Raw genomic sequence first — 57,671 nt, 5'->3', positions numbered from 1 at the left:
GAATTAAATAAAATTAGATTGCGGTTTTAGCAAATTCTCGTCGCTTACGCGATTCTGCTAATACAGCAGCATTCGATTCTATAAATTCTAAATCACTAGTAGACGGATCTGTTCTTAAATGGACGGAAGACTTACCAATTCGTAAGATACATTCACCCTTTTCGGGATTTTCAAAGATTAATTTACGTTCTCCTCGTGTTAAGTTAAAGTTTTTTTCAATTGCTGAAAGGTCAACAGAGTTTTGTTCAAAGAACATGAATGTATACGTATTTTGTAAGACCCCACGTGCCTTTTTAGACTCTAAAATTCTGATAAAGTCCTGTGATGCTATACGGAAACCTGCATTACGTTTACGTGCACGTCTAGCCATTTTCTCAGCAAATGATACAGTTTGTTCATTATCAACCATTGTCCAAAACTCATCTGCGTAAACGACTTTTTTCTTAAGTTCATTGTCAACATTCTTGACAAAGTATTCCCATACATAATTGAGAATAACGTGGTAAGCAATTGGTCTGAGGTATCCCTCTTCCATATTTTTAAGATTAAAGTTAACCAGTTTTGTTGTATGGATATTGACACCCTCATTATCTTTTCCGAAATAAGTTTGTCCATCAAAAATTGGTTTTGAACCAGTGGATAAAAACGGTCGAATAGTAGCCAATAAGCGCTCAGCTTTGGGCTCATTTTCGTATCTGTCAAACAAGTAATTAAAGACATCAGTTAAAATTGGCTCTGGTTTTTTTACTTTTGTTTGAATAATTTTTCCGTTCTCTTCTCTAGCTCCTTCTATAAATAGTGAAGATGGATGTGTTCTGTATTTAAATCTTTCATCTATTGTGTAAAGATAAGTAAGTGCCTCCTCTGTATAGTTCCTTTCAAATATATTTAAACCTGAATCTTCTTGATTTTTCCCCCTGCATAAAATATCAAAGAACTCTGTAGCTTCGTTGATTTTTTCACGAATAGGAACAAATTGTATGAACTTTTGACCATCTTCACGCTCAATAACAATACGCTCGTCACCATCTTCCAGCTCTTCTAACTCTTCATCATCTTCGTCATAAGGAATCGTTGATACATGAATAGCTAATGGGTTGATACGGATTTTACTGTCTTCTGAAAGAGTAATATTAATACCCTTTAAGCGTTTTACAATTCGAACATATTCTCCTTCTACATCAATCAAACGAGAATATACGTTCATACCTGTTGTTTCCCTTGATAAGAGGAGTTTCATGGCAATTGATTTACCTGAACCTGCAATACCTAGTATTGCCATGTTATAGTTAGGTGGTCTAAATTCGCTTGTGCCAAATGCATTGTAAAATTCTTTCTGGCCAGTTCTTATATTGTTTCCAATGGGTATTCCACCATTAAACTTACCACTACCACTAATAAATGGTGCGAAGGTTGATAGCGCTCGACGATCAATATTTCTCAAAGAGTCTGGAATTTCATTTTTCCCAAGAGGTGTATTTGAACGAAATCCCTTTTTAACCCTTCCCCAAGTCGAAACAATTTTTATAAAGCTCCCTGCTAATAAATCCTCTAAATATTCGCGGTACTTACCTAATGAACGTTTGGAATCACCATAGAGAATTCCTGAAACACCAACGTGGTATAGGTCATTCTCATCAAATTGAGTTTCTTCAGCCAAAATTTCATTATCTGCAATTTTAGTTTGTATATCTAAAATTTGGTCTTGATTTCCCCTTTTAGATTGGAAGTATAAATTTGATTTTAAAATAGTATTCTGCTTTTGTAGCATTTTCACTGCAGTCGACTTTGGTATCTTTTGAATATCTATCATAACGTCGCATTCGCCACTGGAAACTATATCATTAATCCAATTAGTCTGTAGCTTTCGAGGATAACCATCTCTTGAAATGTAAAAAGGATAGAAATGTGTTTCTGAACCAAAGGATTGTTTGATAGTTCCTGAATCATCACTTAATTCGGTAATCCCGATTCCATCAGGAGCTATTACATCCCAAACAGTAGGTTTCATATTAAGAATTAATTCTTCCTCTGACATTTCTTTTTCAACTGGAGTTTCCTCAGACTTTACTTCGTTATTACGTAGTTTGAAGAAGCTTTTCTTTGTTTTCATTTCCGGTGATGTTTCCTCCCGCATCTTTTTCATTTTGAACATACTTTTCTAATCCTCCTTTCACTAATGCAATTCTTTTTGGAGTTTGATCCGCAGTTACATATAATGAAAGTTGTTCATGATTTTCAACGTCTTTATATCGATTTTTCAAAGCCCTTTTACGATTAAAGCTGTAATAGCACAATTCAACGATTCCATCGGTAGATAGCATCTTTACTTCCATTTCACCGCTTCTTAAATGCTGTCTCGCAGCTTGAATTCGACGATGTAATTCATTAAAGGCCTTATCAATAATTCTTTCCTCTAATTCTTCTTCATCCTCTACTTTAATTTCCTTAACATCTACACGATAATCGAAGATAACGAACCGCCTTGCTTCAAAACGCGGTTCTGCATTTTGCCAATACAGCAATTCTCTAACCATGTTTTCACCGAACTCTCTCGCTTCTTGATTAAGATCCTCCTGTGAACGCAATGTTCTTTGGATTTCTTCCACAGCTTCAGACAAATCAACAAAACGATTTTGCATATAGATACGTACGTCATATTTATTTGCTGCTACCCAAGTTTCGAAGGCACTATCAATTATCTCCTGCTCTTCATGATCTCTCAGGTAGTAATTTACAGGCTCAACTTCAGCTAGCATGCTAAATTCATTATTTACTCTACGTATCATGTGTCCATCGAATCCAATTATGTCTGGAAAAAGCAATCGAAATGGTGCAGCTTCTTCTTCATCTAATGGAGATTTTACAGTGTCCTTTTTGTTATTCTTTTTTTTATTCTTCTGATTAAATTTCTTATTTAAGGAAATGTCGTTTGCAATAACCTTATTTTCTTTCCAAGGGAAGATTGGTTCTTTTAACATCACTCTAGAAAGAATATACAAAGCTAACCCAATAGCTCCGAACACCAGTACATCAATCAAATATAGCTCTCCTTTCTTTAAACCCCTTTTCTCCACTTTCCATATTGAGTATGTTTTTGCAGTTTAATTAGCATAAAGTAATCCCTGTTCATGTTGTATTTTGAAACTTTAGTAAACCCAAAAAATCCAACTACAAATGCAACAGGAAGGACTGTAATAACACAAATTATTAAAGCTGTAATCCATCCAGCTACATTATTAACAATAGAAAATAAAGGCTGTATGTACGAATAGGTTAATGCTACTCCTACACCAAGATAGATTAGTTGTCTTGAAGACATGACCCCCATGAGATTCTTTTGCTCACTCGACATATCAACTGGTACTTTCTCTCTTCGCAATGCATATCACCTCTTTGCCACATTGATAAAACAACACCTTCTTTTAATAGAAGGTGCTGATAATAGATGTTATAAATTACTGACCTTTACCTAAACTAATGGCCCAACCTCCGATATCCCAAGCTTTGTAAATAATGAACAAACCAATAGCCGCTGTAAACAGAGAACCAATACCAATTGCGCGCTTCTGTGGATTCCCATTACTCCCTGATAATGTCATAGCACCAATAACAATAAACAATATTGACCATAAGCCACCAATGCCCATTACAATAAAGATTAAATTTGTGACACTACCAAAAAATGAATCTTTTCCACTTCCATCAATGCTTTTGGACTCTATACCTGCTGCTTTAAGTGCATCATCTGCTTTATCAGCGAAAGCGTGAGTTTGGATTAGAAACATTGTTGTTCCCATTACTACAGCTGATGTTAATGCTTTTACTTTTGTAGACTTCATTACGTTTGAAATTAGATTCAACATTCTCACCTCCGTTTTAATTAGGGACAAAAAAACACCCCGCTTTAAACACGACTTGTCTCACCTATAGCTAATGCTATAAGTAAAGTCATGTAAAAAGCGGGGTGTTCCCGACCTAAATTATTTATTTCTATATATTGATATTAACCAATATGGAAGAAGTATGCAATGAAAATTTGTTATAATAATTCTATAAATAGTGAATAGGTGATGAAAAATATGAATATTGGCAGAAACGACCCTTGTCCATGTAAATCAGGTATAAAGTACAAAAAATGTCATGGTAATTTAAAAGAAAAGTTAACGTTATTAAACCCTAATATCCCTATTGAATCCGCTATAAATCAGCGGATGCGTGATGCAAAATTTAAACAATGTATTCATCCAGAGAAGGAGAAGTGTTCCAATTCAATTATTAAAGCACATTCTATTCAAAATAACCGAATCTTAACTACATTAGCACGTAATGGCATGTTGTACATGATAAAAGGAGCACCTACCGCTGCAAGATATAAGTTGAAATTCAAAGAAATTGGTAGAAAAGAAGCAACCACTTTTACTGGGTTTTGCGGTTATCACGATAACATGCTTTTCGAACCTATTGAAGATAAAGAATATATTGGTGATGAACAACAACATTTTCTATTTGCTTACAGAGCATTTTCATTTGAATACCATAAAAAATTAGAAGCACAAAATGCTCATAAAAAAATTGCATTCGACAAACCCAGTGTCTTAAAAGATAGAGATTACCTCAATAAGTCCGAAAACTATGAACTGGGAGTCAAAGACCTTTTACGACATAAAGATACCTTTGATAGTGCTTTACTAAAAAATGATTTTGATGTTGTAGAAACTATCTCATTTGTATTGGATGGTCCAGCTGGACTTGCTGTAAGTTCTGGCTTTTTTTTAGAATACGACATTAGTGGGCACATACTTAATAATTTATCTCTAAAAAATGAAATTATGAGACTTTTGATGTTTAATATATTCCCATCAGAGGGAAATACCATCATCCTATTCAGTTGGTTAAAAAAAGATGCTGAATTTTATAAGAGATTTAGGAACCAATTACTTTCTTTAGATAACGTAAAAATAATTAAATTATTAAATAATTTGATTCCCGCTTATTGCGAAAATGTAGTTTATAATCCTGACTATATTGATAATTGGGATAAAATCCAAAAAGACGAGTATCTATCTATATTCCAAGCATCCTTTATTTCTGTCATGGGTCCTATTAAGAGATCACTCTTGCAGAACACAAATTATAATTTATTTGATAATATCACTGTTTAATCAATGCAATAAAACGAGTGTCTATGTACAAATATATAAAATTACCATTGAGGTAACCCCTTTCTTAACGGTACTAATACGACTTTATTGTATATAAAAACATCGTATTTAAGGTGATATCCTTAAATACGATGTTTTTCAGTAAAGAACATTATTGTTCAGTAAACAACTTTATTATCTAATAACAAAGCCTATTGTTACAACTTTCTTAATTGAGGCAGATAGTTATTTAATAAGCAATCATCAATTCCCTTACCGTTCTTCAATGACCATGCTGCAACATATACCTCATACCCTTGCATCTTAAATTCCTTCACCATGTCATGAAAATATTGATTAACAGACTCATTCTCTATTGCATCCATATCGTATGCTAGATTTACACGTTTTACGCCCATATTTTTCAACATTGGTAAAAGACTTCTCCACGAATTAATACCAGGTGTAGCCAGCATAGTATCACCGACTTCTTCTATAACATTTGAAAATGCCTCTACAATTCGATCAATAGCTATATCTGCCTTTAAAGCGCCTTCTGTAAGCCAAACAGAATCAGCTTTTCTTAACGTAGAGTAGCTATCAATGTTTGGATTTTTCAAATCTTCTTCAATGGCCATATTCCATTTTTTAAGTTGATTACTCGGAATAGCAACATGAATTGGAACTGGATCACCAGCTGCGGTACCATATTTTTTATTCGGTGAGCTTAACCAGTAATAACGTTGACCTTTTGCTAATTTAACAGTCCCTAATATTTCACCATTCTCATCAACAATTGTTTCTTTTTTTCCTTGAGCTAATTCGCCTTCCCAATAATTTTGCCCATTAATTTGTATTTGAACAAAATTAGGTTGTTTTTTTACATAAGCTTTTAGATTTGGATAATTAATTTGGTCAGTTTCAACAAAATTTTTTAGCTCATCCACTCTAATTTGAAAACCAGTAATGAAATTATATTCATTACGATATGGGATTAATATGCCTGATTGTCCATTGATTGTCCAACCTTCATTATTCATATAGAAACCAGGTATCCCCATTGTCAGATTATGATCAGTAAGTCTCTCTTCAAATTGACCTAATACATTTTTTGCAGTTACCCGCGGTTGTTGTGGAAAACTACGATATTGCCGGTTAGTAATCGTATTGTCTGATATTTGTCTCTCACCATTTAGATGCAGTTTATGTTTTGGTGAAATTGTTGTTGTAGTGTCGCTCACTAATTTAGAGAAGAAACCATGCAATATATGAACGGGAAACTTTTTTCTAGACTTAGTTTGAGCAACATTCTCACTCACATTCACTTTTGCTCCGTTTTTTAGTTGATGTAGCCAAGATTGACAGCTATTTTTTCCGAATTGAATTTCACTTCTTTCACGGATACAAGCAACTTTATTTCCATCTTTATGAATCATGCAGCCACCTGATTTACCGCAAATCGGGCATATTGTACGTTGTAATTCAAACCAACCATCTATTTTTGTTTTTCTGTATACCATTTTAATTCCTCCCTTTCTCCTTTATATGACTCTTTTATAATCCTCTGATATTGGTGGAAACAGATTAAATATTTTCAACTGTTTCGAATCCTTTTCATTCATACCGATAATACAAACAACCGCGTTATCATGGGCATCTAAGCCTTCCAATACAACTCTTAGCTTACCTGCACATACTTGATTGTTAGTTATTTCACCGGTCCAAATACATTTTATTAAATCTCTTTTTGAATACCCTCTCTTATCAATCTTTCCTTGTACGTATTTGCTTATTACAATTTGGTTGTTTATCAAAGCTTTTCTAACAGTATTAGCATTTAACTTCATTCCTTCACCCCATTTTTAATAAATAAAAAAAGCCTTTGGAATGAGAAAATGGACACATTGGTAGTGTATTTTCATCAAGTCCCAAAGACTTTATCGTGGTAAAATCGCGCAAGAGCATCAATTGTTGCCTGCAAAAAAGAATTAAATAATATATAAATGTATCATATCATTATATATAACAAATCTTCAATAAGAATCCATAAAGTATTTTTTCAACTTATTTTTTACCTTACTTAAAAAATTTGGAACTTGTACGTTAGGTACTTTAGAGTATAATACTTCATTTCCAAATAGATATTCTTTTAGTTGGTTGAATCCTGGATGTAGTTCTTCGTAAACAGAATCAATATAAACCAAAGGCTTTGTTTGATAGTAATTTCTTTTTACTTCTTCATGTAAGGCCGGAATGGAAGTAATTAGAGGGTAATCTAATTCTTTTTCTAAACGTTTGACTTGAGAAAACTCGTATTTTTTATTGAAAATCAGCCGAATTGGTATGTTTGTAATTTCATTTAATTGCTGAATATACTCTTTCCAAGCAATAATTTCATGAAAAGAATCATCCACTAAAATCCATAATTCACTTAAATACATAAGCGAATCTACAGTATGGTTGTTCATCTCACCTGTTGGTAAATCGACTAATATGATATCTAATAAGCTCGGCATCTTTATATAGGACTCTAGGGTGTCGCTTGTCCATTCTTGATCAATGTCACCGTCATTTAATGGCAAAAACAACACATTACCATACGTCCAATTGGCAAGATTTGGCTCAATCTCTTCATGAATGACCTTAGCATAACTAACCCACCCATCAGGAATCTTTGTGTATCGATTTAACCAATATTTTATAATGTGGTTGCTTGTTAATCCTTCAAGCACTCCAGTGTATATTCTATGTTTCGCTAAATATAACGCAAAATTAATAACAAAAGTAGTTACACCAGTTTGATGTATCGGTGACCAAATACCAATTGTTTTATGTGACTGCCATTCCTGCCTTGAAAACAACTGTTTTTGGATGGTTCTTGTTCTCTTATAATTCACATCATCTTTAGGTTTTTCGTTAATTTCTTCATTGGACAATTTAGAGGTCTGCAAATCTTCTTTGAAATGATTAGTATCATTTGTATCACTCTGTAAATCTTCTTTTAATGCCTGGTTAAATTCGTTATCTTTAATATCTTCCTGCATTTGTTCTTTTTCAGGAATAGGATCATTTAAGATATGGGAATTTATATTCTTAGAAGGAATCGTTTCTAAGCTGCTGTCTAAATTGAGGTTATCTGCAATTGGTAAAGGAAGATCACCATCTACCTTTTCGCTATGTCTCAAAAAATCTAGTCTTGGTAGACCACTATGTTCACTGTTATTAATAACCTCACCTTCATCAATTTCAAAAACCTCATGATTCCATTGATTCGTTCCTTCATAATACAGACTATATATTGCATCTAAGTTGGGACAACTGAATAATGCTGTTTGAATTTGCTGTTCAGCAGCATTTAATAAAAATACGTAACCAATATACTCTGGATTAATTTTTTTCGTCCATTCCATTGCCATTGTTACATATGATAAACCGAAATCAGTTCCTATTATACTATCATTAAGATACGTTCTTAATTCCTGCATTGAGGTAGAATCTATTGATATACCATTCTCATCTGTAAACAGTAATATTTTATTATTCATCAATTTGTTCTCCTTTAAAAGTATTACATAAAAAAACTCACATGAATAAGACCATTTCAGTAGTCATTCATGTGAGCAGTGTTTGCTTCAAATATATTCTTTTAATATTGTAATGTTTTGCTGTTATGTTTATCTTATCATATTTACTTTATTTTGTATTTTATTTATTAAAGAATTAGGTTATAATGTTAACATAACTATTTGTTTACTTTTTTTGCACACTCTTCTTCGTGCGGTAACTACTACTATTAACAGCCTTTGTGGTTGAATTGAACAACAGGTGTATTCTGCCTGTTTGACAACAATTCTTCCTCAAAGGCTTTTTTATTTGCAAACAAATAGTTAAATCTTTGAGGAACAGGTGATCAAGTATGACAGAAACGGAGATTTTAGAAAAGCTAGCAGAGCCAATGCAAGACAACGAAATTGAATGGAAGGTGCAAACAGTTACTAGAGACAATAGTGGTCGTCTAAGTGCTTTAATAGTACCTTATGTACAAGCTAGGGCTATTCAATCCAGATTGGATAAAGTTTGTGGTCTAAATTGGGAGACTAAATATCGAGAGCTTTCTATATTTAATAAACCTGCTATCGAATGTACTATCTCCATTTATCACAATAACATGTGGATTTCACGTTGTGATGCAGCTGAAGCAACGCAGTTTGAATCAGTTAAAGGTGGATATTCAGATGCTTTAAAGAGAGCAGCTGTACAATTTGGTATCGGAAGATTTCTTTATTCATTACCTCAGTATTGGGTTCCAATTAATAATGAGAGACTAAAAGGTGACTGTGAACGCATTGGTGGAAAATATAAGGTCAATGGAAAAGAAGAATATATTAAAGGCTTTTATTATCGACCTTTATTAAATCAGCAACAAAACAATTCTTCACAACCTATGAATCAAACTCCTACTAACAATCCTCAGATTACGAATTCCACTAAACAAAGAGATAGAAAGACACCCGTGGAGTTATCACTTCAGCAAATGCAACAGGAGATTCTTGAATGCATGAAAGTACTTAACATAAATCCAGAACGCTCAGCGAATATATTCAGATATATTAACTGTCCCCCTATGGCATTAAATAGTGCTAATAAAGAACAGTTACAGAGATTATATGAAATACTTCATCCTGTAAAAATGTATGTTATGGTCTGTACGGAGCAATTTAGACTCCCTATCGAGCACCAACTGGGATATGCTAGCCATTATCTAAAAGATCACATTGCAAACTATAATCAGTTAATTGGTCGATTAGATGATAGTGGTATCAGATATATCTTTGACAGTATTCGCAACGGGTTACAAGAACAACAAATGGCATAAGAGGTTAATGACAAAAAGGACTATTTTAGTCCTTTTTCTTTTATCAAAAAACTTAACAATCGGAGGAAATAATTATGAAATTCCAAGTAACTAAGAGCGTTTTAGATTCTGTCTGTACAAAATTCGGTAGATTACTATCAAGTACAGTAACAATCCCTATTCTTGAAGGAGTACTTGTTGAAGTAAAGGAAAGTCATATTGATTTTATTGTTTCAAATGGCGATGAATCTATGTTAGAACGTGTTAATTTATCTGAGGATGTATGTGTTGAGGTTATTGGCCGAGCAGTATTTCCACGTACATTGTTTTCAATGACAAGAAAACTAAAGACTGGTGTTATTGATTTCTCACTATCTATTAGTAGTAGTCAAATAACTGTGAAGCAGAAAAAAACTCAATTAGATTTTCAAGCAATGAGTGCCGAAGATTTCCCTAATATAATGACTAACCAGAAGCCCATTAATACTTTTCAACTTCCTTATTCTGTTTTTAAATCATTCATTGAAGATACGGTATATGCAGTGGCAACAAGTGATACTCGCCCAATACTACAAGGAGTAAAACTAGAGTTTACACCTTCTTCAAACGGTGACTGTATTTTTAGTTCGGTAGCGACGGATTCACATCGGTTAGCTCAATGTAAGACTAAAAATTACGAGACGAATGAAAATACGGTTGTAATGGTTCCTGCAGGTGCAAGCTTGGTTCAAGCAGTAAAAAGCTTTAATGGGAATACAGAAATTGGAGTATTTTGTTATAAAAATCAAATAGCTTTTGTCAGTGGAAATAAAAAAACGATTATGTACTGTCGTCTGTTGGAAGGTACTTATCCAGCAACATCAAAATTAATTCCACAAACAACTAGTTTTTTCACACTACAAACAACTGAATTAGTAGGGGTAGTAGAGCTCATAAAAACTATAAAAAAAGATACAGTATGTAAGCTTGAATATAAATCCGGCAGTATAACAATTAGCTCTAATGTTCCAGGAGGTATCAGTAAGGTTCAACAAGAGTTAACAGTATTTGATTGTCAAACAGAGGATAAATTCACTTTTAGTTGTAGTGCAGAGTATCTATTAGAATCCTTAAAAACTATTAGTACTGAAAAAGTAATGCTTAAAGTTGTAGAACCTCTACGCCCTTTTTTAGTATCTAACGTTTATGAAGATGTAAATAACTACGATGAACAAATACAGTTAATATTACCTATTCGTTCTTATTAATTTTATTTAACTACTAATGTAGGAGGATTATAAGAGTGTTAGATTTCAATCTCTTCAACAAAAATATAGAGAAATGCAGTAAAAAAAATGATGTTTTAAGATGCGGCGAAAACTATATTTACCATATTTTATATCACCAGATAACTGTTAGCGATATTGATTTTAGCTTGTTCAGTTATAAGGATATTAATAGAGTAATAGAAAATTTTGGTGACGATTTTGACTATATAGAAGATAGTGATGAATTTAACATTTTACCGAGTTCACCACTATACGCTATGTCTACTACGTGTAACGTTATTAAATTATTAAACGCTTCAGAAGTAATGAAAATAAAACGAAAACGCCAGTTTTTGTAGGAGGAATAAAATGATAATTCATACAGAAGAGTACTACACATTCGAGAAGACACTAAATATATTACAAATAATGAAAATGTATTTTGACCACAAAGGAGATGTTTCTATTTTCAAAAATTCAGATATTCATACTAGCGATTATAATGGAGCTTTTGGAACTATTTATCCACTTGATATCTGTATCGATATAATTAACGAATTATTCGAAGATGTGAAAGTATTCCATCCTTACTCTAATAAAGATGATGATGATTATTCTGCTTTTTTAAATGATTGCCTTTCATATACTAACAGAGTTGATTTACAACACTTGCACGACCACCCTATTAATACAAGAAATAAAGAAACTGCTTATATTAAATTCATTGAAGAACTTATTTATTCATCATATATGATTTTTATTGAAGGCTCGACTAAACATAATCCATATTTTATAAATCTTAAAAAACCGAACAACAGATTTATGGAAGAGTTTATTCTTGCTGAAGGAGTTAATAAAGATTGTTTTTGCATCATTATCGATGAAGATTTTCACTACAGTAACAACATGGAGAATCTAGTAGAGTTTTTACTGAAGAGTAAGAGAATTATTGAAGTTGAAGGTAAAAACCGATGAAATGGCTATTAGAAATATCTGATAATCCAGTTAACACTGACTATCCAATAATTGGTCAAAAAATATATGATAATGGGACTAAAAATCAAACAGTAATGCTAACAATTGAATCAGTTGTTAATGCTTTAACATCTGGTCCTGTTGAATCAGCATCTACAGACAATCCCAACTATTCAAACGAGAGAAGAACTCCACTACTACCCCGTAACACACTTTCTTTCAGTTACTCAGAAAAAGGTACTTATGAACGGTTAACAATGGTGATTGATAAATCTACCTGGTTTATTTGTTATCGTACAGAAGAAGAACTATATGAAATTCCTTTCCCAAAAATGATTTTACAATTAGCACTCCGTCCTGTTCAAAACTCAATGAAACGTCGGATTATAGAGACTAATATATTTGCTATCATGGACTCCCATTCAGTTATTGATGAAAACACGGAGCTTTATTACTTTCCATATCCTAATGTGTCAAAAGAGAGCGGAAAAGTCTGTTGGGGAGCAAATACCTTTACCGTTGATTCAGTGGCAGCATCCGAACGTTTTTTTACTCAATTTACTGTTGCACCATTCAATGAAGACTACGGTATGATGATAGACCACCAATTTGAGGATAAAACAACTTTAGGTAAAAGAAATGGATTATTTAAAGAGTTTATTCAGCATATTGCTGACAATAAAATAAACCATTTTGATGATAATTGGTTATTACCAACAAATAAAAAGCTGTCAGATATTTTAGGAGAGCAACTATTTTACTGAGAAAGATACAAAACACAATAATTAATATTTTGGAGGAAAAATATATATGACTACTCAATTTGATGATTTATTTTCGATGTTTAACGAAAAGGAAGATGACTCTTCAATTATACCAAACCAAGAAACTGAAAATACAATAGATATCACAGATGTTAATAGCTCCACTACTTCTAAAATTGTAGTTGAAGATGAAATAAATAAAGAAAAGACTGGTGAATCTGTTCAAGATTTAAAATATGAAGTAATGATAATTTCAGATAATAGTGTTTCTAACAACTGTAGTTCATCTTCTACAGCTAAGGAGCCACCTACAACATTTGAAGAGTTATCAGCTCAATTAGATGCACAAGTTGAAAAAGCAGAAGCCAATGAAAAATTAAAAAAGGAAAACTCAAATAGCAACCCACTAAAGACTAAAGCAGATGACTTTGATATCAACCAAGACACAATTATTCGCTACTTCAGAGAATTGATACCCATTACAAATTATTTCACATTAGATGAAATAACTAACGGTATCAAGAAAAAGAAGAAAGATTATACTTTCGAATTTAAAAAGATCGATGGAGAAATGGTTCGTCAACGTATGGAAAAAGAGTTTCCAGAGCTAGTTAAAGATTACACTGAAATGAAATACATTGGGAAGGATAAGAATTTTATAATTCCAGTTACAATCGCTAAGAAAAAGGGTTGTTCTAGTGAAGTTAAAATTAAAGTGGAATCGTCTTTCGACGACTCCACTTCTTTTATTTTTCCATCCAAAATACCATTCAAATTGTTACTAGAATTTATCAATCTTGCTAGAGTCTATGCTGAACATAAATTAGAGGTTCGAGGTGAATTTTATTACAACTTTGACACCGACTCATTTCTACTCCATATACCCAAACAAACAGTCTCTTATCATTTGGTTATATCAAATGAGGAAACAGGATATTTTGAAATACAGCAATTAGAAAAGAATGGTCATTTTGTACAATTAGCATGTGAAATTCACTCGCACCACGTATTAAGACCACTTCCTTCTAATATTGATAATCAGAGCGAAAGAAAGCCTGGAATGTTTTATATCATCGTTGGTACCTTTCATAAAAGCTATTTGCCTGAAATTTATATTAGGACTTTTCAGACCATTGGCGATATAGAGCAACATGTGCAATGTGAATTATCAGATGTATTTGTTGATGACAAGACCACTGTTACTTTTAAGGGGTTACCTTCGGATTATAAGATGAAGAATTTAATTATTAATAATATTTAGGAGGATAAGATGTATAATTTATTAGATAAAACAGAAAATCAATATAGAAATTGGGAAAATATTTATCCTTATATTGTTCAAATAGGAACTGGAGGTACTGGTGGATATATTGTTCAACATCTTGCACAAATGCTAGGGACTTTAAATTGTCCTCATAGTTATGTTCTTGTTGACCCAGATGTCATAGAAAATAAGAATCTAAAAAACCAACTTTTTTTAGAAGAAGAAATTGGTGAAAAAAAAGCTGAAGTTTTAGCAGAACGATATGCAACAGCTTATAATTTAAATATTGCAACCTATACAGACAAATATGTTGAGACTGTAAGCGAAATTACTAATTTGTTTTCGACTGAATACTTATATACTGGTAATGGTGCATTACATTATGATGTTCGCCTTGTCCCGATTCTTATTGGAAGTGTGGACAACGTATACACTAGGCAGCAGCTTCATAAAGCCTTTTTAGAGCTTCCTAGCTGTATTTATATTGATAGTGGTAATGAAAGTGTTAGCGTGCCTCAAGATTGGCAGAATAGGCCTTTAAATGAATGGTCTGATGAGGAATTATCGCTATATCGTGAGAGCGGCTGGACTGGACAAATTGTTTGTGGTATAAAAATGGGCAAAAAGATTATACAACCACCTTTGTGTGAAGTATATCCTGATGTCTTGGCTACCACTGACACTATAAAGCCTAGTGAAGTTAGCTGTAGTGATTTAACAGCTAGTGACCCTCAAAGATTAATAGTCAATAAAATGGCTGCGCATGCCGTAATGATGTATATGAGTGAAATACTCGAAGATAGATGTATAGAAAATCATAAGACAGTCTTTCATGCTAAAAAAGGTTACATGCGGACTGCAGCATTTGAATAATAAAAACCCACAAGATATTTATTTTTTATCTTGTGGGTTTCATTTTTTATTGACTTACTTTTGGAATAGTTACTATATCAACATCATTCACCGTATATACTCGGACCTCAGCATCTTTTGTTATAGTATCTGGCAATGAGTGATACAAATTATATATAATTAAATTTCTTTCATCCAGTCGTATGTCTACAGATAAACTAAAGTTTAATACGACATGTACTTCCCCTTCCTCTCCTATAGGTATTGCTGAAATATGGATAGTACCTACCCACTTCTCTTCAGTTCGACCCTCTCCCATTTTAAATACATCCCAAATCTCATGTTCCTCAGAGTAAAATGAGGGTTTTATATATACTTGTGGATTTACGAACTTGATATCATAGGGATACCCTAAAAGGAAAATATCAACATCCTTATCTTCCTCAGGAGGAGAATAGATTTCTTGATCAGTCATAAATATAAATGCACCATAGCATGCTATTTCTTTCAATATAGTCTGATACACCTCATATATGTCTGGGAGCTCTTTTAATAAATAGGTATTATATTTTCTAATTGGTTCGTTCATAAACCATCTTTCATCCTGTTTAGAAAAGGCATTATTCATAACGCTACCTATCTCACGTTGGAGCATACCCATTGGAAGCTTGTAATATTGTAGATAATCTTCTAGACTTTCAGGATTATTCTGTAAATCTCTATCCAATAACGACATTAAATAATAACCATGAAAGAACTGCTGTGTAACGGTATTTTCCATTATTTCAATGAATGTTTCACGTTGCTCCGTAGTCTTTGCTTGCTGAATAATTTTCTTGCTGTAAAAAAGATTTAAGTCCTTGTATAATTTCTGGAAATTTTTATCTGTCTTTAACTTCTTTTCAAGTATCTTAGTTACTTCTTCTTCCTGTCTTTTCGCTAAAATTAGATTCTCATCTACTAGTGATTCATCTTTAATACTCATTTTATTCTCTCCCCTTTGTTTCAATAAATGCTGGTTCAAATTCCGCTTGTCCTGTATGATAACCAGCTGTTGGTTCATCATTAGTTAGTTGCCAGGCTTCATTTCTTATTCTCTTTATTGTGGTCTTATAAAAGACTTCCTCTCGATTTGTAAGGATATACTTCCTAAAGAAAACTTTTTCATCTTCTGAATCCCCATCATATAGTTTTGTCATTTCATATTCTTCTATCTTACTATCTAGTTGTTCAGTAAATATTCTTTGTAATGATTCGTACATTCTCACTCTATCTTCATCTTTAGAAGGCAGCATATCTATAAAGTCATTATGAAGATATTGCTTTATAGTATTGTAAAAAGTAGTACCATCCCAATTTAATGAATAATACATGAATAGAGCATAGCTATAAAATTGGCTAGCCTCCTCAGCATCTGTAAAGACATCTTTTACTATAGGAACATTTTTTTTAACTACAACACGTTCATTTAAATTATTGTGCTTTGCAGCTTCAAATGAATCTTTGCTCTCGCTTTTCTTCAATGCCTCTTTTTGATCATCAGTCATGCTGTAATCATTCGCAGCATTTTCAAAATCTGTACCTGACTCTGATTCTTTAATAGTTTTTTCGTCTGTCGCTTCATCCTTTGATTTTTCCTCTTCATGATTCTCTTCTTGCTCTTTGGTCCCTTTTTCAATAAATTTAGTTGGACTACAACCTGACAAAAGAAGAACGCTTGATAAGAGTGCTATAGAAGATATGAATAACCATCTAGGTTTTAAAAACAAGCATATTCCCTCATTTCTTCTTTCATTTTTTCTTGCTTTTGTAGAAAAGATTTCTTCGAATGATCCGTTAGTAATTCATGGAGCGCTAAAGACTCATAGCTTGGTCGATTATCGATTATAGAAGCTAATAACAACTCATCTATAGCCTGCACTTTTAAATGCCCCTCTGCATTTAGTCTCAAGAATGAGGTCCTCATGGTTTTTTCGAAAAAGTAAATTAAAGTATGTTTGGTATCTAAGGTTAAAGTATTCTGTTTAATTATTACCTGGTTATTTACCTTTCTACCAAATAAGCATAGCCATAACATATATGTGCTGTTTTTTAGTAGTCTAGGATCAAGGAAAATAACGCTTGTCCCATCAGACCACTCACGTATGATTCTTTCTAAAACTAAAGAGTTACTGACAATAAAGAAATCAGTTTCTACATTTACCCCCTCTATGCATATAAGTGACTGTAGTTTGTACTTTTCAATATACATTTTAAGAATCTTTTGCTTGTTTGGTGGTAAGTAGAATTTTAATTCATGTTTTGCTGATTTCTTTTGTATTGTGCTGTCACCAAGTAAAATCGCAACAAGTAAATCTTCAGTCATTCTCAATGTTGGAATAGACATGTTCAAATTTATCACTTTCCCTTTTCAATTTATTTTATAAAAAAAAGACACCCCAAATGATGCGACTACATTAAATGTTTTCGCAATTCATCTGGGGTGTTCCCAAAATATAATGTAAATAAGTGTATTCTTACTAATCATAACTGCTATAGCTAGATATTTTCAAGTAAATTTGTGTTATTTCCCTTTAAACTGCTTATTCTTTCTTTAGCAGATTGTAATAAATGTATAACGCTACTTTCAGTACGTCCTATTAATTCACTAATATCACTCACTGATTTCCCTTGTTCTGATAAATACTGTACATAAGTAACTCTAATTTCATCTGAACGAAAAGGAATACCTATAAAATCGTTAATATAATTTATATAAGTTCTTGATGAAATAGGCTTTGTCTGAACATATTCTCCAGCTACTTGTTTGGAACGTACGCTAATTAAATAATCGGTTCCCCTAAATATAGCTACTTCTATTGCCTGGCGTAAAATCTCGATATCAACAGGGTCATCGAATGGTATTCTTGTCATGACATTAAATTTAGAAACATATTTTAGTTCAATTACATCTAACTGAGAAGTATCAAAATTATCTATTGTTAAATTATACATGTCTATTAGTTGGATGCCCTTCATATATAATACTGCTAAAAGCTTGGAGTTATCAGCCAAATCAGACGTCAATATTTTGCTTTTATATTCAAGCATAGTTTCATAAGTATAGTTGATCTCTGATTGAATATATTTAAATTTTTTATGTTTTTCTTTTTGATTTGCAAAGTAATCAAATTTTTCCATAAAATCATATGAAATTTGTCCAGTTTTCCATAGATAGTCGAAGAAGCGTTTTAAATGCCCTTGTTTACGATATATAGTATGGTCTGTCCAATTTTCATTTTCTACAGTTAAAAACTCTCTTACATCTTCAGGAGTAAATTCATGAGGCTCCTTTGACTTCTTATATTTTATAGAAACAAATGTTAAAAATTGTTTAATTACTATTATCTCAAATTTTAAAGTACTTTCACTTTTATCATTATTTTCGAGATTATATTTTTCATATCCATAAGGCATATTTAAACACTCCCTTCTAAAAAATGTGAATTCTTCTTAAATACCAATTATTCATATTATATAGTACAACTTTCCTTAATTCCTCTTTTTAAATCAATCAAATTAATTTAAATAATAAATATTAATTAAATATCAGAATAAACAACAGAATAAATGAAAAAGAATAAAGAACAGAGTAATTAGAGAAATATAATTATTAGATTTATATGCTTTAAAAGTCGGATATATCAACGGTTCAAGCTTAATTAACAAAATTTAGAAAATATTTAATTCTATTATTCAAGGTATAATTTCCACTCTACAACAGCTTTTTTTATTATAACGAGGTATATGCAATATCTATAGTGGTAACAATGTGGTATTTTTTTACAAGGAAAAAAGAAAAAAAATACCCGTTTCAACTAATTAGTAACAGGGAAATTTAATTTCTTTTAATTATTAAATTTAGTCATGACAAATTGGCCACTCCTTTTACCTCAGAAGTAGCCGAAAATATGTACGTATTTTTTAAAAATTAATCACGTTCTTCCAACCAATTGTAGAATGGAACTTTTTTACTTTCGGTTGGTGGATTAACTATCTTTTGTATATATTCATTAGCCCATATGTGAATCTTTGGCCTACGTGAATTAAATAAATCACGTATTTCTTTATCAGTTAAATCATAAATTTCTTCAACAGACATTGGTGTTTCATCGGAATGCACAAATATTTTGTCATGTAAATCATTTATTAAAGTATCGGCATAGTTTGAAAATGAATCTTCCAAACTACTTAATTCTTGCTTTAATATAGACATCTTATAAGCATTCTTTAGTGATTTAGCTGCAAAATTAAAGCGCTTGACTTTTTCCTCTACAACTTCTTTTTCCTGCATTTTAAGTTGGAGCAGAAATCTATTATCTAAATGAACCTGAACCATTCTAGTATCGTAAAGTATTTGATTTTTGAAAACATCTTTTACAAGTAATTTGTAATCGTCAAATAGTAAAATCTTATTTTGAGCAATGTTTTGCATATCAGTACTATATGATTTCTGCCATAGATAGTTAGCTTGTTCACAAAGACTATTAAGACTAGTCAACTTACCTTTTAACATTACGTTAAAAGATTCCTCGTTTTCTAAAACAAAAAGCATTAAACGTTCATCTGCAGCTTTATTGAGATAAAAATACCCTAAGTAATCTAATGTAGATTTATCTATAGTTGCACTAGTTGAGAAGTTAATAATTAATTTCTCAATTTTAGGAAGTATATAAAAATCGACTAAAACGTTTGCTAATTTTTTCTGCACAACAAAAGAAGATACTCTTTCCTTGTGATCATTAAATAAATCGTTTATAGCTTGTTTATATATTAAACTTCCTATGTCTCCAGCTAATTTATAAAGTATATTTTTATTACCAACAACATATCCTAGCTGTTCACTATCTCTGATTTCATCAAAACTTATGTTATAGGCATCACAAAGTAAGCGTAACTCTGCAAAGTTAGCTTGGTTTTGCATTTTACTATCATAAAGAGTTTTAGGCATCCGATAATCAATTAAATAATATGAACTTGTATTATGTCCTAATTTTTTTCTTATATCTCTTTCATAATAGCTTAATATGATTGATTCAATTTGAGCAATTGACATATCAGGTTGTACCATAAGCGCTAACTGCTCTGTTAGTTTATTTTGATGTTTTAAAAGGGTACAGTATTTTGTGCTATAAGACAGTTTTAGTTCAATTAGCTCTAAATATGCCAACTTAGATAATGATTTCACAAGATCTTGTAAGCATTCAAAGATTTCCAAACCTTTGCTACTTTTAAGAAACTTATTCTTATATAAGTTCGTAATCCGAGTTCTAGAATACATATGGGGACTCCGATTAGCGTACATGTGAAGTAATAAGCGCATATCATTTAAAGTTAATTGGCCCATCAAAGCATCGTTTTGTAAAACTGCATAATTATCAAAATATGTAAATCGATCATTTGTTGATTCTGATTGATAAGAAGTAAACAAATCAGATGCTAAAAAATAATGCCCGTCCTTTAAAATTATAAAATTATACTCAATTAATCTGTCTAAAGCTTGAATAAATGTATCTTTTCTAACAACCATAGTATCTTCTATTTCAGAAAGCTTTTCGCCAGCATGAATTTCACCTGTTACATCTGTAAATGAAATTAGCTTAAATAATATACGAAACGAAGTTGGTGTGATTTGTAATTTTTCGTCTATTAATTTCCTTATAAAAGAAATAGTAAATCTAGGGGTATTATTTTTTGTATTTATTAATTCTTTATATTTATCATCCGTAAATAGTTTCACAGTATTAGTAATAAATGTATTAGTCATAATTGCACATCCCTGCTGAAAAAAATCAATCTCATTTGCAAGGTTTGAGTTTTATGGAAAAGTTTCTCTTGAAAATTAACTAGTTTTATAAATTCTTATACTTTAATTGACTTTAATCTATTGCCAAAACAACAGCTTCTTTGTTAAAATAAAGTATGTATTGCATTTATAAAAAAGGCAATTTTAAAGGCATATTCTTAATTAAAAGAATATGGACTTTACACTAAACACCCAGCCTCGAAAGAGAATGTTAGATATAAGATTGTAGTTATTAAAATACTTTCTCCTTTCTCATTTTTTCTTTCTTGCACCCAAGCAGTTATTACCAGTAACCCTTGGACTTTGGTGGATTATCTAAAAATCATTGGTCTTCGGACCACAAGCACTTCACAGCGTCGGAAACTGTGGTGTGCTTTTTAATTTGTATAAAAACAAATTAAAAATTTTAAGCATTACTTAAATGTCCATAAAAATATACTCAAATAAACCCTGTTACGATCGTATACCGCTCTATTGGCAATGAGGCTACAGATATGTAGTCGGATTACATATTTGTGCTAATCTGCAAATAAGAGTGTATAGACGCAATACAGCGTTTTTTAGAAGGACACCACAATTGTACCAAATTTTATTAACACTCTGCAATAGTTTTTACATCTAAAACCATTATATTTGCTACGTACATATACTTGCTAGAATTAATAATTAATTAAATGCTAATCTAATTGTTGCAATTTCAAAGACGTATTGGTATGATTAATTTAATTAAATTACGTATTCAAATTAATGCTCAAGTATCCTCTGATACGCGTTTTTTTGAAGGACATAAAAAAGCTACCAGCAATGGTAGCTTTTTTTATTATGCTTTTAATTATCATTTGTCGTAATTAGTTTTTTAAGAGCTTCAATACTTTTGTTAGATTTCAAGCCATGTAGGTCCTCTTCTAATTGTTTAACTGTTTCAAGCCATTGCTGTAGGTCATTTTTTAGTTTCACTTGATTTTGTTTTCTATTTTCAATAGAGGCAGTGAGATTACCCTGCTCTAATGTAAGATCTTCAATATGACCTAATAAAGTAGCTTGTCTCTGTTTTATTTGTTCTAAATTCACATTATCTTTTTCTTTAGTTATTTTTACAGACTGCTCCGGTATATCTTCTCCTTCTTCGACAAAGAAAATTTTCTTGAAAAAGCGAGGTACATACTTTTTTCCTGAAGGGATAGGAACGTTTACAGTGATTTCATCAGCATGATGTAATGTTGCTTGTTGGGCTGCTTCTTGTTCCCGATCAACTAATACAGCAATAGTACGTTTATTCTCTGAAAGTTGCCTTTCTTCGGTTTTAATATGTGTATCTATATAATTTAATTCTGCCTGAAGTAGATAGATTTTATTTTTCCCTTCAACTAACTCCAGTTCTTTTCGGTTAATTTTTTCAGTGAAAGTAATATGCTCTAATAGTGTATTTTGTAGTTTTGCATATTGTTGATCTTTTAATTGCTCTCTTTTCTCTAGTTTTTCAACGAGTTGTTTAAAACCCTCTTGCACTTGCTGTTTACTTTCAGTTACCTTTTCCTCAATTAAAGCCTTTACGAAACTAGGACTTACATTTTGACGATTTGAATTGTTTGCGCGTTCAGTATCATCACTTAATGATACATAAGCAGCATCTTCACCTAAAATCGTAGAAATATCTGGTGCATTAAGTAAAAGTGACTCTGAAAGAAAGGTAATTAAAAGTAACTTGAAGAGGATTTCAATATTATGTCTATACTGGTTCCCCTTTTTGTATGGTCTTAAATAGTTAGAGTATTTAGCATCGTTTAAGATATTTAATATTTTTTGCGGATAATTAAAGCCTAACAATTGAGTAGCTGTGTTATTTGTATAGTGTTTATCTATTTCAACGTTTTCAAAAAAAGTTTGAGCATATTTCATAAATATGTCTTGTGCTTGTCGGTCTACTATATAAAGCAATAAAGGATCATCTTTATAGGTATCTAATACATACGCTTTTTTCTCGGCTACAGTAAGTTTTTGTCTACTCTCTTCCATATAGAATCCTCCTTTCATATAATTAGAAAAAAATTATAAAAGAATTAAGACTTTTAAGGTCATATTATCGTAGGAACCCCCAATTAACAAGGAGTTTGAATCGGAAATTAAGTTTTAATTAAAAAAAAATTAAAAGAAGAAGTTTTAATCACTAATTAATTAGATTAAATAAATTAATAATTAATTAAACTAATTGTAATTTGATTAAAGTGTTTAATAATTAGTTAGAAATTAATTGGATTTTTTGTTTTTCTTTAATAATTAGATTTCAATTGCGTAATTATTAAAGATATCGTTAATAATTACATCTTAATTAAAAAAAAATTAGGAGTTAATCGCTTGGATTAGCTCCTAATTCTATTAATTACTTAATTAATCAAACAGTTTATTCTTTAATTCTTCTGCAGCATTCAACGGTTTGCTATTGTTATCGTTAGAGTCTCCAAATAATTCGTTAAATGACTTGTTAGTGTTAGGGGTATTTGACGATTCGCTTTGGAAACCAGCGAATAGATTGATTTTTTCTTTTGGTTCATTTTCTAATTCTTTTAATTTTTTATGTTCTTGGACCATTTCAGTAATTCTATCTTTTGGTAAACCTAGACCAGCGAACACTGCGTAAAATGAAACTCCTGACGCCCCTCGTTGTTCGTTAGATTGATATGTTGCTATTGGTTTTTCAAGGGCAGTAGGTGAAATTTTATTTATTAAATCTTCCATTGTTTTTGTAAATTCGAATGTAAACAATCTATTAGCAGTCATAGTGTCTGTCAATACACTTACTGCAAGACGTTTTGCATCTTTTAGATCATACCCATCTGAAAGAACACCCTGTTTTATTAAATCTTCGAGTTTCTGAGCATATGATAACTGTTGAGAAGCATCGATTGAAGAAGCTTTTTCGGTAAAGCGAGCAAAATGTAATAGACCAGGAGTTTTAAGCAATTTTTCAAATTCAGAACTGTCAAAATGATATTCGCTTGTAGGTAAATAGCTTGCAGTTACAATGTTTAACTCATGTAAAGCTTCAGCGACATATTTATTAGAGAATTTTAGATACTCAGAAACAGAAGAATTTGGTCTTTCTTGACTAAATTCAGTAAATAACTTCTCGTTGTCAACAAGTAGTATTGGACCTAAACTTTCCATTACGCTACCTATTTTTTGTAAACGTTGTAAAGCGTTATCGAGAACTGTTTTACCTTCTTTTAGTCGTGGTAAAGTTAGAATCATTCCGAATCGTCCACTATAGCCTGTATCTAGTAAAGTGCCAATTGCTTGAATAACTGCTCCAGTACCTGTTCCTCCACCTAAACCAGCTACTAACCAAACATAATCAACATCTTGAAATTGTGTTTTAACAGCATTTGAGATTTCAGCAAATTTTTCTTTATATAGTTCTTCACCTATGGAAATATCTCTACCTGCACCCTTCCCGTTACCGATTAACAATTTTTTTGTATTTACATTAACAGGTTGAACTTTAGTTAAATCAATCTCATTTGAATTAATTAGTAAGGCTGTATATGGATGATGATTATTTTTAATATTCGTTTTAATATCCGCGCATGTAGCAGCTATAGATGTTCCGCCCATTCCTAGACCGAAAAAGCCAAATTTCATGCTCAATTTTTTGCCGTCTTGGATAATTGTTGGTACATTTTCTTTTCCTAATTTTGTGTCGATCATTATATTACCTCCATGAAATAAATTTGGTTGAACTATTTAGCTGTAGCTATATATTCCAATAACCTTTTTCCTAAAGATGTTATTGAGTACATACGTATTCTCCCTAATTTCTCTACGTCAACTAATCCAGCACCCTCTAGTCTCGCTGTGTGAATATCTAATAAATGACGAGATGGGATAAGCGGCTCGTTGTTTGAAATGCCTTTTTCGTTATTTCTGTTTAAAAAAGACTCATTAGCCATATCTTTTAAAAGTTCTTTATTAATTGGCTTACCTTCTTGTTGTAGTATAAAAAGGAACCATTTACTTTCATTACTCAAATGTTCAGAAAGAATATCTAAAAATTCGTTTTCTTGCAATTAATTTCACCACCAATCTAAAAATTAATGAGTATATTATCTATTGCGGTAATAACTAGCGCAATAATGCATATTTTATTGCGTGAGTTATTACCGCAATTTATTAATCACATTTTTATTTTAATCCATAAATCCTGTTATATCAAGTTATATTATTGATTAAATAATAGCGGTTATTATTGCGTCAATAATTGAAATAATTAATGAAATAGTAATTGCATCAATTCTTTTTATTTTTGGATTAAACTCTTTAAATTGATTTATCTAATTCAACTTGTAAATTAATTAATTACAATTTAAAAACACTTAAATTAATTAGCAAGTTCTTAATTGTAATTTAATTTTCAATTAGTTTTTAATTTTCATTTGAAAATTAATTGAATTAAGTACACATATAGATTAGTAGATATTTACAGAGGGATTTTTAAAACTAGGGGAAGGAACAATGAGTAAATGAATTAGAAATAGGGATGAATGAATTATTAATTGAAAATAAATTGATCCATTAAGGGGTAAATTTAGAGAACCTCATAATATTAAATTGGTATTCTCATTTTAGAAAATGCTGTCATTAGTCATATTGCCTTTGCTTTTGATGATAATGAAGCCCATGTTATCAATTTGACATAGAAGAGCATAAGAACACTGGATTATTTGTAAGAATAATGACAATAAAAGTGATTGTAAATTATGGGGCTTTGGTGAACCAGAGGTACTTATTTCAGAGTGAATGAACTAACATCCACTCTTTTATATCGAAACAGCATACTTGATGAAATGGTAAGTATCCGTCCCATCATTTTGACCACAAGAAGAATGGTTTCTTTTTAGGGATGAAACAAAAGGGGTGTTCAATATATTTAATCAAAAACTATAATTGTTCATTTAGACAGTCATTCGGTGGTTTTGCTTCAAATGACTGAGTCATTCGGTAAGAGTCACTCTGCGGGACTCTCTTAAAACCTGTCGGAGACAGGGCTCCCAGTCGCTCCAAGAGCGAAAGTAAGTAGCAAACTGAAAGGTGTTCATAGGGGTGAGTAAATTAGCTAAGATAAATAAGTCGATTTTTACATTCAAAGCTGAAATACATGAATTCTAAACTTGTGATACCAATTTAAACATGCTAGAATTTTTTATGTAATTTAATAGTTTGAGAACAACTCGAACACAAACGTAACTCTATGGAGATATATCCATCAGAGTTAGTTATGTGTTCGAGTTTTTTCATTTTAGGGAGGTGGAAATATGAGAGAAAAGGCGGTGTATAGTTTACCGAAGAATACTCGATATAGTAGTACGTTACTCTATACACATGATTTCATTTTGTTAGAACAATTATCTATACATCGGCTAATGCGAGCAAGGGACGTAATTAAATTATTGGAGTGTGCACGAGAAATTGAAGGTATACCTGCACCTACTAAAAATGCTATTAGTAAAAGATTAAGACGTTTAGTTGCTGCTGGTGTATTAGTTTTAGAGCAAGACGATGAAATGAATTTGCAAGGCATGAGATTTAACAGTTATTTCTACCGCTTGGGATTAAGGGGGTTTAGGGTTTTAAAAGAGTATACGAAGGATGATGAACTGAATGCAGAGTTGGCATATGCTTCAACGCAAAAGTTATCGATTCCAAAATTGCATAATCAGGCCGCTTCTACATTAGCAAATGAAATTTATATGCATTTTCTTCAGTTGGAGCATGAAGGGAAAGTATCGAAGGTTCCTTTAGTTTTACGTGGTGGTATGCACGATGCATTTAAAGATAATCGAAAAGAGTCTTATCGAGTACCAGTACAGCCCGATTATGTAATTGATTATAAAAATACAATTATTGCAATTGAGATGGATACAGGTAATCAAAGAGGAACAACAAATGCTGAAAAAGTTAAGCAATATAATAAATGGTTAAATCAACATCCTTTGGCTAATAATAAAAGGCTTTTAATAATATTCGCTGTAATGGATGAAAGTGTTGCTCCCTTACTTGTAAAAGATAGGACTAGACGAGTAGTTACTTTACGTGAGCGTACTGGACTACAGCACGTAGAATGGATGAATGATTTGAGAATTAGTGTGTATTGTGCGCTTTCTATTTTTACAAAAGAACTTATCGGAAATTGGATTCAGGGGATTAGAATGTCTAATCAATCAGAAAGAGGTTTTTTTATCTCTCAATGGTTTGGTTTTTTAGTTGGGTGTGTAAAGCCAGGAACTATCATATTGGAGACAGTTAAAAAAACTGCATATAAACCATTCAGCCAAAAGTGGGATATTCAATGGGAAGCAGATGAATATATGTATCTGAAGGAGAGCGATAAGAAGGCAAGACATTTCCTTGTCCTTTATGTAGACTCGGGTTCATCCGTTGAATACAAACGAATCATGGCCAATATAGAACGTGTGAGGACCATAAATGAATCTGATATGACAAACCTTACTGCAAACTTACTTTTGGTGTATTCAAGTGAAACTGAAAGAGAATTCGATTGTATAGGCTCTTTAAAACAGGTAGATGTACCAATATACTCAACGAGCTCAGAATTGTTTCATGAAATGTATCAAAGAGGGGAGCAAGTGGAGAAAATACAAGATTTACCGCTTCATATATTAAGCCGCCATGGATAAAATTATATTTTTTAGAAAGGAGGGATACTTTGGAAGAAAAAATAGAACATGAGCAAGAAGCTAAATATGAACAAGGTGAAAGGATATCGTCACTTAAAAAGAAATGGTTAAAGCGATTTCCTATGATTCTAGTTCTTGTAATATATACAGTAACAACCTATTTCTTTTTATGGAGTTGGTTGAGGGTTGGTTCAATGACACTGACTCAATACTGGGGAAAAGAAACTTTCCTTCTTCCATCATTAGTTGGTCGTACACTTGGTATTCATCTAGGATGGATACCATTTGTCACAACACTTAGTATATTCGGGTGGCTACTTAGTACGCGTGTTCCTAAATTAAAAGGTAAATTATCAAGAGTTGTCTTATTTGGAATCCTTTTTTTAACGAACGTTGGAATGGTAATTGGATATGGTATGACCAAAGTACAAAACTATATATTACCTTTCTTCTATCTCCGTATTTCTCGTGTTATCGATACAAATGATGCAGTAAATAAAGTACTATTCGACCAGACAAGTGGCTTTTTCTTAATGCTTATGATGATGCCAATTATAGTAATTCTTTTCATAGGAATGTTTGTGTTAACAAAATATAGACAACATGATGAAGCCTTAAAAGACGCATTCTTTAAGTTTGAATGGAAAGGGGAACGTTTACGTCACTTTGAAAAGCTGAGTGAAATAGAAGATACTATTGTACCGCTTCCTGATATTGAATTAGGTTTAGGAGTGGATACGGGTGAGATGGTTACTATTCCAGCAATGGATAGAACTTTAAATACAAATATCACTGGTAGTATAGGTACTGGTAAAAGTGCTGCTTTGGGTTTACCAATAGTTAATCAAGATTTACATCATTTCACCCGCTTTATAAATGATTATCATAAAGTGAGTAAATTGAGTAACTTCAAATCAGAAGAAATACTGGGTAGATACTTAAATGGCTTATCGATAATAGAACCTTCTAATGATTTATGTAAAAAAGTATACAAATTAGCTAAAGCTCATGGTATGCCTGATGAAGCTATTACCTATATAGATCCAACTAATCCTAAAACACCATCTATAAATGTAATGCAGGGGCCAACAGATAAGGTAGCTGAGGTATTTACACAGGTTATTCAAGGCTTATCGGATAATGGTGGAGGGGGCAACTTTTTCTTTGAACAATCGCAACGAAACCATTTAAAACATCATATCTATCTACTAAAAATGCATGACCCTGAAAAAGACGTAACATTTGATATGCTGTTAGATATGTATAGTGATGCACAAGTAGTACGGAAAATGCATTTGAAATTAAAAAATCGTTTTCCTGATGGTTATGAGAAGATAGATGTAATTGAACGTAGGGATGAATACAACTATTGGCAGATATTACGAAACATCGATAAATGGTTTGATAAAGTAATCATTCCATTAAAAGAACGTGTCGGGAATAATCTTGTAGCTGTAACCGATGATAATGGGGACGTTGTTTATACCGATGCCGATGAGGACAAAGTACAAGGTCTTAGGAATATCCTAAATGATATAGGTGCCAATCCATTAATTCGTCGCGTTTTATTTGGTCCGTCAAAATTCAATTTTGATGAACATATGGGAACAGGGGGAGGAATATTACTTGTAAATACAGCTAAAGGCCAATTAGAAGCACTAGGCAGTGTTTTAGGTAAAATTATATTAATGACTTTGCAAAATGCAACCTTCCGAAGAGAACCCGAAATTTCTGCATTTCATCATATCCTTATAGATGAGGCACCAGAATATTATTACAGTTCATTTGCATCCTTCCCTGCGCAGTCGAGGAAATATAAAGTAATTATCTCTACATTACAACAAACCCTAACTCAATTAAGAGGGGCGTATGGCGAAGATTATATGAATACGGTAGTAGCTGCCATGCGTAATCGTATGGTGTATGCAGATGTATCTAACTTTGACGCTAAATATTTTTCAGAAATGTTTGGTGAAAAAGATGTTTACAAAGAATCAGAATCTGAACAATCTGTATCACCATTACAAGAAAATCCTGTTTCTAGAAGCGGCTCTACTTATTCAAAAGTGAAAGAGGCAGCTATGAGTGCAAGCGATATCTTATATCAAGATGCATTTGAATGTGCAGTGAAGATTGTTGTAAACAATAAAACTATGCCTGTACAAAAAATTAAAGCCAATTTTGTAGCTAAAGAAGAATTTGAAACGGCAATTATTCAAGTAAATTCGAATGCAGCTAAGAAATGGTTAAAATTACGTGGAGAATCAACAATAAAAGTCGACGAGTTTGGAATTGTCTTTTCAGCAGATGAGGAAGAAGATACACCGCTTCGAATAACAGAAGAACAAACAGATGCAACTGGGACAGAGAATGAATTAGTACTATCTTTATTGAATGAAGAGGACGCTGCTGAAGTAGAGCGTGCTTTACAATCACCTAAGCCTACTAGACCAACAAAAAACTCAGTACAGTATCAGGAGCCTCAACAAACAGTAATTGTTCCGCAAGTAAAAGTGAATAGTAAGAAATCTACTAATGAACCTAAGATTAATGAGGAACTGGATAATCAAGAACGTATGATATCGCAGAGTAATACTGCAATGGATACAGCAAGTCCTAAATTTATTTCAAACCAGATTGACAATAAAAAGGATAAAGAAATAATATCCTCACCTTCAGAAGAAAATACACTTGAAACAATAGAAATTGTTGATATTAAAGTGAAAACTAATGAAGTTACCACTCAATCAATTGAGACAATTAAATCACAATCAAGTCATCCAGTCCTTGAAACGGTGGAAATAGGGATTCCTAGAAGACGAAATAACTCTGAAGTGCAGAATGTTGAAACAAACAATAATATACCTTCATACCAAGAGGATCTTGTCGATGAAAGGACGGAGAATTTCTTAAATTCCCTAGCGAAAACAGCTAACAATACTGAAGAAAAGTAATGAGTGGCAAATTAATACTTGATTTCTAGATTTTCTATAAAGTATGATGAAGGTAATCCAATTTATCTTTGGTATATCTCTGAAAGTTAAATTAAGTGAAGACTCCTAATCATTAAACCTATGACTTGATACAAATAAATACGTTAGGGAACACCCCTTTCAATGAAAACGCACGTATTATACGTGTAGTTTGAATTGGGGGTGTTCTTTTTTGTTTTTCGGATTAATTAGGGGTCTTAAAACTATTATGAAAGAGGTTTTATAGATGACAACTGAAAATGAAAAAATTCTACAAATGCAAAGTGAGACACTTGAACAAGCACCACCTGAAGAAAAGGAATTAGAACTTATTCAATCATGGAGTAGTAAGGAACAACTAGATGAGTTGGCTCGAATTGAGCGCTATAAGCAAAGAGTAAAAGGAATTGTTCGTAGCATTAAAGTAAGTGAAACACGCCAAGAAGTTGATGGTAAATACGCACCGGTCAAAAAAGAAATTCTTATTATTGCTTTACCTAACGGGGTAACAGGTTATTGTCCTGTAGAGCAATTTTCTATTCGTGAGTATAGAGGTTATAGCCGATTTGTAGGTCAAGCAATAGAATTTAATATTGAAAAGATTGAATTGAATAGTCGAATATTAGTCCTGAACGGTAAAACCGCACAAGAAGCAATGATTGAAGAATTATGGAATCAATTAGAAATGCTTCAAGAAACAAATAGCTTACGGTCACAGAAGTTTAAAGCTATTGTGAATGGTGTAAATGAAGATACGCATACTGTCCACGTGCGAGTGCACGGCAAAGATTGTTTTATCACTTCTGCTGAATGGTCTTGGAACCGACGTGACGCATTAAACATTGTGGCAGGAGAAGAAATAGAGGTAATTGTACGCCGCTTCGACCGTGAAGGTGGACTTGTTGAGGTTTCACGTAAATTAACTTTACCAGACCCATATGTATTTCTAGAAAAATTAGAACCAGGCCAGTTAGTCGCTGGAGTAGTAGCAGATGTTGATCCAATTAAGGGTATATTTGTTGAGTTAGAAAGTGGTCTAGATGTAAAAGCTAGCCGACTTAAGGAACTAGAGGAACCAGTTGTAGGAGAACTTGTTAGATGCCGTATCATGAGTCCGATTACAAGACGAAACCATGGTAGGGTACAAGGGCGCGTTGTGATTATCGGATATCCACAAGGTAAACGCACACGTAGAGATTTAGGCGGCTTTTTATTTAACTAATGACAAATAATGAATCACCAGTTATCCAAATGAAAACGTTCCCTCGTGAAGATGGTTCACTTTCTTTATGGGACCATCCAAGCTTTAGTTCTTACAAAACAACACCCAAAACAACACATCGTCCTACTACGACATTAATGGATAGCATATCTCATACTTCAAGATGGAATCAAAATGTATATCAAGCTAGGCTCACTATATTAAAAGTTATAGGAGATGCAGTATGCTCTAATGAAAACCAGTTGAGAAGATACATGGCATTAGCGGGCCTATCCGCTTCTCAGACTAGTGAACATATTCGATATTTAAGAGATCGAGGGTTTGTTGATAGACATAAATGTTATATAGCTGATTATTTAGATGAAAGTGGTAGTCCTATTTCATTAAAAAATCCTGCGCCCATAACTTTGGGAATTGGGGGTTGGTATTTAATGAATCACTTTTATAGTGGTAATTTCTTTGCTAAACCCGACATGTGGTTTCAGCAAAGTGGGAGTACTGCAATCCAGCGTTATGTAGCATTAAATGAAATACGTTGTGCAGGAGTGGAAGCAAAGCTAATAACCAATTGGCGATGGTATCCTGTTGTAGGATCCAGTCCACATGAGAAAAAGCCATTTGCATTAATGCAGCTAGGCAATTTAACTGAAGAGTTTGATGACCGTTCATACATGCTAATTGAAAGGGCTCAAATGAGCCAAAGGTTTATCGACTTCTTACGCACAAGATTAGAGGAATATCGAAGAATCTTCACTGAATTTGGTTATTTAAAGGTAGCTGGCGTAGACAAAGAAGCACATGTCCGCGTCATTTTATCAGTCTCGAGTTACCAAGTGGCGAAGGTATTGCATGAAAGTTTCGGATTACACAAATATCCATTTGATGTATGGGTTTTGGTAGATGAATGGTTCGATAATGACGAAGAACCTGGTGCAATCACTTCAGCATTCGCAAGGCCAAGTGCTGATTTCAGTAAGCTACAACGAATACGCTTGAGTGTTTAATCTTTAAGAAGTATTGACATAAGAAATGGTTATATGTTACATTTTAATCATCATCTGAGCCTCAAAGGTTTAACTTGAAATACAAATTAATTACTTATGTAGTAGTGAGTATTTAATTTGCAAGTAAGCTATGAGAGCTAGGCGGCTTAGGTCGCCTTTTAAATTAAATATGCAGAATGGGAACACCCCAATCTTTTGATAACGACTGTAATTAACAGACGTTTCTTAAAGATTGGGGTGTTTTTTGTTTTCTTAGTAACTAACTACCTGCAAAGGAGGCTAATTATGTCTAAAGCAGAGAGTAAATCAGTATTACTAGCAATTGCTGAAGGCAATATATCGAATTCGTTACGTAACTATTTAGGAAGTATCGGATTTGATGTATTAAAAGACGAAGTACTGCATCGTAAGTATTTAAATGAAAGTGTTGAACTTAAAGCACCTGATATTGTAGTCATTCATGATCATTACTTACCATCTGATTTTGACATTACAGATACTAAAGCGAGAGACCAAGAAATGCTCCAGCTTATTGAAGAATGGCGACTACGTTATGACCAATCAGTAAGGGTTGTTTATTTGTGTGTACGTGATAGGACAGACACATTTCTCAGTGATCTAGTTGCAAGAAATGTACTGGATATTTTTCATGAACAAACAATCCAACTCACTACATTCAACCAATTACTCGAGCCGCCCCGCTTCTCTAACGCAAAAAGGTTTGGCACTGGCAACTTACAAATTGAAGCCATGTTACAAGATGAAATGAACGAGCAAGTAATGATTGAAGAGGAAGCGGCTAATAATGAGCGGTTAACAGATAAAGGCTCAAGAGAAGTTCAAGGGAAAGATGGCGCCATTAGCAAAAAGAAGTCTGAGCCTAGCTTGAATAATACAACAGTTATAGAGCGGGCACAGCAAGCAACAGATTCGGTAAAACAAATGGTTAGTACCATAAAAGAAAAGCTCCCAAAAAGGGTTGAGAACGAATCCGAGAATGATGAATTTAAAGATGTCCTAGATTTACTACCTTTAAACATTACAGAATTACCTGAGCAAAGGGTTACTGTAATTGGAACTGTTTTGATAGCAGTTGCGAATGTAGCAGCACATTTGGGCTCTACCCACACATCTCTAACTATCGCAAAGTATCTAGCTAAGCTTGGTCACACTGTTGCTGTAGTTGAACTAAATTATTCTGAGGATTTTGATCGCATTCACGCTGAATATGAAGGTGAAAAACAGTACATAAAAAAGGATGACTCATTTGATATAGACGGTATTACGCATTACAAATACCGCGAGGACTTGAATTTGAACGTTCTATATTCTGCATATGAGTATGTCGTACTGGATTACGGAGATTTAGAGGATGCAGCAGCATTTACGGAAGAAATAAAGCGTGCCCATATACGGTGTATTGTCTGCTCGGCGGATGAGTGGAAGATTAATTGGATACACAATTTTATGACCTTTAATCAACTAGATATAACGGATTGCGTCCTTGTTGTACCCAATTGTGGAAATGAAAAATTAGACGATTTAAGGGGCCGCCTAGATTATAGGGATATTTACGCTATGCCTACTTTGGATTATCCATACGAAATAACAAAGGAAGCGGAATCCACCGTTAAAGACGTTCTTGGTGATTTTATAAAAAATTCATCTTCATCTGTTTTTTCTAAAAAGGCATTAATTACAACGGGTTTACTAAGTACCGGTATTACATCTTTGGTGTTCACCATAATTAAATATTTATCTTAAGTCCATAAGGGCTACATAGTGTAAGGAGGCTCAGTAGAGAATGGCTATACGATTACGTACAAAAAAATTGATTTATTCGGGGTTGGCTGGGGCTGGAATTATGCTCTTATTAACTTCGGGAGGCGGTTATCTAGCCTATAGCAAGGTACAAGAGCGGGAAATCGCATTGAAGCAAGAATACAAGGGTAAGATGGATGCTTTACAGTTAGTAGCTGATCAAAGTGAAAATGCATTAGCACTTAATAGAAATGTAGCTAAAGGCGAACAAATTACAGAGTCAATGCTAACAGAAGTTTACGTGCCAGAAGGTGCAGCAGCAAGTGACCGCTTCTTATCTAACACCTGGGAAGCAGGGGATGTTCCTTATTATGCAAAGACAGACCTTACTGAAGGTATGATTTTAACTGATTCAATCGTATATGCGGATGAAATGATTACAAACGATATTCGTGAAGGTGAATATGCATTTATCGAATTGCCAAGCAAACTCGAAGTTGGGAAGTACATAGATATTCGTATCCAATTCCCTACCGGTGATGACTTTGTACTTTTTTCTAAAAAGAAAGTAAAAGATGCACTTGGCGTTACGGTTTGGTTCGACATTGACGAAGGGGAAATCATGACAATGAGTTCTGCAATTGTTGATGCTTACGAAAATGGTGCAAAAATCTACGCAATGTCTTATGTTGATGAACACATGCAAGAGAAAGCAGAAATGAACTACCCAGTTAAATTGAATGTAAAAGAATTAATCGAAAAGGACCCTAACATTGTCAATATCGCCAAGTTAAATCTTGAAATGCAAAATCGAGCTCGTGTTGAAGAAAATTTAAAAGTAATGGATGAAACCACTAAGGAAAAAATCAAATCAGGTGAGGCTGCTACTAAAAACGCAGTGAGTCAAGATCAAGAAAAACGTTCAGCTGAAGAACGCATTAATGCAATAAATGAACAAGCACAGCAGGAACAACTTGAACTTGTCGGTGGTAGTGAAGGAGGTAGTAACTAGTGAAAATCGTTACTCTCATTGGAACAAAGGACAAAGCAGATTTTGCATTTTACCTTGCAAATACAATGCACACAATGAAAAAGAAAGTATTAATTGTTGATGCAACTACTGCAGATAACTATTTAAATGGATACTTTCAATCTAATGGTTTAAATCAACTCGAATCAGAAGAGGTTGTTCATACATTAAAAAGTATTGATGTTGTGTGCGGCGCTACCGATTGGGTAGATGTTGAGAGAAACCTTCGTATGACTAATACAACAACGACTAATTATGACTGTATAGTTATCGATATTGACTCAGTATCAAGTTTTTTAAAAGAATGGCCAGAATCGGATCTCACACTCTATGTCAGTGATAATGAACGATTTAACTTAACGGGTGATGTTTCTTTGCTTCATCGTTACTTCGATGAGAATGAAACGAGTACAATTCGCCGTGTACATTTTGAATCGGTCTATAAAATCCCTGCTGATTATATAGAAACACTAATGAAGAATAGACCAACCTTTGATGAAAATTCCTTTGTGTTTGATTATGACGATGCTGAGCTGCAATTAAGAATGATGATGCAACATGAGCATGTCATTCCTTATAACAAATTAAATAAAACATATAAACGTGTTTTACATGAACTATCTTGTGAGTTGTTTGAAGATATGACCATACGTGATGTAGAGAAACAAACAAAAAAGCACTTTTTTAGTTTCCGTCGTAAGGGCTCAGAAAATAAAGCATCCCAGCAGCACACGATAGGAGGTTAAAAGATGGGAAAGACGATTGTTACTTGGTCACCAGTTCAAGGGCAAGGTTGCACTTCCAATACAGCTGCATTGGCTGCGGTATTTGCTTTGAATTATCAGGTACAGACACTTATAACGCATACTCAATTCTCTGAATCAATCCTTGAAGAAATATTCAATAAGGCTCACAAAATGGTGGGATTTGATAGTGGACTAAAGGCTTTGGAACGTTTAGCAAAAAGTAATTTAATAAAGCCTGATGCAGTAATTGATTATACCGAAACAATCTACAATAATAGATTGGATATTCTTGGTGGGAGTCAAACATACCAGGGAGACACTGCAATTCTCCAATCATTACTGCATGTGACAAGAGATGCATACGACCTAGTCTGGATTGATACAGCAACTGGTACGCCGGATGAACTGACAGAAAGTGTTCTTAAGGCAGCTGATGTTGTATTAGTGACATTGCCACAAAATAAATTTATTCTTGACCGCTTCTTTATACAGAAAAAAGATTATCCTACTTTCTTAGACGGAAAAAATGTGGTTTATCTAATTGGAACATATGATTCAGAAGCGGCATTGAATGTTAGGAAAATAAAAGGAACATACAATTTGAAGAAAATAATGTCTGTTCCATATTCTCATTTATTTAAAAATGCCTACAACACGAACAGTGTAACGGAATTTTTTCACCGTAATAAATTAGTGCGTAAAAATCATCCAGTTCATGAATTTTACGAATCACTAAAAACTATTAATCATTTTTTAGCTAAACAGGTGGACCTTGTACGCAAGGGAGATGATGAGGAAGAATGAGTCATTTAACAAACGGGATTATTATGGTGTCAATCATTGTTGGAACACTAACGCTACTATTTATCTTCATTATGAAAAAGAATGCAAAAGTAGCAGGATATGATAATAAAAATGACAGAGCACTTTACCATTATGGAGCAATTCAATCGTTTATTAAGAAACGAATGAATGAACTTACAACAAGTAACCTTTTAGCTGAAAACTTATCAGAAGAAGAGTATAAGCGTCGTACACGTCGAAGACAGGAATTAAAGGATGCTCTAAAAAATTGTAATACTGGTGACCTACAATCAAAACTTTATGTACGTGAATACATTTATGATTTATTAGCATCTGAATATGGTTATACAGCAGAGTCAATAAATTGGACTATACCATTTGACAATCCACGTCAAATGTCTTCAAGAGAAAAGTTTGAGACATTATTATATGTATTTTCAAGTAAATACGGTAATAAAGCACTTGGGTGGATGATAGACACTTATGAACTTGCTAAACCGAAAGAAGACGGTGGTTATCACATTTCTACAGAAGAAATTGAAATGATTTATAAAAAACATATTAAGTCAGGAAAACTTAAATTTGAAGACAAGCTCCATGTAATATCGCAAATTATCTATAGCCAATATAAAGGATTTGGAATTATTGATGAAATTCGAGATATGTCAATTGATGGGGTATCAGGTGGAGTGTCGGGCTTACCAAAGAGAATGACGACAGCTTATGAGTCGGATCGTGAGCTGCTAAGCGAGTCTACAAAAAGATTATCAGGTATGGAAAGTGCTTGGATTATGTATAAAGGGAAAAGCATTCACTTGCGCTTTTTATCATTCGAACATGAATCTGAGATACGAAGAGTAGTAACAAATGTATATAAATATGGATATCCTGGTCAATTGTCGGAATCAAGACCAGCAATTATAAATGAAATGCATGATGGTTCTAGGGTCACTGTAATGCGTCCTAAATTATCAGAGTCGTGGGCATTCTTTATTCGTAAGAAGTATGATGCAATCGTGCTCACATTACATGATTTAATAACACAACCAAATAAGGACTTACCAATTAAAACTTTAGAATTTTTAATGAAGGGCAATAGAACATCCGCTATTACAGGTGCTCAGGGTAGTGGTAAAACCACTTTACTCATGGCTATGGTCGGACATATTCATGCTGCATTAAACCTGCGTATCCAAGAAACTAGTTTTGAACTTAATATGCGATCTCTTTTGCCTAATAGAAACATCCTCTCCTTTGAAGAAACCGATTCGATGAGTGGACAAGATGGATTAGATTTACAAAAGAAAACAGATGGACATGTGACAATTTTGGGTGAGGTAGCAACAGACCCAGTAGCGGCGTGGATGATTCAATCAGCGCAAGTCGCATCATTATTTACCATATTTACACACCATGCAAAAACGTTTCCACTTCTAGTAGAAGCTTTACGTAACTCGTTATTAAAAGTCGGAATATTTAATAACGAGAAAATTGCTGAACAACAAGTTGTCAATGTACTAGAATTTGATATTCATTTAAGTCAAGGGCACGATGGTTATCGTTTTATCGAAAGAATAACAGAGTGTATTCCTATAGAATATGACGATGAAAGTACCATTAAAGAGAAATTAAAAGTTGCTACTACAAAGGACGACAAGTTGGAGGCATTTTTGGAAGTTGGTATAACGTTTTTCCAGCAGCAAACACAGCAAAAACAGTATGTTGAAAGGACAATTTTAGAGTTTCGTGATGGTGATTATGTGGCAGTTCAACCAATTAGTAAAAAACGTCAAAAAGAAATTGAGTTGCTATTATCTCCAGAAGATCGTATTGCATTTAAAGAATTCATTCATATGTATTGGGGGAATGTTGCATGACTTTACAATCCTTTATGGCTCAACCATCCATAAAAGACGTGAGAACTTTATTTCTTGATAACTTAGCGAATCAGAATGTTTCATTTACAGGCAAGCAAGGTAGCGGTTGCACCCCGCTTCTTATCCACCAGAACCTATCTACAAGTTATTATCCAACTAAATTATTAGAGTATTTAATAAAGGGTAATCAAACAATTGTCATTTCAGGCTCGCAGGGTAGTGGGAAAACATCATTAATGATGTCATTAATCGAACAATTAGATCCAAAACTTAGGATTAGTACGCTACCGGAAAATTCGGTGTATATACAAAAACTATATCCTACACGAAATGTAGTACCTTTTCAGGGAACTTATAGTTCGTCCACTTTGGAAAATTTAGATGTAAAGTATAAATCTGACTATCCTGTCTCAATTTTTGATGAGATAGCAAATCAAGAGTCGACTTTTTTAAATCATTATTTTAATTCACTGTTTAGTATTTTCACGCATTACGGTAAAGAACTTTCAGATATCGTTGGATCATTAAGAAATTCCTTTATACAGAAAGGTCTTTGTGACAATGAAAAGAATGCAGAGCAGCTAATTGTTAATCTATTAGATTTTAATATTCATATTGTCCGTAATGAGGATGGTTCCAGATACATTGAACGGATTACTGAATGCGTTCCACTAGAATCTAAAGGTAATCGACTTTATGAGGCTAGAAATATTGTGGAACTACGTGAAGGGAAATATGTACCACTGAATCCTATTAGTACAAGTAGACAAGAAGTTATAATGCACGCTCTTTCCGATGAGGATAAAGTTGAATTTCGAGAATTTACCAAGTTGTACTGGGTGGATGAAAATTGAATATACAAACAATTGCGCCCTATATTTTATTAATTTCAGTCATAGGCCTTGTACTCATTGCTGTTCTTCTTTATATCAATGCGAGGAAGCGGCAAAAGGAACAAGTGATGATTGGAGGGAAGATTAGTAAGGCTGCCAAAGCAGTACAATTTAATAAGTTTGCACAAACTTCTTATAACCGCTTTATGAGAATACCTGGTTTGAAGAAAATTCTTTTAAATATTCGAAAACGTGTAGAAACCTTGTCAGTTTATGATGAATATACGCTCCGAAGAGAAGTAATGAAGATTATTTTTTCAATCATATCGCTTGTCACTTTAATCGTGGTAGGTCTTCTCTTTATACGTCCAAGTTTAATGACTGCATTTTGGATAATGCTTGGAATTGTATTTCTGAGCGGTGTACTTATTGATTATTTTGTTTATCGAGTTGAATTTAAACTCCTCATTCAATTAAAAGAATTCAATAACCGAGTACGATTTTTCTACCAACAAACAAAAATGCCGGATGAAGCTATACATGATAGCATGGCGTTTGTTGGACCTGAAATGCAAATTCAGGCGGAGCATATTTATAACATTCTGACCCATGTTGATCCTGAAAAGGAATTAACTAAATATGAAGAGGTTGCACCCTCAAGGTTTTTAAAGGTATTAGCTAAGCTTTCATTACTTGTTAAAGATCAAGGTGATGTAATTACAGAAAAGGAAAGTGCTTATTTACGTGGGCTGAGTGAAATTAATGAAGAGTTAAATGGTGAGATTATTTACAGATCTAAGTTGTCTTATCAGATGCGTAGTATGGGACCAGTTGCTCTAATCCCTGTATTTTTAGCATTACCTTTGAAAAATTGGTCCATCACTAATTTTCCAATTGTTAAAACGTTCTTTGATTCAACAATAGGTTTCTTTACAGAAATCGGTGTATATGCATTTGCACTAATTTGTTACTTGCTAATTAGAAAAATGAAGAGTGTTTCTGAGAATACGCAGGCTATGAAAATGAAGCAAGTATTTTGGGAAAGAAATTTACTTAAAAGATTACCATTCTTAAACAAAATAATGGTTGGATTATCACCAACACCTTATACGAAAGCATACTTCAAATTAAATAAGTTAATTAAAGATGCAAATTCTCCTTTAAAAATAGAATGGCTAACTTTACATCGCTGCATAATTGGCGTAACAGTGTTTCTGTTGTTAACGGTTGGTTTCATTTATGCTCACAAACGTGAAGAAGGAAGTGTTTTAAGTAACAGTATCGATCTTTCGATGTTTACAAGTCAATTAACAGAAGACGAGTTAGAGTTAGAACGCGAGTACACAGAATTCGATAAAAAAGTCATTAACCAATTAAAGGATTTGGCTGAACCTCCATCTAAAGAAAACTTCGAGGCATACATTGCAACTCAAATGGGACTAGATATAGAAGATCCAAGAGTTTCTAATTCTGTTGAACGTATTAATCAAAAATGGGAAGTTGTTAAAAATGCTTTCTTTAAATGGTGGGAGCTACTGATTGTCTTTGTAATAAGTTTGGCAGCTGCATATTTACCTGTAGCAAATCTACGTTTCCAAAGTTATTTACGTTTTAAAGACATGGATAGTGAAGTACATCAACTATTAGTTTTGATTAGTATCTTAAGAAAGTTTGATAGTATGACTGTTCCTACAATACTAAGTTGGATGGAGCGATTTGCAATAATTTTCAGAGAACCAATTTCAATTTGTTTACAAGATTTTGATAGTGGTCCAGATGAAGCACTTGATGGGTTAAATATTGCAGTAAGCTTCGAGCCTTTCCAACAAATTATTGAGCGTTTAAAGCTATGTGTTTCACGTATCTCAATTAAAGAGGCTTTTGATGATATTGATATGGAAAGACAATTCTATATTGAAAAACGTAAGGAAGACCAAAATCGTACACTTGTTTCAAGACAAGTAATAGGTACCTTTATAAGTTTAGCACCTATTGGTTTTACAGTCTTCATGTATCTAGTCATTCCTATGATGTATATGGCTGTTACAAAATCATCTGATACAATGTCTCACTTAAGTTGGTAAATAGCACTTTGAATAGTGTTATTAATTAAAGCTACAACAAGTATTTACTTGTGTGCATAAATTTTACAGCAACCCTACTCACTGTTTTATTCAACAAAAAAATTACTAATTATTTAGATTGGAGATGTTTTAATGGGTACAGTACCTTCAGCTGTCAAATGGATAGCAGGAATTTTAATTACAATTTCATTTATTACACTGGTTGTTATGGTTTATAGTCCAGTAACAGATTCAGGTAAGGCGGCATCAACTGATACGCAAGCACTTAATACAGAATTAGCAGAGCAAAAATACTTAATCTATGATAACAGTGAAGTAAGTGGTAGTCAGGTTGTCGGTGCGTTACGTAAATTTGAAAGCCAAGGAAAAGACCAAAAACTTGCTGTTTATGTGGAAACTGGTCGTAATGGAGGAGCTGGTACTTGGTACTATTCTCAATTTAACGGTGATCAAGTAGTTTCTTCTACAACAGTTTCATTAGAAAAAGCAGTAAAAACTACGGATAACAACTATATCAATCCTTCAGGTAGATTTGACGCAAGTATTGAACGAGATTCAAACGGTGTTATTCGATCTGTAAAATTCGTTCAAAAAAAATAATCGAATAAATTTTATGTAGGGAGGGAGGGGAATGCTTTAGTTAAGCTAGAGCATTCCCTGCTGTTTATGAATACTGCTACACGAAGTGCAATTTGGTACATATTTATAGTTAGTTTCTTTTTAAGTAGTGTAGCTTATACCGTGTTCCTGATAACTGATGTTAAAGAATCTTTTAGACATGTACCTACATCGGAAACTGTATATAACATGCAACTGGAGACTCCTAGTGAGGTTCTTTGGACAGGTGCTCAAGTTGTAGGAAAACTGTATAGGCTAACAGAAGGGGATTATCCAATTGTTGTAGGATCTGAGGTTTTTGAAACAGATGCAGACGTCATGAATAAACAACAATATGTTAATCTACAGGGGCTTTATAAAATGAAAACTGAATTTCGGCCTGACGGTAATATAAAAAGTGTTATTTTTACGTATCAACCATAGAAAGGATATTGAAATATGCCTAATCTTTATTCCAAACTCATTGCATCCTTTATTGCTATAGGAGTCTTGTTATTAGCTCCTACTTATCAAGTATTAAAAAAGCAAGAAGATATAGCTTATCTAAATGCTGAACAAGCAGTAACTAATTTTGTGGAAAATGTACGTATGAAAGGCTTTATCACCCCCAAAATGGTTGAGGATTTTCAAAGGCAACTTCAAGTAGGAGATGTACTTTACGATGTTGAAATGGTACATGAACATAAAATTTATACACCTGTCTATTCAAACACTTCAGATTTAAACTCTTATACTGGAGATTATGAAGTAGATTACGAGGATTATTACTGGACTCAAATAAAAGACTATTTGTATGGTGATAACGGAAAGGGAGATATCTCCTCAAGAGTTTACAAATTAGAGCAAGGTGACTATTTCAAAGTATATGTTGAAAATAAAACTAAGTTTAAATCAACGATGTTATTTGATTTCCTTACATTTAATATAGTTTCAGATAATTCGGTTGTCATCTCTATTCCAAAAGGGGGGATGGTACTTAATGAAGATTACTGATATGGTCATTCTGTACTTTGCCATCTTTGCACCCTTTTTCGTGTTTATGGAAATTGATTATGAAAAGACAAAAACATATGCAGAGTATGACCATTTTCATGAGGGAGCATTTACAATAGCCGCTCAGGACGCTATACATACGCTTAGAACGAATGTGAAGCCATCACTAGAAGCGGGTTATGATTCCTATAAAATTAACCCTGTAAATCCTCAACCGGCGTTTGATACGTTTATAAAATCTTTGGCTGTTAATTATCAAGTCGAGAATGAATATACCAAAAATCAAATGCTTCGATATGTTCCAGTATTTGCAATATTAGATTATGATGGATTACTCCTTAATGTCTATAAGTCATATAAAGACCAACGCGGTGACAATGTTGTAGAAAGAGTGTGGCTACCAAAAATACCTCTAAGCTACGCAGATAATGAAGGGAATATCATTAATTTTACCGTTGATAATGATCTCGAAGTTTATGATGTAGAACTAAAGGAGTGGTATTTTGGTAAAAGAGCTGAATTAGCCAAAGATCCTGAGATTACGATACCGCTTCTGAAAGATGAAAAAGAATTTGACCAAATCAGACGTCAAACTATCGTCGGTATAGTACAAGAAAATCTCGCTTATTACATTAATGAACATAATGTTTATACAAAGGCTTTAGATGTAACGTACAAATTTGCAATACCTTTAATTCCACAAGAAGATTGGTATAACACCGTAGATGATATCTCTATCTTCGCGTTTGTACAGGGCTATCCATATAAAGTTGATACAAAGGCTTATAACGAATACGCATTTGTTGGCACACGGTTACATTATAAAAATCCAATTTATGCAGGCGTAGTTAATAATGAACGCCGCTTCTGGTATAAATCATGTGACTATAACTATAAAGCAAGTGAAATTTATTCTACAAAAAAACAAGCTGCTGCAGCTGGATATCGAGAATTGTCTTGTTTAAATAAATAAGTATATAAGTTATAACAATTTGTATATTCATGTGGGAACACCCCGCTTTAAATACATCAATGTTTGGAATCATTATGATTTCAGCACTGATTATTTTAAGGCGGGGTTTTCCATTTGGAGATAAATAAATTTTATTTAGAGGAGAGAGGTTTATGAAAAAAAGAATAAAAGCTGGGTTATGTGCTTCAATCTTATTAATTAATTCAACAGCAACGTTACCTTTTTCTGCTTACGCTGAAGAAATTCCTTTGGAAGAACAAGAAAATGTGTTACCTCCTGAGAGTCAGGAAAAAGAAACCGGAGCGGAGGAGAAAGTACCTGTTGAAGTCGAAGAAAATGAGCAGACATCTGAATCTGAAGTGGAACTAAACGAGGAGACAAATATACAAATAAACACTATAACTACTACTGTTAATGAGTATCAATTTGCAGACAATGGCGACGGAACAGCAACAATTACTAAATACCTTGGGGATTCTCAAGACGTCATCATACCGGAGATTTTAGATGGTTTACAAGTAACTGAAATTGGTGGAGGCACCTTTGCTAACAAGCAATTAAATTCAGTTACACTACCACAAGGGTTAAAGATAATTGGCGAAGCTGCTTTTTACAGAAATAATTTAACCGAGGTGCGTCTACCAGATACTTTAGAATACGTAGGAGTAATGGGTTTTGGAGAAAATTTCATAGAGACTGTTAACATACCTGTTAGTTTGGATGAAATTGATAATTTAGCCTTCTATGATAACGAACTTACTGAAATTATAATTCCTGACTCAATAGATAAAATCGGAATGAAAGCTTTCGGATTTAATAATATTAAAAACTTTACAATTAACGGCGATGTTAAAGACCTGGGTTCTAATGGACAAGGTTGGATATTAGAAAATGAATTAAGTGGTCCTGCATTTAGAGGTACTGGAAGTACAAAAATAAATAAAGCTAATTTGATTATTAAGGGGAATGTAGAAACTATACATGGTTTTGCCTTTCAGAATGATGTTTTATCTAGTGTTCTTATTGAGGGAGATGTTGGATCAATTGGACAATTCGCCTTTTCATCACAGGGTGGTAAATGCTTAGAAAATGTAGAAATACAAGGAAGCGTGGGTGAAATAGGAGCCTTTGCTTTCCGAAATGTCAGTCATGCAGACAGTATAAAGATTTTAGGCGATGTTAAAGAAATAAGACAATACGCTTTTAAGGATACTATAGTAGATTCAATATTAATCGATGGGTCAGTATATACGATTGGTGAATCTAGTTTCGATGGCAGTGAAGGAAACATTTTAACTATAAATGGTGACGTTAATACAATAAAAGGATACGCCTTTCTTAATAATACCGTATTAAATGTAACTATAAATGGTAATGTGACAATGATAGAACAAGATGCTTTCCAAAGTGCTAATAATGAAATTTTACTTATCAACGGTTTTGTTGATACAGCTGATTTTTATTCGTTTTTAATGGTAGATGTGAAAAAAGAGTTGCAAGTTAGGGATGGTATTAAGAATATAGGTGATAACGCTTTCACTGACGCTAAAGCTCCTGTACTAGACATTTTTAAAAATGTCGAAAACATAGGATTCTCTGCTTTTAGTAGAGCTGAAACTGAAAGTGAAGTTATACTTCCAGATAGTTTAGTAGCAATGGGTGAAGAAGCTTTCCTGGAATCAAAAATAGGGCGGTTATCTATTGGGAAATCGTTAGACAAGATCTCTAAAAATGCCTTCTTACGAAGCACTGTGCCTGTAGTCACAATACCTGGTAATATCATCACCATTCAAGCAACTGCCTTTATCAATTCTAATTTAGGTGAACTTGAATTAGAAAATGGTATAAAGAATCTAGATACTGCAGCGTTTGCAGGCAATAAAATTACAAAGATAAAATTACCCGAAACTCTAGAAAAGATAGGGGAAGGAACATTTAATAATAACCAACTAGCTTGCGTTACTATACCGCAAGCTGTAACCGAAATTGGACCACAAGCATTTGACAATAACCAAGATAATTCGGAGGATTTTGTTATTTGGGGAGATAAAGGATCAGTTGCAGAAACATATGCTATTAATAATGCTTTCACATTTAAAGAGAATGTAATTTTTGTTAATGATTGTAACCCTTCAAATTGGGCTATTGAAGTGAAATACCAAGACGAACAAGGGAATGTAATCGATTCTAAAACGATTAATAAGCCTGCTAAGGGTAATCATACAGAAAATGCTAAAGTCATTCCTGGGTACACTCTAAAGGGAAATAACACTGTTTCTGTTGAGGTTACAAATGATAAGCCAAGTCATATAATTACTTTTACTTACAAAAAGGATGAAAAGCCAAATCCTCCAGAAACACTTTTAGGAACGGTAACAGTAAATTATCTTGACGCTGCAGGTAATGTTCTTGATTCAAAGATTTTAAAAGACCTTCCACTCGGAACTCACACAGAGCAAGCTAAAAACATTATCGGTTACGAAATAACGGGACCGTCACAACAGTCAGTTGAAATTACTAAAGAACTCACACAATTTACGATTACTTTTACTTACAAAAAGACAAATCAAGAACCTTCTAATCCTGTTCCTAGTCTGCCAGAAACTACACCTCCAGTAACTCAAGAGCCATCTTTACCGGAGACTCCAAGTGAAGAGGTAGAAAACCACAAAGGAAAACGAGTAATTCGTGATGAAGGTAATGGTACATTTACGACAGTACCGCATTTTTTAGATAACAATTTAAAGTTAAAAATAACTACAAAATATAACTATGGTTTGCTGATTACAGATAGAGTAGCAGTACCGTTTAAAGATATGGATGGATTATTTAGCTATCAAGAGGTTGAAGACTTATACAATTATCTCATTACAACTGGTACAACCTCTTCAACATATAGTCCATACGCTAGTATTTCGCGTGGCCAATTTAGCGCGATGATAGCACGTGCTTTAGAGTTAAGACCTACTAGTACAAATTATAAATTTACAGATGTGACATGGTATCAGAAAGATGTACAAGCCCTTTATGAAGCTGGAATTGTAACTGGATTCCCTGATGGAACGTTTGGAGAAACAAAACCACTGTCACGTCAGCAAGCAGCAGCTATGATTGTACGTATGTTAAGCTACATGGATGTTGATACAAAGGGATATGAAAATATATTATTGGCAGATATGGATAGCATAAGTGATTATGCAAAGGAACCGGTTAAATATCTTGCGTCTCATGATGTATTAATCAATGGGGAAGAAACCAACTTTAATCCATTTAACAACCTTACACGTGCACAGATGGCTAAGATTTTAATGAGAGCATTACGTTTAAGTGATTGGTATTAATTTGATTATTTTTGGTAAAAATTTTAAAAATTAAAGAAAAAATATGGGTAATACATACCCTTTTAGTAGATTATCCTAATATCAATTGTTTTTACTAGGTCTATATGGTAAATTATGAATAATTAAGTAGTAGTAAAGGTTACTAATTTAGCAACCAGCTATTACCGAAACAATAATTTGAATATATAGACGGGAACACCCCGCTTCTTTATGACTTAACGAACAAATTTTGTTATTTGTTTGGGTTAATTTAGTCATGTTGAAGCGGGGTTTTTTGTTGTTTAAAAATGGAGGAGATGCTCATTGCAAGCTGTTGTAAATCAAAATGTTGAGAAGAGTGTTCATAGGGAGATCCTCGCATTAATTACATTTCCTATGAATATGAGTGCTTTTCGTAAGGAAGCGGGTGAACTCGTAAGAATTCCAAATAAATGGATTTTACGAAATACGACTCATCCTATGGTGGCCTTAGATAACAATGTAGCTGAGTTATCAGATGGTACATTTGTAAAAGATATATACCACAATAATCCTAAATTTTATTACGGAAAAATCGAAGTTGTTGAAAATTCTGTACCCGTTTTTACACGTAATGGAACTATTTCGCGTTATCTAACAATCGGACAAGTATTAAAGGTTGTCTCAACTAACGATATTAACTCCATCTTATTTTTAGGGATTAACGAACGAGAAATTATTAATAGTAATTCGAAGGGGATAATTTTCTGCCCTTTAAGTTGACCATTAAGTAAAAAGTAGAGATAGAAAATTGAAAATTAAGATGGAGGTTTCTAATATTGAAACATGAAATTAATAAAAAGCAACAATTGATAAAAAAATCGAAGATGACTAAAAAATCAAAAGCATTAATGATTAGTGCAATTACTACTACGGCTGTTGCAAGTTTGGTTGGTGTACAAAATGCTGAAGCGAGTAATTATATGTGGAGTAAATATAATGTTGACGGAATTGAGGAAGTGCTTTGGTCTGGTAATACTATAAGTTATAGTAACTATATTGATTTTACTGAACAAATAGCCATTTATGAAAAACAGGGCTATTCAAATGTATTTGGTAGGAGTTTCAATGTTGGTTTTGAAACGGACGAATTTGGAGCGTATACAGGGAGAATTATTTATGCACATACTCTCTACGGAACTAAGTATACAAAAGGTATCCTTGTAGGAACTATTCAAGCAGGATTAAACGCTTATGAAAATAATGTTCGTAATAGTGATGGTTATTGGTATGAAAGAGGTCAAATAGTGAATGACCCTCCTTCAACTCCTACATTAACTATTCCAAATGAAGCCTTTGAACATGGTGACAAACGTTTTATTTCTTTTGGTGCAACTGATCCTAACGGTGACACCCTTACTTATACATTACGAGCATCTTATGATGAGGGAAAAACATGGAGCGATATTTATAAAGGGACGTCTAAAGTGTTTGAGTACACTGTGCCCTCAGATAAAACAAACGTACAATTTCGAGTACTTGCTTCAGACGGAATGTATACTGTAAGTTCTGCTGTAAGTGCAAAAAAAGATATACGAGAAGTAATGTATCAGTGGGGACAGTACACAGCCTTAATGGGGGTCACTGAAACAGTGATTGATACGAATACTGGATATGGACACCATGGTAATCAAAATGGAGGCCCGAGCTACGTCTGGGGTAACACAGGTTATATTGTTAATGGGACTAATTACGAAGTAACTGGTTCAACTATGGAAGCAAGTGATCTTTATCCAGTTACTCTTTATGCTGTAAGTCCCGATAAGAAAACATTATATAAAAACTATAACTACCTACCTGTGCCTTCCAGTAATCAGTTTACCTATACACAAACTCAATACCAAATGCAATCAACCGGACAATACCAAAAGGGTGGATTTATAAAATATTTAGAGGGTGGAGATAATGTCTATATAAATGGGGCTCGAAACTCAGATGGGTATTGGTATGAAAAAGGACCACGTGTATCAGATGGAGATACAACACCTCCTATCATTGAATTGACTGAACAGAGTGAATATGCACCAACTTCAACAGTGGTAGTAAAAGTGTATGATTTATCTGCAATCAAGTCAGTGAAATATGCAAAAGGTGAGCAATCTACGGGATATTTTGCTTCAAATGGCACAGCGGTAACAGGTGAGAAATTTGTAGCCACAGAAAATGGTAATTACACTGTTTATGCAGAAGATGCAAAAGGCAATAAAATAGTTCAAATAATTAACGTTACAAAAGTAAATAATGCTCCAACATTGCCAACCTTAACTGTTCCTGAAGTTCCTTTTGAACATGGTGATAAACAATTTATCCAGTTTGGCTCAACAGATGCTGATGGACAAACTATTACCTACACATTAGAAGCCTTATATGATGGCTCAAATACACCTGTTCAGTTATATCAAGGAACGGATAGAACGTTTGGATATACGGTTCCTAATGATAAAACAAAAGTTCAGTTTCGTGTAAAAGCAACGGATGGTATTGCAACAACTCAATATACAACAGGCGAACCCCAAAATATACGTGAAGTTCAATATTATTGGAATAAGTTTCAATTTAGAAATCAGAACTCTCAAAGATGGGTTAATAGGCATGAACAATACCCAATGTATAGTTTGACTGACGAGCAGTGGAAGGCGAAGATTAAAGCCATAGAAGATAATCCTAACTATCGTCTTAATTATGCTCACTTTTCTGTTGATCCAGTTGGTTATAATCTTGATTATGATGAATTAGTAACCGACACATATCAAGTTAAAACATTTATAAATACATTACAAGCTGGATATAATACGTACCCTGACCAAAAACTGCATACAGATGGCTATTGGTATGAGCGAGGACAAAGGGTGTTGTCTGAAGATGTGACTCCACCAATAATCGAACTTACAGAGCAAGCGAAATATGATACAACTTCCACTGTAGAAGTAAAAGTACATGATTTATCAGCCATCAAAGCCGTTAAATATGCGAAGGGCGAACAGACTACAGACTACTTTGCATCGAGTGGTACTTCATTAACAGACGGGCAATTTACTGTAACCGAAAATGGAAAGTATACAGTCTTTGCAGAAGATATAAAGGGGAATAAAGCTGTTGAAATCATTAATGTGACTAAAGTAAATAGTCCACCAGTTGTAAACTCCATCGAAGCAGTTGATAAGTTTAATGTTGTTGACGATACAACTGATTATAGTATTCGTGGTGTTGTGTCTGATATGGACGGTCAATCACAATCAGTTAAAGTAACCTATAACGGAAAAACAGCCCAAGCAACAGTAAATGGAAATGGATTTGAAGCTATCTTGAAAGGTAGTGAATACGAAAAGGGCTACCATCAGAGTAATATTAGTGTTGTATCTAATGATGGATTTGTTGATAGTGAATCTAAAACTTTAGAACATATCGTAATAAAAGTAGATAATGCAGCTGATTACACAAGAGATTTAAACGCTCATTCAGAAGAACCTGATAATTATTCAGCAACGCAACATGAAGCATTTTATAACGCTTATGAGTCAATTTTAAGCTATGAGGCACAACGTTCAGCAGATGCTTTACAAAATGCTAACGAAAAGTTAGCAACTTTAAAAGCTTCTACAGTGTCGGAAAGTGTGACACTGACTAATTGGCAAAATCGTTTAGATTTAATAACAGCTATTGTTGTTACTGAAGAAGCTGAAAAAAATCTTTCAAAAGAAGATTTTGAAAAGGCGAAGGAACTTGTAGAAGCTTTGATTCCATCAAGCGGCAAGGATCAATTAGAAGAGCGTATTAACGAATTACAACGCTACCATGAAGCAAATGATGCAATTGCAGCTCTAGAAGACAAAAGTGAAAGTGTTTCTTGGGATAAGATCAATGAGGCTCAAGATAAAGTAAAAGTTGTTGAAAATACTGACAATCAAAAGGAACTTCAAGACCGTTTAACACAGGTTATTAAAGATTACTTGTCAGATTTAACAACCATTACGTCTGATGATTTAGATAAATTTGGTGTATCAGATGTCGTTGTAGAAAATAGTGATCTGTATGATGAATTCAAAGATGCCTTTAAGCCTCTGGGAGAAAATACAAACGCACAAGATTTGGTGGACTTTGTAAATGCCTTAAAAGCCGCTTTAAGTGATGTTACGCCAAGTGCAGTTAACACCCTAAACAGCAAAGTACCTGATTATGCAAAAGAAGTACTTAGTCCTGTTGTCACAACAATGGATAAACTCTTAGATAAGCGTCAAACGTTTACTCTAGATGATTCAAAAGAACAATCTCTTAAAAACAGTATTCAAAATGTGAGTTATGAGATAACGAAGACTTACATGAATACGATAAATACTGCTATGAAGGAAGTTATTGAGTATAACGATACTCACGATGCTAACGAAAAATCAGAAGCGCATAATGCAACTGAAGGATTATGGCAGGGGCAATTACGAACGGATATGCAGTCGTACTTAGACAATGGTATTCCTGAAATTATCGTTGTGGGAGATGTATATGAATACATCAACAACGGTAAATTGAACGTTATTGCATCAATTCAGGATACAAATGACACAACTCACGAAGTGAAAGTTTCCTTTAATGGGGATACAAAAACAGTAACATCTACTGATGGTAAAATTAATGTCTCATTTGATTTACAAGATGGTGTTTATGAAGACCATGTAACAATCGTTGCAAAAGATAAGTTAACTGAAAAAACTCACACAATCATGAATAAACCAGTTGTTGTAGTATCTGACGTTGAAATGTACAAACGCTTTGCACAAGCTTTAGAAGCTGATAAAGGGCAATCTTTTGATGCTTTTGACCAAGCTACGCATACTGCTTTGAAAACGTTATTTGATAAAACGCTAGCTATAAAAATCAACGTATCCTCAGAACGTGAGATTAGAGAAGTAGAAAACTCAGCAACAAAACTAGGAGGTAAAAACGGCCAACTTGAAACCCTTGTTAAATCCTTAGTGCAATCCAATCGTTTAGTTTGGTTAATTAATAATTACCAAATAGCAACTGATGATGATTTTGCCTGGGCAGGAGTAGAGGGAGTAACATTTGAAAATATTGAGGGGCTAAAATCAATCATTAATGATTATGTAGCTTCATTTAACGGTTTAGAAGTAAAAACACCAACAGTTGATGATTACCATAACTGGCTAAACCTTAACGCGATTTTGGAAGAAGCAAAAAGTGCAATTGAAATTGCGGAAGGATTACACTCAAAAGAGGAATTGGTTGAGGCAATCTCAAAAGCTGAAGCGGTTCTAGAAAAGGTGCCGTCTTGGTTATCCGCTAAAACTGATTTACAAGAACGTCTTGATGCAGTAATTGCTTATTATGATGTTATTGAGAGCGTCATCACATCAGAAACATCCTATATACAAGTGGATAAAGATACGGCTCAAAGCCTAGTGGATAAATTAGTAGATGGTACACCAAAGAACAATTTGCAAACTCGTCTCGATGCTGTACAAGTAGTTATAGACGCTATTGAAGCTGTTGAAACGGTAGAAACATCACTTGAAGAGGATGACCAAGTAATAGCGCAATCTTTAGTAGATAAAATTGGACCGACAAATGCAAAAAAAGCAGAATTACAAGCACGACTAGATGCAATAGTAAAAATAAAAGAAGCTATAGCAGCAGTTGAGCAAGTGGAGTCTAATAAAACTCAACAAGATTTAGATATTGCTAAAGAACTTGTGGACGCTTTACCAAACAGCCCAATAAAAGAAGAATTACTCGATCGTTTACAGACTGTACAAGATGCTATTGATAATAAATCAAGAGAAGAACAAGCTATAGACGCGGTTAGCCACGCTGAAGATACATTACAGAAGACGGATAAAGACAAAGCACAAGAAAAAGTTGATGCGTTAGAAGAAGGCAAATTAAAAGAAGATTTACAAAATCGTTTGGATGCCCTTCAACAACATGTAGACAATTATCCTGATGCAGAAAAATTGGTGATTCATGCTGAAGGAACTAAACAGGCGATTGATGTAGATGCCGCTCAATCCTCGGTTGATGAATTACCTGATAGTAAAGCAAAAACGGATTTACAACAGCGTTTAGACGTTGTGAGCGCGTATATAAAAGCTGATCAAGCTGTTTCAAAAGCAGAAGCTAATCTTATGCAAAAACATAAGAATGATGCACAAACACTTGTGGATGATCTATCGAGTGGCGAAGATAAAGATGCGCTGCAGAAACGATTAGATGCGGTACAAATTGCTATCGATAACAAGCAAACTGATTTATTGGATAAAATTATTAACGACCTGGATAATGTCACAGCAGGAGAATTAGCCGATTACACTGGGCAAGAAGTTTTTGAGGAACTACTCCCTGAGTATATTGAAGGAATCGGTAAACTTGGTGACACGGTTACTAAAGAGCAAGTAATTAAAGTTGTAAAGGTAATCAGTTCATTAGAACTTGCTAAACGTGAAATGAAAGAAACATTTATTAATGCCTATGAAAAAGAATATATGGCATCTGATTTGCCAACTTTGAAGAACTATCCTCAGCCTGCAGCGCTTAGTTCTATTGTCGACTATCTGCATGATGAAGATGCATTAGAAAAAGTAATTTCTGAAATTGCTATTGCTCTTAACGTAACAGAAGACTTTATTCGTTCGGAAATCGAAGCCATTCTTAAGGATGTCTCTGATGATGCAACGACAGGAAAATATTTAGTCCAATATGTAGATGAAAATGGCACTTTGATTGATGAAAAATGGATAACAGAAGTTCCTTATGGTGAAGTTGTGGTAAATGGAATAGCACCAGAGGGATATGAGATCCTAAATGAAGAAATTCAGACATTCACATTGTCAGATGAAACTGCTAATCAAATCATTTCCTTTGTAGTTAAAGCCCAGGAAGTAAACAATGAAGAACCAGAGGAAAAAGAAGAATCAGAGGAATCAACTGAAGCGGACATTCCTACTGATAAAGTTGAGGAAGGACAAATAGAAGAAGATGTCATCCCTGACAAAGAGGAAGATCAAAATACGGAGACATCCGAACAGATAGAAACTAATGAAACAGAAAATACGCAACCAGGCGTAGAAATCAAAAAGTTCTCTGTTGACGACCTTAAATCTCTGAATCTAGGGCTTAACCTCCAAGCGGTAGAAGCTAGCCTTCTGGATACGTATTTGCAACATATTCAAGATTACGCAGCAGAAAAAGAAGCTACTATGTTAAACCTAAAAGAGTTAATAATGATTTTGGAGGCTATACACGCTGCATATGAGCAGGAACAAGATGCTGAAACTAAGATTTCTAAGTTAGATGATGGAGCCATTAAAACTATGCTTATGGATTTAATTAAGCCACAATCTACAATTGGTCTTAATACATCTCTTGTACGCTCTAAAATGTTAGTAGCATCTCTCAATGACGATTATATTCGTGTAACTACAACGCCATATGGTAAGTGGGGCACCGAAAATGAAAATCATGCAGAATATGTATTTAAAACTTTCTATGCTTTAGCGAGTGTGAAAGCTTATCAATCCGCTCCTTCCCAAAAGTATAAGGAAGAAGTAAAAGATTATATTGCGGTAAATCTACATGATGGATCTTATAAAGAATTGTTATTGGCTGAATTGGGATACAAAATCGATGAAATTGGAACAACAGACGATGGAAAACCAGATTTAACGGTTGTTAAACCAACACCACCAGTGGTCACACCAAAACCGCCAATTATTGACCCACCAGTGGTAGAGCCACCTGTAGTTGAACCACCTGTAGTTGTGGATCCACCAGTCAATCCGCAACCAACCCCTGAACCTCCTGTGGTAAAACCGCCGGAAACAGGTACCGTAGCAGAAACAATTGGCTATGAAAATAACAAATGGACAATTGAAAACCCAGGGAAAAAAGAAGTAATCCTGACACAAGACGGCATTACTATTAAAATTCCGTTAGAAATGACTGCAAAGAAATGGGAAGTTGAATGGTTGCCAAAAGCGAATCATCATTTCAAATTACGTATTTTAGCGGATGGCAAAGAAGTTTCAACATTTAAACAACCAATCGAAATCACTAAAGAGCAAAAGAAAGCATATGTACTACGCCATGAGGACGGTCAATATAGTGCTGTTCCATTTAAGTTTGAAAAACCAAACAACCTAAATTTTAAAATTAATCATACTGGGGAATTTTATTTCTCCACTCAACAAGTGAAATTTAGGGACATTGAAGGAGTATTTAGTCAAGACGCTATAGAGGAATTGGCTAATCGCCACATTGTCATGGGAACGTCTGATGGATACTATAGCCCTTATAGAGCACTTACAAGAGCGCAATTTAGTGCAATGCTTGTAAGATCCCTTGGACTGGAAGCAACAGGTACTCATACGTTTAAAGACGTAAAAGGGAATGATTGGTTTGCTAATGATGTACAGGCTTTATATGATGCTGGAATTATTCGTGGGGTTTCAGCTACGAAGTTTAATCCAAACGGAACATTAACACGCCAACAAGCTGCTCTGATGTTAGAAAGAACGCTCGATTATCTAAAAGTAGATAAAGGGACGTTTACACTGAATTTTAGCGATGCAGATAAAATTTCAGAAGAAGCAAAACCAGCTGTTGCAATCATGCAAGGACTAGGTATATTCAACGGTAAGCAAGGTAACAACTTTGATCCGTATTCGAACTTAACACGTGCTCAAATGGCAAAAGTGTTGCTTAATACGTTAGAAATTGCTGATGTATTTTAAATAGGTATTGGTCGCTCCTTGAGCGGCCTTTATTTATGAGTTTTAGAATTAAAAAGTCAAAAATGTATATCAAAAGTCATTTTGTTACTATATACGAAATAGGCCAAATTTTGTTATAATTTTGTTAACAAAGTTAACACTTTTTTTAGTGGAAATGATAGATTTACAGCAAAGCATCAGCTGATAAATGCATTATTTTTATTAAAACGAAGGGATTACAGTGTAATGAATGTAGAAAATGCGTTTGGAATGGTGATGGTGGAGCAGTGGCAACAAAATTAGTTAGGGTGATAATGAATTTTAATACTGCACAATATAAGGCTTGGTCAGTAAAAAGGAGACAGTAATATGAAGTTTATGAGGTTTCTAGTATTATTTTTAATTGGTCCATTCGTGCCAATTCTCTTAGTTTTATTTAAAAAGAGAAAATCCTTTAGTATAAGAACTTGGTTTTCTGATTTCTTTGTTTATTTTATGAAATTAATTCGTAATAGTGCTTTAGTATATGGAGCTATATTATTTTGCTTCATAGGAGCTTGCGTTATTATAAAACCTTTAGAATTCAAATTACTAGGAACAATAGATGTTCATTTGAAAATTTTTGTCATAGCATGGACGTTAAGTTTTATTAAGACTGATTTTTACAGTCCGACGTTTACAACAATTGAGGAAATTGAGTGAAAATCGCGAAAAATTAATCACTAGAAAATTGAATTGGAGAAAAGCATCTGTGCAGAAAGGCGGAGTTAGTTTGGCTCGGTTCTCATTAGAAGTATTAAAAAAATTTACTAAAGAAGAATTGATTTATTATTTAAAGAAAATCGAGTTTTATATTCCAACGGGAAAAACCGAATCGATAGAATATTGCATACTTAATAAACGACATGAAGATTTAACGAAAGAAATTGATAACATTTGGTCTAATATTACAAAGTCACTAGAGGAATTTAAAACGACTCAGAATATAGACAAATTGATAGAGGTGAAAAAGTTGAATAAAGAACGAGAACGTTTGG

At 33.5% G+C, this 57,671-nt stretch carries 43 protein-coding genes; 28 read left to right on the top strand and 15 right to left on the bottom strand.

Features of this window, described 5'->3' with window-relative positions; all coding sequences use genetic code 11:
- Nucleotides 1–13: 13 nt before the first annotated feature.
- The 4 genes from ACQKNX_RS22650 to ACQKNX_RS22635 all read right to left on the bottom strand — a co-directional run bounded on the left by ACQKNX_RS22650 (nt 14) and on the right by ACQKNX_RS22635 (nt 3,866).
- A complete protein-coding gene (locus ACQKNX_RS22650) occupies nt 14–2,146 on the bottom strand; it encodes a VirB4 family type IV secretion system protein (RefSeq protein ID WP_427430910.1) in 2,133 nt (710 codons plus the stop codon).
- The gene (locus ACQKNX_RS22645; protein ID WP_427430803.1) at nt 2,079–3,041 is read right to left on the bottom strand and encodes a hypothetical protein; all 963 of its coding nucleotides are present in this window, start codon (nt 3,039–3,041) and stop codon (nt 2,079–2,081) included. Before ACQKNX_RS22645 ends, ACQKNX_RS22650 begins: the two co-directional genes overlap by 68 nt.
- A 17-nt stretch (nt 3,042–3,058) precedes the next feature.
- Entirely contained in the window at nt 3,059–3,382 is a 324-nt protein-coding gene (locus ACQKNX_RS22640) for a PrgI family mobile element protein (RefSeq protein WP_427430802.1), read from the bottom strand.
- Nucleotides 3,383–3,458: 76 nt separating this feature from the next.
- Nucleotides 3,459–3,866: a hypothetical protein gene (locus ACQKNX_RS22635; protein WP_427430801.1), complete on the bottom strand. Its 408-nt coding sequence runs from the start codon at nt 3,864–3,866 to the stop codon at nt 3,459–3,461.
- A 216-nt stretch (nt 3,867–4,082) separates the two neighbouring features.
- Here ACQKNX_RS22635 and ACQKNX_RS22630 point away from each other — a divergent pair, with 216 nt between their 5' ends.
- Entirely contained in the window at nt 4,083–5,165 is a 1,083-nt protein-coding gene (locus tag ACQKNX_RS22630) for a YecA family protein (RefSeq protein WP_427430800.1), read from the top strand.
- A gap of 197 nt (nt 5,166–5,362) precedes the next feature.
- Here ACQKNX_RS22630 and ACQKNX_RS22625 read toward each other — a convergent pair whose 3' ends face one another.
- From ACQKNX_RS22625 to ACQKNX_RS22615, 3 genes are all read right to left on the bottom strand, one after another.
- Nucleotides 5,363–6,664 carry a DUF3854 domain-containing protein gene (locus tag ACQKNX_RS22625; protein ID WP_427430799.1) on the bottom strand — a complete coding sequence of 434 codons (1,302 nt, stop codon included), beginning with the start codon at nt 6,662–6,664 and terminating at the stop codon, nt 5,363–5,365.
- A gap of 21 nt (nt 6,665–6,685) precedes the next feature.
- A complete protein-coding gene (locus ACQKNX_RS22620; RefSeq protein ID WP_427430798.1) occupies nt 6,686–6,991 on the bottom strand; it encodes a hypothetical protein in 306 nt (101 codons plus the stop codon).
- Between the two features lie 186 nt (nt 6,992–7,177).
- Nucleotides 7,178–8,689 (bottom strand): hypothetical protein, encoded by a 1,512-nt coding sequence (locus ACQKNX_RS22615; protein ID WP_427430797.1) that lies wholly within the window; start codon nt 8,687–8,689, stop codon nt 7,178–7,180.
- 371 nt (nt 8,690–9,060) lie between these two features.
- On the opposite strand from ACQKNX_RS22615, the gene ACQKNX_RS22610 reads away from it, so the two are divergent.
- The 7 genes from ACQKNX_RS22610 to ACQKNX_RS22580 all read left to right on the top strand — a co-directional run bounded on the left by ACQKNX_RS22610 (nt 9,061) and on the right by ACQKNX_RS22580 (nt 15,122).
- Nucleotides 9,061–10,020 (top strand): Rad52/Rad22 family DNA repair protein, encoded by a 960-nt coding sequence (locus ACQKNX_RS22610; protein ID WP_427430796.1) that lies wholly within the window; start codon nt 9,061–9,063, stop codon nt 10,018–10,020.
- A 74-nt stretch (nt 10,021–10,094) separates the two neighbouring features.
- Nucleotides 10,095–11,246: a DNA polymerase III subunit beta gene (gene dnaN, locus ACQKNX_RS22605; protein ID WP_427430795.1), complete on the top strand. Its 1,152-nt coding sequence runs from the start codon at nt 10,095–10,097 to the stop codon at nt 11,244–11,246.
- Between the two features lie 35 nt (nt 11,247–11,281).
- Nucleotides 11,282–11,605: a hypothetical protein gene (locus ACQKNX_RS22600; protein ID WP_427430794.1), complete on the top strand. Its 324-nt coding sequence runs from the start codon at nt 11,282–11,284 to the stop codon at nt 11,603–11,605.
- Between the two features lie 10 nt (nt 11,606–11,615).
- Complete coding sequence (locus tag ACQKNX_RS22595) at nt 11,616–12,221, top strand: hypothetical protein (protein WP_427430793.1); 606 nt, start codon at nt 11,616–11,618, stop codon at nt 12,219–12,221.
- Nucleotides 12,218–12,985, top strand: coding sequence for a hypothetical protein (locus ACQKNX_RS22590; RefSeq protein WP_427430792.1), 768 nt, complete (start codon nt 12,218–12,220; stop codon nt 12,983–12,985). The genes ACQKNX_RS22595 and ACQKNX_RS22590 overlap by 4 nt, the downstream gene beginning before the upstream one ends.
- A 46-nt stretch (nt 12,986–13,031) precedes the next feature.
- Nucleotides 13,032–14,246, top strand: coding sequence for a hypothetical protein (locus ACQKNX_RS22585; protein ID WP_427430791.1), 1,215 nt, complete (start codon nt 13,032–13,034; stop codon nt 14,244–14,246).
- A gap of 9 nt (nt 14,247–14,255) precedes the next feature.
- On the top strand, nt 14,256–15,122 hold the full coding sequence (locus ACQKNX_RS22580; RefSeq protein WP_427430790.1) for a ThiF family adenylyltransferase: 867 nt from the start codon (nt 14,256–14,258) through the stop codon (nt 15,120–15,122).
- 46 nt (nt 15,123–15,168) lie between these two features.
- Here ACQKNX_RS22580 and ACQKNX_RS22575 read toward each other — a convergent pair whose 3' ends face one another.
- The 8 genes from ACQKNX_RS22575 to ACQKNX_RS22540 all read right to left on the bottom strand — a co-directional run bounded on the left by ACQKNX_RS22575 (nt 15,169) and on the right by ACQKNX_RS22540 (nt 25,010).
- Complete coding sequence (locus tag ACQKNX_RS22575) at nt 15,169–16,086, bottom strand: hypothetical protein (RefSeq protein ID WP_427430789.1); 918 nt, start codon at nt 16,084–16,086, stop codon at nt 15,169–15,171.
- A gap of 1 nt (nt 16,087) precedes the next feature.
- Nucleotides 16,088–16,870 carry a hypothetical protein gene (locus ACQKNX_RS22570; RefSeq protein ID WP_427430788.1) on the bottom strand — a complete coding sequence of 261 codons (783 nt, stop codon included), beginning with the start codon at nt 16,868–16,870 and terminating at the stop codon, nt 16,088–16,090.
- On the bottom strand, nt 16,861–17,487 hold the full coding sequence (locus ACQKNX_RS22565) for a hypothetical protein (protein ID WP_427430787.1): 627 nt from the start codon (nt 17,485–17,487) through the stop codon (nt 16,861–16,863). Before ACQKNX_RS22565 ends, ACQKNX_RS22570 begins: the two co-directional genes overlap by 10 nt.
- Nucleotides 17,488–17,639: 152 nt before the next feature.
- Nucleotides 17,640–18,557 carry a hypothetical protein gene (locus tag ACQKNX_RS22560; RefSeq protein WP_427430786.1) on the bottom strand — a complete coding sequence of 306 codons (918 nt, stop codon included), beginning with the start codon at nt 18,555–18,557 and terminating at the stop codon, nt 17,640–17,642.
- Between the two features lie 514 nt (nt 18,558–19,071).
- Entirely contained in the window at nt 19,072–20,907 is a 1,836-nt protein-coding gene (locus ACQKNX_RS22555) for a hypothetical protein (protein ID WP_427430785.1), read from the bottom strand.
- Nucleotides 20,908–21,774: 867 nt separating this feature from the next.
- Nucleotides 21,775–22,962: a hypothetical protein gene (locus ACQKNX_RS22550; protein ID WP_427430784.1), complete on the bottom strand. Its 1,188-nt coding sequence runs from the start codon at nt 22,960–22,962 to the stop codon at nt 21,775–21,777.
- A 372-nt stretch (nt 22,963–23,334) separates the two neighbouring features.
- Complete coding sequence (locus ACQKNX_RS22545) at nt 23,335–24,651, bottom strand: plasmid replication protein (protein ID WP_427430783.1); 1,317 nt, start codon at nt 24,649–24,651, stop codon at nt 23,335–23,337.
- Between the two features lie 32 nt (nt 24,652–24,683).
- The gene (locus ACQKNX_RS22540) at nt 24,684–25,010 is read right to left on the bottom strand and encodes a hypothetical protein (protein WP_427430782.1); all 327 of its coding nucleotides are present in this window, start codon (nt 25,008–25,010) and stop codon (nt 24,684–24,686) included.
- Nucleotides 25,011–26,255: 1,245 nt separating this feature from the next.
- Between ACQKNX_RS22540 and ACQKNX_RS22535 the strand changes: the two genes are divergently transcribed.
- The 20 genes from ACQKNX_RS22535 to ACQKNX_RS22440 form a co-directional block, all read left to right on the top strand.
- Entirely contained in the window at nt 26,256–27,638 is a 1,383-nt protein-coding gene (locus tag ACQKNX_RS22535; protein WP_427430781.1) for a replication-relaxation family protein, read from the top strand.
- A gap of 29 nt (nt 27,639–27,667) precedes the next feature.
- The gene (locus tag ACQKNX_RS22530) at nt 27,668–30,592 is read left to right on the top strand and encodes a type IV secretory system conjugative DNA transfer family protein (RefSeq protein WP_427430780.1); all 2,925 of its coding nucleotides are present in this window, start codon (nt 27,668–27,670) and stop codon (nt 30,590–30,592) included.
- Nucleotides 30,593–30,857: 265 nt separating this feature from the next.
- Nucleotides 30,858–31,832, top strand: coding sequence for a S1 RNA-binding domain-containing protein (locus ACQKNX_RS22525; RefSeq protein WP_427430779.1), 975 nt, complete (start codon nt 30,858–30,860; stop codon nt 31,830–31,832).
- Nucleotides 31,832–32,836, top strand: coding sequence for a hypothetical protein (locus tag ACQKNX_RS22520; protein ID WP_427430778.1), 1,005 nt, complete (start codon nt 31,832–31,834; stop codon nt 32,834–32,836). The genes ACQKNX_RS22525 and ACQKNX_RS22520 overlap by 1 nt, the downstream gene beginning before the upstream one ends.
- Before the next feature lie 285 nt (nt 32,837–33,121).
- On the top strand, nt 33,122–34,600 hold the full coding sequence (locus ACQKNX_RS22515; protein WP_427430777.1) for a hypothetical protein: 1,479 nt from the start codon (nt 33,122–33,124) through the stop codon (nt 34,598–34,600).
- 40 nt (nt 34,601–34,640) lie between these two features.
- Nucleotides 34,641–35,609 (top strand): SAF domain-containing protein, encoded by a 969-nt coding sequence (locus tag ACQKNX_RS22510; RefSeq protein WP_427430776.1) that lies wholly within the window; start codon nt 34,641–34,643, stop codon nt 35,607–35,609.
- The gene (locus tag ACQKNX_RS22505; protein WP_427430775.1) at nt 35,609–36,373 is read left to right on the top strand and encodes a hypothetical protein; all 765 of its coding nucleotides are present in this window, start codon (nt 35,609–35,611) and stop codon (nt 36,371–36,373) included. The genes ACQKNX_RS22510 and ACQKNX_RS22505 overlap by 1 nt, the downstream gene beginning before the upstream one ends.
- Nucleotides 36,374–36,376: 3 nt before the next feature.
- A complete protein-coding gene (locus tag ACQKNX_RS22500; protein ID WP_427430774.1) occupies nt 36,377–37,177 on the top strand; it encodes a hypothetical protein in 801 nt (266 codons plus the stop codon).
- On the top strand, nt 37,174–39,054 hold the full coding sequence (locus tag ACQKNX_RS22495; protein WP_427430773.1) for an ATPase, T2SS/T4P/T4SS family: 1,881 nt from the start codon (nt 37,174–37,176) through the stop codon (nt 39,052–39,054). The genes ACQKNX_RS22500 and ACQKNX_RS22495 overlap by 4 nt, the downstream gene beginning before the upstream one ends.
- Nucleotides 39,051–39,908, top strand: coding sequence for a hypothetical protein (locus tag ACQKNX_RS22490; protein ID WP_427430772.1), 858 nt, complete (start codon nt 39,051–39,053; stop codon nt 39,906–39,908). Before ACQKNX_RS22495 ends, ACQKNX_RS22490 begins: the two co-directional genes overlap by 4 nt.
- Nucleotides 39,905–41,971: a hypothetical protein gene (locus ACQKNX_RS22485; RefSeq protein ID WP_427430771.1), complete on the top strand. Its 2,067-nt coding sequence runs from the start codon at nt 39,905–39,907 to the stop codon at nt 41,969–41,971. The genes ACQKNX_RS22490 and ACQKNX_RS22485 overlap by 4 nt, the downstream gene beginning before the upstream one ends.
- A gap of 132 nt (nt 41,972–42,103) precedes the next feature.
- Nucleotides 42,104–42,571, top strand: a complete 468-nt coding sequence (locus tag ACQKNX_RS22480; RefSeq protein ID WP_427430770.1) for a hypothetical protein — start codon at nt 42,104–42,106, stop codon at nt 42,569–42,571.
- Nucleotides 42,572–42,712: 141 nt separating this feature from the next.
- Complete coding sequence (locus ACQKNX_RS22475) at nt 42,713–43,012, top strand: hypothetical protein (RefSeq protein ID WP_427430769.1); 300 nt, start codon at nt 42,713–42,715, stop codon at nt 43,010–43,012.
- 15 nt (nt 43,013–43,027) lie between these two features.
- Nucleotides 43,028–43,582, top strand: coding sequence for a hypothetical protein (locus tag ACQKNX_RS22470; RefSeq protein WP_427430768.1), 555 nt, complete (start codon nt 43,028–43,030; stop codon nt 43,580–43,582).
- On the top strand, nt 43,569–44,555 hold the full coding sequence (locus tag ACQKNX_RS22465) for a hypothetical protein (RefSeq protein WP_427430767.1): 987 nt from the start codon (nt 43,569–43,571) through the stop codon (nt 44,553–44,555). The genes ACQKNX_RS22470 and ACQKNX_RS22465 overlap by 14 nt, the downstream gene beginning before the upstream one ends.
- Nucleotides 44,556–44,707: 152 nt before the next feature.
- Complete coding sequence (locus tag ACQKNX_RS22460; RefSeq protein WP_427430766.1) at nt 44,708–47,896, top strand: leucine-rich repeat protein; 3,189 nt, start codon at nt 44,708–44,710, stop codon at nt 47,894–47,896.
- 303 nt (nt 47,897–48,199) lie between these two features.
- Entirely contained in the window at nt 48,200–48,637 is a 438-nt protein-coding gene (locus tag ACQKNX_RS22455; protein WP_427430765.1) for a hypothetical protein, read from the top strand.
- A 56-nt stretch (nt 48,638–48,693) separates the two neighbouring features.
- Complete coding sequence (locus ACQKNX_RS22450) at nt 48,694–56,655, top strand: S-layer homology domain-containing protein (protein ID WP_427430764.1); 7,962 nt, start codon at nt 48,694–48,696, stop codon at nt 56,653–56,655.
- A gap of 348 nt (nt 56,656–57,003) precedes the next feature.
- Nucleotides 57,004–57,336, top strand: coding sequence for a hypothetical protein (locus tag ACQKNX_RS22445; protein WP_427430763.1), 333 nt, complete (start codon nt 57,004–57,006; stop codon nt 57,334–57,336).
- Nucleotides 57,337–57,385: 49 nt separating this feature from the next.
- Nucleotides 57,386–57,671 (top strand): hypothetical protein (locus ACQKNX_RS22440; RefSeq protein WP_427430762.1); only part of this gene is annotated, 286 nt, incomplete at its 3' end.

The sequence above is a fragment of the Lysinibacillus sp. NPDC093712 genome, from assembly GCF_050280025.1.
Classification (GTDB): domain Bacteria; phylum Bacillota; class Bacilli; order Bacillales_A; family Planococcaceae; genus Lysinibacillus.
The sequence above is the reverse complement of the archived record's forward strand: the minus strand, read 5'-3'. Positions and strand labels throughout refer to the sequence as shown.

Coding starts and splice junctions, on each gene's coding strand:
- ACQKNX_RS22650 (WP_427430910.1), bottom strand. CDS start 2,146: ATGAAAAAGATGCGGGAGGAAACATCACCGGAAATGAAAACAAAGAAA.
- ACQKNX_RS22635 (WP_427430801.1), bottom strand. CDS start 3,866: ATGTTGAATCTAATTTCAAACGTAATGAAGTCTACAAAAGTAAAAGCA.
- ACQKNX_RS22630 (WP_427430800.1), top strand. CDS start 4,083: ATGAATATTGGCAGAAACGACCCTTGTCCATGTAAATCAGGTATAAAG.
- ACQKNX_RS22625 (WP_427430799.1), bottom strand. CDS start 6,664: ATGGTATACAGAAAAACAAAAATAGATGGTTGGTTTGAATTACAACGT.
- ACQKNX_RS22620 (WP_427430798.1), bottom strand. CDS start 6,991: ATGAAGTTAAATGCTAATACTGTTAGAAAAGCTTTGATAAACAACCAA.
- ACQKNX_RS22615 (WP_427430797.1), bottom strand. CDS start 8,689: ATGAATAATAAAATATTACTGTTTACAGATGAGAATGGTATATCAATA.
- ACQKNX_RS22610 (WP_427430796.1), top strand. CDS start 9,061: ATGACAGAAACGGAGATTTTAGAAAAGCTAGCAGAGCCAATGCAAGAC.
- dnaN (WP_427430795.1), top strand. CDS start 10,095: ATGAAATTCCAAGTAACTAAGAGCGTTTTAGATTCTGTCTGTACAAAA.
- ACQKNX_RS22595 (WP_427430793.1), top strand. CDS start 11,616: ATGATAATTCATACAGAAGAGTACTACACATTCGAGAAGACACTAAAT.
- ACQKNX_RS22590 (WP_427430792.1), top strand. CDS start 12,218: ATGAAATGGCTATTAGAAATATCTGATAATCCAGTTAACACTGACTAT.
- ACQKNX_RS22585 (WP_427430791.1), top strand. CDS start 13,032: ATGACTACTCAATTTGATGATTTATTTTCGATGTTTAACGAAAAGGAA.
- ACQKNX_RS22580 (WP_427430790.1), top strand. CDS start 14,256: ATGTATAATTTATTAGATAAAACAGAAAATCAATATAGAAATTGGGAA.
- ACQKNX_RS22575 (WP_427430789.1), bottom strand. CDS start 16,086: ATGAGTATTAAAGATGAATCACTAGTAGATGAGAATCTAATTTTAGCG.
- ACQKNX_RS22565 (WP_427430787.1), bottom strand. CDS start 17,487: ATGTCTATTCCAACATTGAGAATGACTGAAGATTTACTTGTTGCGATT.
- ACQKNX_RS22560 (WP_427430786.1), bottom strand. CDS start 18,557: ATGCCTTATGGATATGAAAAATATAATCTCGAAAATAATGATAAAAGT.
- ACQKNX_RS22555 (WP_427430785.1), bottom strand. CDS start 20,907: ATGACTAATACATTTATTACTAATACTGTGAAACTATTTACGGATGAT.
- ACQKNX_RS22550 (WP_427430784.1), bottom strand. CDS start 22,962: ATGGAAGAGAGTAGACAAAAACTTACTGTAGCCGAGAAAAAAGCGTAT.
- ACQKNX_RS22545 (WP_427430783.1), bottom strand. CDS start 24,651: ATGATCGACACAAAATTAGGAAAAGAAAATGTACCAACAATTATCCAA.
- ACQKNX_RS22535 (WP_427430781.1), top strand. CDS start 26,256: ATGAGAGAAAAGGCGGTGTATAGTTTACCGAAGAATACTCGATATAGT.
- ACQKNX_RS22525 (WP_427430779.1), top strand. CDS start 30,858: ATGACAACTGAAAATGAAAAAATTCTACAAATGCAAAGTGAGACACTT.
- ACQKNX_RS22520 (WP_427430778.1), top strand. CDS start 31,832: ATGACAAATAATGAATCACCAGTTATCCAAATGAAAACGTTCCCTCGT.
- ACQKNX_RS22515 (WP_427430777.1), top strand. CDS start 33,122: ATGTCTAAAGCAGAGAGTAAATCAGTATTACTAGCAATTGCTGAAGGC.
- ACQKNX_RS22510 (WP_427430776.1), top strand. CDS start 34,641: ATGGCTATACGATTACGTACAAAAAAATTGATTTATTCGGGGTTGGCT.
- ACQKNX_RS22500 (WP_427430774.1), top strand. CDS start 36,377: ATGGGAAAGACGATTGTTACTTGGTCACCAGTTCAAGGGCAAGGTTGC.
- ACQKNX_RS22495 (WP_427430773.1), top strand. CDS start 37,174: ATGAGTCATTTAACAAACGGGATTATTATGGTGTCAATCATTGTTGGA.
- ACQKNX_RS22490 (WP_427430772.1), top strand. CDS start 39,051: ATGACTTTACAATCCTTTATGGCTCAACCATCCATAAAAGACGTGAGA.
- ACQKNX_RS22480 (WP_427430770.1), top strand. CDS start 42,104: ATGGGTACAGTACCTTCAGCTGTCAAATGGATAGCAGGAATTTTAATT.
- ACQKNX_RS22470 (WP_427430768.1), top strand. CDS start 43,028: ATGCCTAATCTTTATTCCAAACTCATTGCATCCTTTATTGCTATAGGA.
- ACQKNX_RS22465 (WP_427430767.1), top strand. CDS start 43,569: ATGAAGATTACTGATATGGTCATTCTGTACTTTGCCATCTTTGCACCC.
- ACQKNX_RS22460 (WP_427430766.1), top strand. CDS start 44,708: ATGAAAAAAAGAATAAAAGCTGGGTTATGTGCTTCAATCTTATTAATT.
- ACQKNX_RS22445 (WP_427430763.1), top strand. CDS start 57,004: ATGAAGTTTATGAGGTTTCTAGTATTATTTTTAATTGGTCCATTCGTG.